Source organism: Tsukamurella soli, from assembly GCF_039541155.1.
GTDB lineage: Bacteria > Actinomycetota > Actinomycetes > Mycobacteriales > Mycobacteriaceae > Tsukamurella > Tsukamurella soli.
Genome location: NZ_BAABFR010000015.1, coordinates 1 through 57,671, shown reverse-complemented (window position 1 = coordinate 57,671; position 57,671 = coordinate 1). Strand labels below are relative to the sequence as shown.

Below are 57,671 nucleotides of genomic sequence, written 5' to 3'. Positions count from 1 at the left end.
CGAGAGCGGACCGACACCGTCGGCGTATCCGCCGACCGAGAAGCGAGGCATCAGCGCGAGCGCGCAGAGCACCGCGGTCGCGTCGGTGCATGCCTGGAACGCGAGCTGCTGCCGGGATGGGACGCAGAACAGCACGCCCCCGCGCAGATCGATGCCGGGCTGCCACAGCGGCAGCACCTCGGGGAGGAACGTCGCCGCGCTCGCGAGGTACACGCAGTCGCTGACCGCGACGGGAAAGCCCTCGCCCTCACGACCGAGCCGCTGGACGGTCACGTCCGCCGCGGCGATGGTGCGACGCAGGTTGGCCCGCGCGAGGTCGAGCCACGGGCCGAGCGGTGCGAGGCGCTCCACCGCCGGATCGGGCAGGATCGCCACCCGCTCCGGGTAGTCCACCGTCAGCACCTCGGCGATGCCGGTCTGCCACTCCAGGGCGTAGCCGAACGGCTGCGCCGAGTCCGTCACGTCGAGCAGCCGAGTCACCAGCTGCGCTCGCAACTCGTCGTCGGTCGGCCGTGCGGCGCCGAAACCGGACAGCACCGCATCGAGATGGCGAGCGACCATCGCGGGCCACGCCCGCCTGTCCTGCTCCGCGCGCGCCATCCGCATGAGGTTGTCCAGGCCGAACAGCCGGCCGTCGGCGGACTGCACGTGGTCCCCGAAGACCTCCACCTCGTAGCCCCGCTCGGCGAGCGTCGTGCGCACCAGCGAGCGCAGCCGGTCCGCATCGTTGCGCGTGAGTAGCTCGAGATGCTCGTCGGGCACCTCGTCACGCTCCCGGCCCCGCTGGCCGAACAGTCCCATCGCGCACCCCACAGAAAGATCGATCCGTACCCGGCAACGATACGAACCCCGGCTCGAGGGGTCCTTTCCGTTCGATTGGGACTGTGCGAGACGAGGCGCCGCGGCGCGCCGTGCCCGGCCCGGTGGTCCCGGCGGCTATCCGGCCGCGAGTTCCTGGCTGCGTGCCACCCACCTCGCGAGCAGGTCCGCCGCGGCGCCGCAGTCGATCGCCGCCGCGGCCCGTGGCAGCCGCGCGGCGATCGCGTCGCTCACCGACTCGTCGTCGGCGACACCGTCGAACACGGCGAGCGCCCCTGCCGAGTTCAGCAGCACCGCGTCGCGCACGGGCCCCGCCTTCCCCGCCAGGACGTCGCGGGCCACCTGGGCGTTGACCTGTGCGTCGCCGCCGCGCAGGTCCGCAAGGGTCACCCGTGGCAGGCCCAGCGTGGTGGGGTCGACGGTCTCGGTGCGCACCCCGCCGGCGTGCACGCGCCACACCGTGGAGGTGGCGGCGGTGGTGAGCTCGTCGAGTCCGTCGTCGCCGCGGACCACCAGCACGTCGTCGCCGCGGTCCGCGAACGCCTGCGCCACCGTCGGCGCCAGGTCCGCGAACGCGCAGCCGACCAGGCCGGCCGACGGCCGCGCCGGGTTGGTGAGCGGCCCCAGGACGTTGAAGACGGTCGGGATACCGATCTCCTTGCGCGTCGCGCCCGCGAATCGCAGGCCCGAGTGGAACACCGACGCGAGGCAGAAGCCGATGCCCAGCTCCTCGACGGTCGCGGCGACACCGTCGGCGCCCAGACCGATGGCCACGCCGAGCGCCTCGAGGCAGTCGGCCCCACCCGACTTCGACGAGGCCGCGCGGTTGCCGTGCTTGACCACCTTCGCACCGGCCGCGGCCACCACGATCGACGACATCGTGGAGATGTTCACGGAGTGCGATCGGTCGCCGCCCGTCCCGACGATGTCCACAGCGCGCCCGGTGAACGGGACCGGGGCGGTCAGACCGAGCATGACGTCCGCGAGGGCGCGCACCTCGACCGGCGACGGCCCCTTCATCTTGAGCGCGACGCCGAACGCCGCGATCTGCGACGGCGTCGCGGCGTCGTTCATGATCTCCGACATCGCCCATGTCGCCTGCGCGGCGCTCAGATCGCGCTGGGCGGTGAGCTCGGTGAGAACCGTCGGCCAATCCATACGGCCAGCGTAATCGGGCGCCGGGGGCACACCGGACCGCGCCCGACGGTCAGGTCCGCGACTGCAGCACCCGCCACAGCGCGACCGCTCCACCGTGCCGGGCCGTGACCCCGGCCATCCGGGAGCGTTCCTGCGAGACGTGCAGGGCGTCGACGGTCTGTACCCGCGCGACTGCGACCAACTCGCTGCCGGCGCTGCACTCACGCGCCCGATCGTCCGCGCTGAGCGGCCGCCGCTCGTACCCGTCCTGTGCCACCAACTCGAGCACGCGGTCGACGGTGTCGGGTGGCAGCGCGAGCAGATGCCACAGCACCGATTGCGCACGCGGGTCGAAGAGGTCCGCGGCGTCGAGCACCGCGGAACTCGCGGCGCTGTCGTCCCCCGACTCGGCGACGGGAACCAGATCGGGGTCGCCGGGCGTTAACTCCATAGATCGACGCCGTGCCAAGCGGCGCAGGAGAGGCTCCCGCACGGGCCGGCCATTGAGGTCGAACGGCATGTCGCGCCTGCTCTCTCGGTACTGCGTACGGGCACCCGAAAGCAGCCGCGCGGCGCCCGGCGAATTCGACGCGCCCAATCTGCGACCCGGGTAGGCAATCGATACTACGACCCGTCATACTTGCCGGGTGACTAGCGCCGCACCGACCTCAGCTACAGGAATCACCCAGCGCGTGCACTCGCTGAACCGACCCAACATGGTCAGCGTCGGGACGATCGTCTGGTTGTCGAGCGAGCTCATGTTCTTCGCCGGGCTCTTCGCCATGTACTTCGTTGCGCGGGCAGGTGCCGGCGCCAACGGCTGGCCCCCGGAGCCCACCGAGCTCAGTCTGACGTACGCGTTGCCGCCGACCATCGTGCTGATCGCGTCGTCGGTGACGTGCCAGCTCGGCGTGTTCGCCGCGGAGCGGGGCGACGTCTTCAAGTTCCGCATCTGGTACCTGATCTCGTTCTTCATGGGCGCGTTCTTCATCGCCGGTCAGGCACACGAGTACTGGACGCTGGTGCACGAGGGCACGACGCTCAGCTCGTCGGTGTACGGCTCGGTGTTCTACATGGCGACCGGCTTCCACGGGCTCCACGTGTGCGGTGGTCTCGTCGCCTTCATCTTCATTCTGTTCCGATCGCGGACCAGCAAGTTCACCCCCGCGCAGGCCACCGCCGCCATCGTCGTCAGCTACTACTGGCACTTCGTCGACGTCGTGTGGATCGGCCTGTTCGCGGTCATCTACCTGATCCGTTAGTCCGATTCGATCTTCGCGTGTTCCACCCGTAGCCGCGATTACAGAGGGATAGCAGATGAGTTCAGCAGATTTCGAGCACAGCAGTGAGGGGGGCGAGCCCGGCGGCCCCGGGACCCCAGCGGCGCATGCCTCCAGCACGGATGCGGTCAAGGCCCGCAAGCGCCGGAGGCTCCGCCGCAAGGTGACGAGCGCGGCGCTGCTGCTGTTCGCACTCGTCGCGGCGGGCGGCCTGGCGACGCTGGTCAGCCCCACGCCGCAGGTCGCAGTCGCGGACGGTAACGACGCCGCTCTGATCGCCCAGGGCAAGCAGCTCTACGACACGTCGTGCATCACGTGCCACGGCGCCAACCTCGAGGGCGTCAAGGACCGCGGGCCGTCGCTGACCGGCGTCGGCGACGCCGCCGTTTACTTCCAGGTGCACTCGGGCCGCATGCCCGCCACCGCCAACTCCTCGCAGATCCTGCGTAAGCCGGCCAAGTTCGACGACGCCGCGATCGGTGCCATGGGCGCCTACATCCAGTCGATCGGAGGCGGCCCGTCGGTCGTCTGGGAGTACAACCCCGACGGCTCGATCAAGCGCGACTCGCACGGCAACCGCATCGTGGCGATGGGCTCACTACGCGGCAGCGACGTCGCCGAGGGCGGCGAGATGTTCCGCCTCAACTGCGCCTCGTGCCACAACTTCACCGGCCAGGGCGGTGCCCTGTCCGGCGGTAAGTTCGCGCCCCCGCTCGCTCCGGCCAACGAGCAGGAGATCTACGACGCGATGCTCACCGGCCCGCAGAACATGCCCAAGTTCTCGGACCGCCAGCTGTCGCCCGAAGAGAAGCGCAACATCATCGGCTATATCAAGATGGCCACTAAGACGTCCTCGCCCGGCGGCTACAACCTGGGCGGTCTCGGCCCGGTCTCCGAGGGCATGGCGATGTGGGTAATCGGAATCGTCGCCGTCGTGGCGGCCGCGATGTGGGTTGGGAGCAGGTCATGACCGCTAAGCCGCTCGAGAACGTTCCGTCCGACGACGAGTTGGACACGCTCGGCAACGAGGAGCTGGTCAAGCTCGGTACCGCCCTCGACGGTGTCGAGCTGGTCTATCGCGAGCCGCGCTGGCCGGTACCCGGTACCCGGGCCGAGAAGCGGGCCGAACGCTCGATCGCCATCTGGTTCGCGCTCGGCGGCCTGTTCGCCCTCGCCTTCCTCGGCGTCTTCCTCTGGTGGCCGTGGCAGTACCAGGGCATGGGTCAGAAGAACTACGGGCTGTACATCGCCTACAACCCGCTGCTCGGCATCACGTTCGGCCTCTCGGTGCTGAGCATCGGCGTCGGCGCGGTGCTGTACACCAAGAAGTTCATCCCCGAGGAGATCGCGGTCCAGCAGCGGCACGACGCCGGTGGCTCGCCGAAGATCGACAAGAAGACCACCGCCGCGCTGTTCACCAACGCCCTGGAGTCGTCCACCCTCCCCCGCCGCAAGATGATCCTCGCGTCGGCTGGATTCGGTGTCGGTGTCCTCGGCCTGGGCGCTGCGATCGGCTTCCTCGGTGGCCTGATCAAGAACCCGTGGGCGGGCCGCGCAGCCGCTCCCCTGTGGCACACCGGCTGGTCGACCCGCTGGGACTCGCTGACCAACACCTACGGTGCCCCGAAGAACGAGACGGTCTTCCTGCGCAACGACATCGGCGACCCCTACAAGGTCCAGCTCGTCAAGCCCGAGGACATGGACGCAGGCGGCATGATGACGGTGTTCCCGTGGCGCGTGTCGGACGGCTTCGGCGAGACCGAGGACTCGCGCGAGCGGCTGCTGAACGGGCTCAAGGCGATCCGCAACCCCGTCATGCTGATCCGCCTGCGCCCCGAGGACTCGGCCCGCGCCATCAAGCGCAAGGGCCAGGAGGACTTCAACTACGGCGACTACTGGGCGTACACCAAGGTGTGCAGCCACTTCGGTTGTCCCACCTCGCTCTACGAACAGCAGACCAACCGCATCCTGTGCCCGTGCCACCAGTCGCAGTTCAATGCGCTGGAGTACGGCAAGCCGGTGTTCGGACCCGCAGCGCGCGCACTCGCGCAGCTGCCGATCTCGACCAACGAGCAGGGCTACATGATCGCCAACGGTGACTTCATCGAACAGGTCGGACCGGCCTTCTGGGAGGCGACGCACTGATGACCGCAATCGGAGACCGGATCGCGGTCCAGGCCGAAGAGGTCGACTCGCGATACCACCTGGCCGCCGGCATCCGGCGCCAGATCAACAAGGTGTTCCCCACCCACTGGTCGTTCATGCTGGGTGAGATCGCGCTGTACAGCTTCGTGATCCTGCTGCTGTCCGGCGTGTACCTCACGCTGTTCTTCGAGCCGTCCATGGCGGAGACCACGTATCACGGCGCCTACGCACCGCTGAACGGCGTCACCATGTCGAGGGCGTACGAGAGCACGCTGAACATCTCGTTCGAGGTGCGCGGCGGCCTGTTCGTCCGGCAGATCCACCACTGGGCCGCCCTGATGTTCGCCGCCTCGATCACGGTGCACATGGCCCGCATCTTCTTCACCGGTGCGTTCCGCCGGCCGCGTGAGGCCAACTGGCTGATCGGCTGTGCCCTGCTGGCGCTGGCAATGTTCGAGGGCTTCTTCGGCTACTCCATCCCCGACGACCTGCTGTCCGGCACCGGCGTCCGCGCCGCGATGTCCGGCATCGTCGTCGGTCTGCCGGTCATCGGCACCTGGCTGCACTGGCTGATCTTCGGCGGTGACTTCCCGGGCGACATCTTCATCACGCGGCTGTACGTCGCGCACGTGCTGCTGTTCCCGGGCATCATCCTCGCGCTGATCGGCGGCCACCTGGCCCTGGTCTGGTACCAGAAGCACACCCAGTTCGCCGGCCCCGGCCGCACCGAGGAGAACGTCGTCGGTGTGCGCATCCTCCCCGTGTTCGCGGTGAAGACCGGCGCATACTTCGCGTTCACCTTCGGCGTGCTCGCCCTGATGGCCGGTGTGCTGACGATCAACCCGATCTGGAACATGGGTCCGTACGACCCCGCCCACGTGTCCGCCGGCTCGCAGCCCGACATCTACCTGATGTGGACCGACGGCATGGCCCGCCTGTGGCCTGCGTGGGAGCTGTACTTCTGGGGCCACACGGTTCCCGGCGCCGCGTTCGTGGCGATCATCATCGGCGTGATCTTCATGCTGATGTTCGCCTACCCGTGGATCGAGAAGCGGCTCACCGGCGACGACGCGCATCACAACATCCTGCAGCGCCCCCGGGACACCCCGGTCCGCACCGCGATCGGTGCGATGGCGATCGGGTTCTACGTGGTGCTCACCCTCTCGTGTGGCAACGACATCATCGCGCTCAAGTTCCACATGTCCCTGAACGCGATGACCTGGATCGGCCGCATCGGCCTGCTGGTCGTCCCGCCGATCGCGTACTACCTGGCCTACCGCTTCTGCATCGGCCTGCAGCGTGCCGACCGGTCGGTCCTCGAGCACGGTATCGAGACCGGCATCATCGTCCGGCGTCCGAACGGCGAGTTCATCGAGCTGCACCAGCCGCTCGGCCCCGTCGACGACCACGGCCACCCGCTGCCGCTGGAGTACCAGGGTGCCCAGGTCCCGGCCCGCGCCAACCAGCTCGGTGCCGCCGGCCGCCCCGGTACGGGTTCGTTCCTCAAGGCCGATCCGGCCGACGAGCAGCGGCTCAACATGGAGATCGAGGAGGAGCAGGAGCAGAAGGCGCTCGACGCCATCCGCAGGGTCCAGGCGCACGGCGGCAAGATCGACATCGAGTGACCTGATCCGCTCGAGCTGACCTCGATGGCCCCTCCCCTACCCCGGGGAGGGGCCATCGTCGTATCCGCTCCGCTCGGCGCACCAGCCGATGCATCCCAGATCCCGAGAGCCACACACGATCCAGTGCGGAGATCAGGAACCGGTGTGGTTCTCCACGCCGGTGGACCAGCGCACCGCCGGCAACCGCGACCGCACGCACCCTGCGCGACCGGGACCGCGCCTGAGGGCCACCCGGACGCAGCACCTTCCGTGCATCAGTGCACGCGGCGGCCGACGATGTAGGTGTGGCCCCTCGGCGCGCCGGGCTCGCCCAGGCACACCTCGTACCACTCGGGCTCAGCCGTGAGCCCGCGCTCGCGAAGCTCGACGTCGCAGGCCTTCGCGACCGGCGTCAGGGCGCGTGACCACGACCCGGTCACCGCGGTCTGGAGCAGACGCCCGGCGGGGTGATCGACGCGCGAGACACGGGCCACCGCGGGCAGTCCCTTCGCCACCTCGACCTCCTCCAGGCTCTGCGCGACCTCGTCATCGTCGATCCACGCCGGCAGGCGCAGCAGCAGAGTCCAGCGGGCCTCGTCGATGGTGTGGGCCGTCAGCGCCTGCCGCACTCGCTGCAGGGGCGCGACGGCGAAGTCGGTGCGTACGGCACCGTCGGCCCCCGGGACGCCCCGGCGGGTGAGCGCCTTGTTGCGAACCTTGACGCCGAAGGCGGCCGCGTAGAGGGCCTCGGTGGCCCGGCGGAAGTCCTCGGACGTGCGGGGGCTACCCGTCGCCGCGATGGACAGGTAGCCGCGCGCAGGGGCGACGACGGTGACGAAGCCCGAGTCCGGTGCCGCGTACAACTCGGGTTCGGTGAGCGTGAAATCGAGCTTGGCGGGCCGCACGGCGACGGCGCCGCCCGACCTCCCCCGCAGCTCAGCGTCGCTCAGCTTGCGGACGGACAGGTCGGCGTTGCTGGTCATGAAGTGCAGCTCCCCTCGGGAAACACGATCGGTTCCACTCCATGACGAAACCAGCCGCAGACCACGGGACAGTGAACCGACACCATCCCCGACACGAACACCCGGCGCACGCGTCCTGCACATGCCTGCTGGAGCACCGCGTCTGATACGTCCGATACGCGCATCCGATCGCGCCAGCGGATACGGAGTCGTTCAGCCGCGACACACGACCGGCCGATCAGTTCGGTCGCCCGCAGCCGGCCTCGGGGTGATCGAGGCGAGGTCGATCAGCCGACGCACCACCGGTAAGCACCTGCAGGCACAGGACGAGGACCGCGCAGACGAAGGCGGCGCCCGCTCCCCGGAAGGGGTGCGAGCGCCGCCACTCTCAGTGTTCGTCTGTCAAGGAAAGGCATCAGTGCCTGTCGGTGACGCAGGGCGTCAGTGCCTGTCGGTGACGCACGGCGTCAGTGCCTGTCGGTGACGCACGGCGTCAGTGCTTCTCCGGGGGCTTGTGGTACTCGAACACCAGACCCCACGCGGCGGAGATGATCGCGACCGCGGCGAACGCCCACAGCCAGTAGAGGTGCAGCGCAACAGAGACGCCGAGCACGGCCACGGAGAGCGCCAGCAGGATCGGCCACCACGAGTGCGGGCTGTAGAAACCCAGCTCGCCAGCACCGTCGGACACCTCGGCGTCCTCGTAGTCCTCGGGACGGGTGTCGACACGGTTGGACACGAACCGGAAGTAGGTCCCGGTGATCAGCGTCAGACCCGCGGTGAGGAACAGGGCTGCGGTGCCGACCCACTCCACGCCGCCGCCGTCGTGGCCGGTGCCCCAGATCCCGGTGACCACGGTGTACACGACGCCGGTCAGGAAGAAGAACGCGGTCAGGAACTCGAAGAGCTTGGCTTCGACCTTCATGTCAGTTGTTCTCCCCTACGCTCGAGGCCGTGCGCGCGGTCCGGCGCGTGTTGAACGGCGCGGTGGTGACCGCCTGCGGCTGCTCGCCGATCGCGGCGAGCGCGGCCGCGTTGTCCTCACCGGCCAGGCGGTCCTTGATGTACTGCGCGAACTTGTCCGGAGTCACGGCGCGGATCTCGAAGTTCATCATCGAGTGGTAGTCGCCGCACATCTCGGCGCAGCGACCGACGAACGCACCGGGCCGGTCGATCTCGGAGATCTGGAACCGGTTGTTGGTGTGGTTCTGCTGCGGATTCGGGAACACGTCGCGCTTGAACGCGAACTGCGGCACGTAGAACGAGTGGACCACGTCCGCCGACGCCAGGTCGAACTCGATGCGGGTGTTGGTCGGCAGCACCAGGACGGGGATCTCAGCGCTCGAACCCTGCGTCTCGATCTTGCTGAAGTGCAGGTAGTCGCGGATCTCCTGGAAGCGACCGTTGTTGGGGCCGTGCTTCTCCTTGCCGTCCACCATGACCGCCTCGCCCGGCTTCGGCTGCGTGCCGTACGGGTTGGGCTTCTCCAGGTTCAACTGGGTACCGTCGTCGAGCTTCACCTCGCGATAGCCGAAGCGCCAGTTCCACTGGAACGCGGTGACGTCCACGAGCACCGGCGGGTTGGGCTCCATCTTCTCCACCTTGGTCTGCACCAGGACCGTGAAGTAGAACAGGATGGCGACGATCACGAACGGCACCGCTGTGTAGAACAGCTCCAGCGGAACGTTGTAGCCGGTCTGGCGCGGGAAGTCGGGCGTGCCCTCCTTCTTGCGGTGGAACGTGATGGTCCAAAACGTCAGGCCCCACACCAGCGCACCCATGATGAGTGCTGCGACCACGGACCAGCTCCACAGCGTGGTCATGTCACGAGCCTGGGGCGTCACGCCCTCGGGCCAACCGAAACGCATCGCCTCGTCGGCCGAACATCCGGACATCGCGAGCATGCCGCCGACGAGGCCCGCGGCCACCGTCAGACGCCGGGCCCACGACCCACGCCGGCCGGCACCGCTACCAGCGAGCACAGTCCTGGCCGTCCTACCTGAGGCCGTACTACCGGGTGCCAATTTCGCGCCTTCCTGCTGAACGGGACAGACCTCGGGACACGTCCGGCCCCTGGGAACTTCTGGGAGGGCCTGTACGTTTCCCGATGTACTACGCAGCGTAGACCAAGCGGGGCCCGGATTCCCTCCCGGGTCGGCAGAATGTCGCGACCGATTCCGCCCACCTCGGCGTACTCGCGCAGCCCGTCACTCCGCGGGCGCGCGCGGGCCTGCGCGGAGCGCGCCGTCCGCCGCCGCTCGGGCATACTGATCTCTCGTGTGTGGTCTCCTGGGATTCCTGTCCGCCGACGCGCAAGCGGGCACCGTCGTCGATGTGGTGACCGCTGCCGGGCGGTGCATGCGCCACCGCGGGCCGGACGAATCGGGCCGCTCGTGGCACGACGACGACCTCGCGCTCACCTTCAACCGGCTCTCGTTCATCGACATCGAGCACTCGCATCAGCCGCTGCGCTGGGGTCCGCCGGAGAACCCCGACCGCTACGCCCTCACCTTCAACGGCGAGATCTACAACTACCTGGAGCTGCGCGCGCAGCTGACCGAGGAGTTCGGCGCCGCGTTCCGCACCGAAGGCGACGGCGAGGCGATCGTCGCCGGATTGCACTACTGGGGCGTCGACGGTGTCCTCCCTCGCCTGCGCGGCATGTTCGCGTTCGCCGTGTGGGACACGGAACGCAGGGAGCTGACGGTGGCGCGCGACCCGTTCGGCATCAAGCCGCTGTACTACGCGACCGGCCCCAAGGGCACGGCCTTCTCGAGCGAGAAGAAGTCGTTGCTCGCGCTCGCCGCGACCGCAGGTATCGACCTCGACCTCGACGCCCGCGCGATCGAGCACTACACGGTGCTGCAGTACGTCCCCGAGACCGAGTCGCTGCACCGCAGCATCCGACGGCTCGAGTCGGGCAGCTACTCCGTCCTCCGGCCGGGTGGCCAGGTGCGCGAGCGCCGCTACTTCCACCCCCGCTTCCCGGTCCGACAGATCGCGGGCGGCCCGGACTCGCCCGAAGCCGAGGCGAAGTACCACGAGATCGCCGAGGTCCTGCGCGACTCGGTCAAGATGCACATGCGGGCGGACGTCACCGTCGGCTCGTTCCTGTCGGGCGGCATCGACTCGACCGCGATCGCGGCGCTCGCGATCCAGCACAACCCCGACCTCATCACCTTCACCACCGGCTTCGAGCGGGAGGGGTACAGCGAGATCGACGTGGCCGCCGAGTCCGCCGCGGCGATCGGCGCGCGTCACGTCGTCAAGGTGGTCAGCCCCGAGGAGTTCCGTAGCGCGATCCCCGCGATCGTCTGGTATCTCGACGACCCGGTCGCCGACCCGTCGCTCGTGCCGCTCTACTACGTGGCCAAGGAAGCTCGCAAGCACGTCAAGGTGGTGCTCTCGGGTGAGGGCGCCGACGAGCTGTTCGGCGGGTACACCATCTACCGTGAGCCGCTGTCGCTCGCCCCCTTCGACCGGCTGCCGGCGTGGGCGCGCAAGCTCGCCGGTAGGGCGGGCGACCGACTGCCGGACGGACAACGCGGCAAGAGCCTGCTGCAACGCGGCTCGGTGCCGCTCGAGAAGCGCTATTACGGCAACGCGCGGTCGTTCAACGATGCGCAGCTGCGGTCGGTGCTGACCGACTTCCGCCCCGAGTGGACACACCTGGACGTCACGGCACCGATCTACGCGCAGTCTCAGGGCATGGACCCGGTCGCACGGATGCAGCACCTGGACCTGTTCACGTGGCTGCGCGGCGACATCCTGGTCAAGGCCGACAAGATGACCATGGCCAACTCGCTCGAGCTGCGCGTGCCGTTCCTGGACAAGGAGGTCTTCGCGGTCGCCGAGACGCTGCCCGTCGACGCGAAGATCGCGCACGGCACATCGAAGTACGCCCTGCGCCGGGCGCTGGAGGAGATCGTCCCGCCGCACGTTCTGCACCGCAAGAAGTTGGGCTTCCCGGTACCGCTGCGGCACTGGCTGGCCGGTCCGGAGCTGTACGACTGGGCCCGCGAGGCCATCGAGGCATCGCAGACCGATCAGTGGATCGACAAGCGTGCGGTGCTGGCGATGCTCGACGAGCACCGCGCCAAGGCCCCGGAGGGTTGGCCCGGCGGCACCGACCACTCGCGCCGCATCTGGACGGTGCTGGTGTTCATGATCTGGCACGGGATCTTCGTCGAGGACCGGATCCATCCCGCGATCGAGGAGCCCGACTACCCCGTGCGGCTGTAGACCGTGCGCCCCTCCCCCGCCCTCGCGGTGGCCGGCGTGTGTCTGTTGGTCACCCTGGTCCTGCCGGCGACCTTCCCGCCGGATGGCGGCCCGACCGGTTTCGACCACTCCGTCACCGACTGGGTACAGGGCACGTTCCACCCGATCGACCGGGCCTTCCTGCAGCCCTCGCAGACGTTCGTGCTGCTGCCGGTGATGCTGGCCGGCGCCGCCTGGCTGGCGTGGGCCAGGCGCCCACGCTCGGCGGCGACGGTGATCGCGGCCCCTCTCGTCGCGCTGCTACTGACCGAGTTCGTGCTCAAGCCGGCGTTCGGCCGACACCTGACGAGCCCGTACGTGGCACACCGGTTCCTCGACTATCCGAGCGGAAACACGGTGGCCCTTGCATCCGTGGTCACGGCATTCGTGCTGGTGGCACGCACGGCATGGGCGCGAGCGGTGATCCTCGCGGTGGGATGCGTGTGCATGCTCGGCGTCGCCGCCGGGCTGGTCTGGTACAGCTATCACTGGCCCACCGATATCGTCGGCGGGATCTGCTGGTCGGTCGCGGTGGCGATCGTCGTCAACAACCTGTGCACCGTTCCGTCGATCCGCAGGTCAGAGTGCCGCCGTTCCTGAGAAATCCCACATCATGAGATCTGGTCAGTGCAGCAGCACCAGCCACATCGCCGCGTAGTGGCAAGCGGCCGCGATCACGGTGGCCGCGTGGAAGAACTCGTGATGGCCGAACACGCGGGGCCACGGGTTCGGCCAGCGGGTCGCGTACAGCACCGCGCCGCCGCTGTAGAGCACGCCGCCGATCAGCAGCAGCACCGCGGCGGGCCACCCTGCCCCGCGGACCAGGTCGCCGGCCACCGCGACCACCACCCACCCGAGGGCGATGTACAGCGGGACGCCTACCCAGCGCGGCGCATGCGGCCAGAACAGCTTCAGCGCCACGCCGGCCACCGCGCCGGCCCAGGTCACGACGAGCACCGTGCGACCCACTCCGTGCGGCAGGGCCAGCACCGCGATCGGCGTATAGCTGCCGGCGATGAAGATGAAGATCATGCAGTGGTCGGCGCGTTTCATCCAGATCCGCACGCCGTCCGACCACGGCCCCCGGTGATACGTCGCGCTCACCCCGAAGACCCCGAACACGGTGAGCGCATAGACCAGCAGCGCCACGCCCGCACCCGCCGCGTGGAGGAAGCCCGCGGTCACGAGCGGGATGCCGGCCAGCACCGCACCCATGGCGCCGTAGGTGTGGATCACCCCGCGCAGCCGCGGCTTCACCGCCGTCTTCGCCATCTCGGTCACCATGACCACTCACCGCCGTCCGCCTGGGCCCCACGTCTGCGGGACACCCCGAACTCTAACCTACGCAACCGTAGGTTACTACCGGGTAACCATTCGGTGTGACGAACCGCCGTCAGCTGCGCGCCGCGATCGCGGCCCGTAGGGCGTCGACGGTGCCGGGCGCGAACAGCGCCGACGGAAAGCCGAGCGGCGTGGGGTGCGGCGGGACGCGCAGATAGACCACGCGCCCGCGCTCGGTGACAGCCGTCAGCGAGCGCAGCGGCAGGACGGTGACACCGACCGGACTCTGGATCAGCAGGTTCTCGTCGTCGAGCCCGGACGCCCATCGCACGGTCGGATTCATGGTCGCGGCGAGCGCGTGACGCAGCTTCCAGTAGGAGATCGCGATCGGGACGCCGATCGCGAAGGCGGCGAAGACCAACCATCGCCAGTCCGCGAGCACCACTGTCAGGGCGATGAACAGCGCCAGCGCCCCCACGATGAAGGTCGCGCGCTTCGGCCGGGCCAGGCCCCGGACGGTGCCGATGAGAGCGTACCGGCGGGCGTCCCCCGCCGCGGGGGTCCACTCATGATCGATCGGCGGCAGCTGTCGCCCGGCCTGTTCCTCCGACATGAGCTACAGGGCTGCGAGTATCTCGCTCGCCGCGTTCGCCCCGTAGGCACCGGTCAGTCGGCCACGCGCCTCGTCGGCGTCGAACACCCAGTCCTGCGGCGCGACGGTCTCGAGCACCTTGACCGCAGTGAACGATCCCAGCTGCGCCGCGCGCTCATAGGACAGACCTGCCTCGACGCCGACCAGGAAGCCTGCGCGGAAGGCGTCGCCGACACCGGTGGGGTCGACCTTCTCCCGCTCGGGGACGACGGCGACGTGCACGCTCGGCCCGTCCGACACCACGATGTCCACACCGTTGCCGCCGAGCGTCGTGACCCGCACGGCCACCAGCTCGGCCACCTGCGCGTCGGACAGCGCGGTCTTCTGCTGCAGCAGGCCCCATTCGTACTCGTTGGTGAACAGGAACTTCGCGCCCTGTACCAGGCCCCGCACCTCGTCACCGCTGAGGCGGGCGAGCTGCTGCGACGGGTCGGCGGCGAACGGGATGCCGAGGTCGCGGCACTGCCGCGTGTGGAGGGTCATGGCGGCGGGATCGTTGGCACCGATCACCACGAGGTCGAGGGCGCCGACCCGCTCGGCGACGTCGGCGATGTCGATGTCGCGCGCCTCGGACATCGCGCCCGAGTAGAAGGAGGCGAACTGCGCCATCTCGGCGTCGGTGGTGCACATGAATCGCGCGGTGTGCGCGGTGTCGGAGACCCGGACGCCGGACGTGTCGACGCCGCCGGCGTCGAGCCAGCCGCGATAACCGTCCTCGAAGTCCGCGCCGACGCTGCCGACGAGGACGGGGCGGTGGCCGAGCTGGCCCATGCCGTAGCAGATGTTGGCGGCGACGCCGCCGCGCTGCACGACCAGGTCGTCGACCAGAAAGCTCAGCGAGATGTGCGAGAGGTGCTCGGCGAGCAACTGCTCGGAGAACTTGCCCTCGAACCTCATCAGATGATCGGTGGCGATCGAGCCCGAAACAGCTATCGGCACAGCAGAACCCTCCGGCGTCGTGGTGGTTGACCTCAGTCGAGCCTAAACGCCGGAGGGTCCCGGTCTGACGTCAGGGCGTCAGTTGAACGAATCGCCGCAGGCGCAGGAGCCGGTGGCGTTGGGGTTATCGATGGTGAAACCCTGCTTCTCGATGGTGTCGACGAAGTCGATCTTCGCCCCCAGCAGGAACGGCGCACTCATCCGATCGACAGCCAGGTTGACGCCGCCGAAATCGGTGTTGACGTCGCCGTCCAGGCTGCGGTCGTCGAAGTACAGCTGGTAACGCAGGCCGGCACAGCCGCCGGGCTGCACCTCGATGCGCAGCGATAGATCCGCGCGCCCCTCCTGGTCCAGCAGCGCCTTCGCCTTGGCCGCGGCCGCGTCGGTGAGCACCACGCCGGTCGCCGCGGTCTCCGCGGTAGTGACGTTCAGGTCAGCCGTCGTCATACTTCATTCTCCTCACACACAGGTGTAGATAACCAACGGTACTCCAATCCTGGCTATTCCCTGCCGGACGGCGTCTCGACCATCGCCGACCAGCGCTGCGCGACCTCCGCCGCCAGGCCCTCCAGCTGCGGCGCGGCCTCCGTCATGGCGCGCTCTACGGACCCTGCTCTGTCGACCAGCGAGAACAGTTCGCCCACGCCGGCGGCATCCGCCTCGGCGCGGGTGACCGCCACCTGACCTGCGAGGACCCACGTCGGGCAGCCGTGCCGTGCAGCGCGGGCGGCGAGCGCCGTCACCACTTTGCCGCGCAACGACTGCGCGTCGAACCGTCCCTCGCCGGTGAGTACCAGGCCGGCCTCGTCGAGCTTGGCGTCCTGCCCGGTGGCGGCCGCGATCACATCGGCGCCGGACTCGCGGGTGGCACCCAGGGCGAGCAGGGCAGCTCCGATCCCGCCGGCTGCCCCGGCACCGGGAAGATGGGCCACCGACCGGCCCGTCGCCTCCCACCACGCCGAGGCGACTGCCTCGTTCCGCTCTTCGAGGGCGGTCACCAGGTCGAGGGACGCACCCTTCTGCGGTCCGAAGACCTCCGCGGCCCCGTGGGGACCCAGCAACGGGTGCTCGACGTCGGTCGCCGCGACGAGTTCGATTCCCGAGAGCGCCCGCGCCGCGCCGGCGAACCCGCCGAACGTCTCCGCGATGCCGAATCCGGCGTCCGTACAACTGGATCCGCCCAGCCCGACGACGACCCGGGTCGCGCCGCAGCGCACCGCATCGGCGATCAACTCGCCCACCCCGCGCGAGGACGCCGCCATCGCCGTGTCCTCGGTGGGGCCGTCCGGCAGCAGGTGCAGGCCGCAGGCCTGGGCACACTCGATGTAGGCGGTACCGCCGTCCACGAGGTACTCGGCAGGCGTGGGATCCCCGAGGGGCCCCGGCACCGTCAGCACCCGCCGGGTGCCGAACGCCGAGGCGAGCACGTCCACGAAGCCCGGCCCGCCGTCGGACTGCGGCGCGAGCTCGAGCACGTCGTCCGGCCGCACCGCCGACCACCCGGCAGCGATCCGGTCGGCGGCGGCCACGGCGTCGAGGGTGTTCCCGAACGAGTCCGGAGCGATCAGGACCCGCAAGCGCGCCGGGACTTCCGCCGCTTGTTCCGCCGGTTCGCCGACCCGCGCCGCCCCCGGTCCGTCCGTCCCCCGTGCCCCACGCGCGTCCTGGCCTGACATGCGACGAAGTATAGATTCGCCGTCCACCCCCGGCAGCGCGGCGCCGGGCCGGGGCGTCGCGAGGCGCCGCGCGTCATCTTCTACGCTGGTCAGCGTGAAGCTCCCGTGGAACAAGGACGCCCCGGACGCGGGCGGCGACCAGACCGATGCGACCGCCGGCGCAGAAGTACTGGACGACGCCGCGCCGCGCCGCACGCCCGGCAAGGGCCGCCCGACCCCCAGCCGCCGCCAGGCGGAGAACCGGCGCCGCGGACCCGTCGCGCCCGCGCCGATGACCCGCAAGGAGGCGCGCTCACGGCGCAAGGAGACGGCGCCCGTGCTGAGCAAGGAGGAGAAGCGCGAGGCCTCGACCAAGCGTCGCTCCGCGGCTGCCGACCGGCGCGAGCGGATGATGGCCGGCGAGGAGAAGTATCTCCCGGTCCGGGAGAAGGGCGAGGTCAAGCGGTACACCCGCAGCCTCGTCGACTCCCGGCGCTACGTTTCGACGCTGTTCATCCCGGTCGCGCTGGTCGTGATGGTCTACATGTTCATCGTGATCAAGGACCCGCTCCTGTCCTCGCTGGCGATGCCGATCCTGTTGGTGTTCGTGGCCATCATGGTGATCGAGGGACTCCTGGTGGGCCGCAGCATCAACCGCAAGGTGCAGGCCCGGTTCCCGGGCACCACGGAGGCCGGGTTCCGGCTCGGCTGGTATGCCTTCATGCGATCGACGCAGTTGCGCCGCATGCGGATTCCGCGGCCCCAGGTCAAGCCCGGCGACGCGGTCTGATCCGTGGCGGTCACCCTCGTTCTGGGCGGCGTCCGGTCGGGTAAGTCGGCCTTCGCCGAGTCCCTACTCCCCGCCGCGGCACGCTACGTCGCCACGGCCGCCGCCGCGGTGGGCGTCGATCACGACTTCCGCGCCCGCATCGATGTGCATCGCGCGCGACGCCCGGCGGGCTGGTCCACCGTCGAGACCGCCGACATCACAACGCTGCTGACGACCGGCCCCTATCCCGCCACCCTCGTCGACGACCTCGGTGGCTGGCTCACGGCCACACTCGACGGTGCCGGGGCGTGGGACGCACCGGCCGCCGTGCTCGAGCCCGCGGTCGCCGCGCTGGTCGCGGCGATCGCCGCCTACCCCGGCGACCTCGTACTCGTGAGCCCGGAGGTCGGTTTCTCGCTCGTCCCGACCACGCAGGCGGGCAGGGTGTTCCAGGACTCCCTCGGCGGCCTCAACACCGCCGTCGCCGCGGTCGCCGACCGCGTCGAGCTGGTGGTCGCGGGTCTTCCGCTGCCGCTCAAGGGTTCCGCCGCATCGAGGGCCGACGGTGCCGCGCTCACCCCCGCCGGTGCCGTGTTGCTCACCAGAGACATCGACCCCGACGGTCCCGACGCGACGGTCGCCGGTGTGGCCGCGGTTCCCGTCCCCGAGCCGATCGCCCCGCCCGCGCCGATCACGCCGCCCGAGCCCGTCGCGCTACCCGAGCCCGAGGCCGGCACGGAACCACTGCGTTTCGCACCGGTGGACGCGCCCGATCCGGAGGTCGCGGCGCAGGCCCGGGCGCGGCAGCTCGAGCTCACGAAGCCCGCCGGCTCTCTGGGGCGGCTCGAGGAGCTGGGTATCTGGGCGTCGGCGTGCCAAGGCGTCTGCCCGCCGAAGTTGTTCGAGCGCATGCGGATCGTGGTGTTCGCGGGCGACCACGGCGTCACCGCGGGCGGCGTGTCCGCGTACCCGCCCGAGGTGACGGCGCAGATGGTCGCCAACTTCTCCGCGGATGGCGCAGCGGTGAATGTCCTTGCGAGGCAGGCCGGCGCGACCGTTCGCGTGGAGGACATCGCGGTCCTGTCCGATACCTCCCCCGAGATCAGCCGCCACAAGGTGCGCCGCTCGTCCGGGAACCTCGCCGTAGAGGATGCACTCAGCGACGCTGAGACGATCGCGGCGATCGCAGTCGGCCGCGCCATCGCGGACGACGAGATCGACTCCGGCGCCGACCTGCTGGTCGCCGGCGACATGGGCATCGGCAACACCACCCCAGCGGCCGTGCTGATCGGCACGATCACCGACAACGAACCGGCCGTCGTGATCGGCCGCGGTACGGGGATCGACGACAACGGGTGGATGCGCAAGGTGGCCGCGGTCCGCGACGGCATGTGGCGGGCGCGACCATCCGCGCGTGACCCGAAGTCTTTGCTGCGCAAGGCGGGCGGCGCAGACCTCGCCGCAATGGCCGGTTTTCTGGCACAGGCCGCACTGCGGCGCACCCCCGTCGTGCTCGACGGTGTCGTCGTCACCGCGGCCGCGCTCGTGGCCGCGGAGCTCGCGCCCGGCGCGCAGGCCTGGTGGGTCGCCGGGCACCGCAGCGCCGAGCCCGCGCACACCCTCGCCCTCGCGCATCTCGGCCTGGAACCGTTGCTGGAGTTCGGGATGCGGCTCGGCGAGGGGAGCGGCGCGGCCACCGCGCTGCCGCTCGTGCAGTCGTCGGTAGCGATCCTCGGGCAGATGGCGACGTTCGGCGAGGCCGGCGTCAGCGAGGGCTGACATGCTGCGCGCCGTCGCGACCGCCGTCTCGTGGATGACGGTCCTGCCGGTGCCGCGCCGCCTCACGCCCGCGCCGACCCGCGAGAGCGCCGGAGCCGTGATCGCTGCGGTGCCGGTGGCCGGTGTGCTGGTCGGCGCCGCGGTGACCGCCGTCGCGTGGGTGTCGACGGTGGCGGGCCTGTCGCCGCTGCTCGCCGGGGTGCTCGCTGTCGGGGCGGCCGCACTGGTCACGCGCGGCATGCACCTGGATGCGCTCGCCGACTGCGCCGACGGCCTCGGCACCTACGGTCCGCCCGAGCGGGCCCGGGAGGTGATGCGGCAGGGCACGATCGGCGCGTTCGGCGCCGTGGCACTGGTGCTCGTCCTGCTGGCCGAGGTCGCCGCCGTGGCGACGCTCGCCGGCCACTGTCGCTGGTACGCGATCGGCGTCGCGGTCGCCGCCTCGCGGGTCGCCGCGGTGATCGGCTGCCGCCGCGGCTGGGGCCCGGCGAATCCCGACGGTTTCGGTGCCCTCACGGCGGGAACACAACACCCCGCTGTGGTGTCGACCTGGTCCGCGATCGCGTGCGCCGCTGCGATACCGGCGTCGTCGGTCGCGTGGCACGGCCCGGTCGCCGTCGCCGCTGCCCTTGCGGTTGCCGCGCTGGTAATGCGGCACTGCGTCCGCCGCTTCGGCGGCAGCAGCGGCGACGTCTACGGCCTGGGAATCGAGACCGCCACCGTCATCGCTTTGGTCGTCATCTCAGCCTGACCAACATGTGCACCGTTCCGTCGGCCTCGCAACCAAAATGTGCACCGTTCCGTCGACACTCTGATGATGTTCCGTCACAACCGTCACGCTCGTGTCGCTGCGCCCGAGCCTTTCCCATCTCGCTCGTCGAACAGCACCATCATCAGCTCCGGCGGTGAGATACCGAATCCGTCGGCGAGCGCCATCAACGTGTTGAGCTTGGGGTTGAACGGCCTACCGGCCTTGTAGTCCCCGACGCCGTTCTCATAGCCCTGGTATGTCTTCGGGTCGATCCCCGTCCTCGCCGCCATCGACTCCTGGGTGAAGCCCCGTTCCTCCCGCAGTCGCCGCAAGCGCGTACCCAGCAGCTTCGCCAGGTGCATCTCGATCGGCGAGGCAGGCACCGGCCAAGCCTTCCGACGCTCGCCGCAGCAGGCCACCGGGTAAACCCCAGGTACCACTGAAACCTGTCGGCTCCCCTTGTTAGATTCGCCTCGCGGGGTTTACCCGGTTGACAAGGGGGATGGCGGGCGATGGTTGACGTTCTCGAACACGACGGCGCCCCGTCTGCCGTGCGGCGCTCGCAGAACGCCTTCGCGGGGGCTCCCGGATCGGTGGTCGTTGTCCGGGACCAGGAGTGGCTCGTCACGGCGGTGGAGCCCACCGCCGACGGATCGTTCGTCCACGTCACGGGACTCTCCGAGCTGGTCCGCGACACGTCGGCGGTGTTCTCCACCGCCCTCGATCGGATCCAGGTGGTCGATCCGACTGCCGTCACCGTCGTCCCCGACACCTCCGAACGATTCCGGCTCAGCCGGCTGTGGCTCGAGTCGATGTTCCGCAAGACCCCGATCGCCGTCACCGACCCCGGCTTCGCCACGGCGCAGGGCGGCCTCGCGAGGCCGCTCGACTACCAGGTCAAGGCAGTCGCCAAGGCGCTCGACCCGGACAAGCTGCGGCCCAGGATCCTGCTCGCCGACTCGGTGGGCCTCGGGAAGACCATCGAGATCGGCATGATCCTGTCCGAGTTGGTCCGGCGCGGCCGGGGCGAACGCATCCTCATCGTCACGCCCAAGCACGTCCTCGAGCAGATGCAGATGGAGCTGTGGACCAGGTTCGCGCTCCCCTTCGTCCGGTTGGATTCGGCTGGCATCCAACGCATCCGGCAGGTGTTGCCCGCCAGCCGCAACCCGTTCACGTACTACAGGCGGGTCATCATCTCGATCGACACGCTCAAGAGCGATCGCTACATCGCGAACCTGCAGAAGCAACGCTGGGACGCGGTCGTCATCGACGAGTCGCACAACGTCACCAACACCGCGTCCCAGAACAACCGCCTCGCGCGGCTGCTGTCCGCGCGCACCGACGCGCTGATCCTCGCCTCCGCGACCCCGCACAACGGCCGCGCGGAATCCTTCGCCGAGCTGGTGCGCATGCTCGATCCCACCGCCGTCTCCCCCGACGGCGAGCCCGATCTCGACGAGGTCCGCAAGCTCGTCATTCGCCGCCACCGTCATCACCCCGACGTGGCGAGCGAGGTCGGGGCCGACTGGGCCGAGCGGCAACCGCCCCGCAACCTGACGGTGCCGGCAACCCCGGCCGAGGACGCCATCGCGCGTGAGCTCGAGGACGTCTGGCTCTGGCCGGCCGACGGCGGCACGCCGTACTCCGGCAAGACCTCGTCGCTGTTCCCGTGGACGCTCGCGAAGGCCTTCCTCTCCTCCCCCGCAGCGCTGATGCAGACGGTCCGCGAGCGGCGTCGCCGCCTCGACATGTCCCCCGTGGCGGCGAAGGAACGCCACGCCCTCGACGTCCTCGCCGACCTCACCGAGGCGGTGCCGATCGTGAAGTCGGCCAAGTACATTGCGCTGAAGGACCTACTCGCTGAGATCGGCGTCGGCCCGGGCAGCGACACCCGGGTGGTGATCTTCGCCGAGCGCGTGGCGACCCTGACAGCCCTCGCCGAGGCACTGGCGACGGACCTGAAACTGAAGCCCACCCAGGGTGATTCGCTCGATCCGGTCGCCGTGCTGCACGGCGGGCTCAGCGACATCGAGCAGACGGACATCGTCGAATCGTTCAAGCTCGAGTCCTCGCCGATCCGGATCCTCGTCACGGGTGACGTGGCCTCCGAGGGCGTCAACCTGCACTCCCAGTGCCACAACCTGATCCACTACGACATCCCGTGGAGCCTGATCCGGATCGAACAGCGCAACGGCCGCATCGACCGCTACGGGCAGCGCCGCCGGCCGCACATCACGACGCTGCTACTCACCCCGTCCACCGCGCACTTCGCGGGCGACATCCGCGTCCTCACGCGCCTGGTCGAGCGCGAACACGAGGCGCACAAAGCACTCGGAGACACCTCGTCGCTGATGGGCACGTACGACGTGAAGGCCGAGGAGGAGTCGATCCGCCAGGTCCTCGCCGGCCAGCAGGAGCTCGACGCGGTGGTCAAGACCGTCGATCAAGTTGCCGACGGTGGCGGCCTCGACGCCTTCTTCGCGAGCCTCGCGCTAGGTCAGATCGACCAGGACGACGGTGACGCGCAGTACGAGACGGCCCTCGACACCGCCTCCCCGGGGGTCTACGAGTCCGACTTCACATTCCTCTCCGACGCGCTGCTCGAGTTCCTGAAGACCCCGCAGCTGCAGCCCCCCAACGGCGTGGGCTGGACTGTCCACAAAAAGTATTCGATCGCGAGCCTCACCCCGCCGAAGGACCTGACCCAGCGCCTCAAGGTGCTCCCCCAGGACTACCTCACCGCGCGGCGAGTGACCGATACCTACAAGCTCGCCTACACCGCCGCGCGCGGCGAGGAGGAGCTGAAGCAAGCCCGCACCGGCGCCTCCACGTCGACCTGGCCGGAGGCCCACTACCTCGCGCCGCTGCACCCCATCCTCGACTGGGCGGCCGACCGCGCGCTCGCCGAGCTGGGCCGCGCGCAGATCTACGCCGTGCGCGGCGCGGTCCTGTTCCCGACGGTGCTCGTCCAGGTCACGCAGACCAACGGCCGCGGCCAGGTGGTCGCCGCCGGCTACTACACGGTGGCCTTCCCCGACCCGGACGAGCCGAGCGCCTCGCTCGCGATGCCGCACACGACCGCCCACGAGGCCGTCGCCGAGCTGAAGCTCGCCGAGGTCAACACCTGCGACATCACCGATGTCCAGGCGCTGCAGCCCCTCGTCGCGGCCGCGGTGCGCGCCGCCGATGCGAACGCCGAGCAGCAGGCCGAGGCCATCCGCCGCGAGACCGCCGCGCGGATCGGCGCATGGATGCGGCGCTCCCACCGATGGCAGGAGGAGGCCGGGACGCTGATCAAGCGCTCCGAGCTGGTCGAGCAGAGCAAGCGGATCACGGAGGAGCAGGAGCTCGCCGTCGCGATGAATCCCGCACGGCGCCTCACCCGCCCGCTGATCGTCGTCCTCCCCCTCGGATCGGAGAGCTGACCGTGCCCGCATCTGACGCGCTGATCGTCGGCGACGAGTTCCTCAGCGAGCATTACTTCACCACCGATGCCACGTCGCAGTCGTTCCAGGCGAAGACCATCGAGCGACGCAAGCAGTGGGATGCCGCGCGGGCGGACGGCGTCATGCGACCCGCTCGCTCCGCTCCCGGCGTCGGTACCGCCACTACGCGCGGCCGCTACACCGAGTCCCGGAACCAGCTGGGCCGCAGCCTCAGTGCGCTCGCGGAGAACGCCGACGCGGACACGCTCGACCCGCTCTACGCAGAGCTGCGGTCGATCCTCGGCTTCGACAACGCCGTCCGCTGGGACATCGAACGCGTCGGCAGCTCGGAGACCGAGCCCGGCCCGGTCCTGGAGTTCCGCACGCGCGGACTCACCGGCCCCGCACCATTCGTGATCGTCGAGGCCGCCGGCGACCTGAGACTCGAAGACCTGCTGGCCAAGCACGAGAAGACGCTGCTGCGCGCGTACCACCGGGATGATGCGGACCTGGTCTTCTCCGTCGCCTCCCTGCTGTCCACGCTCTTCGTCGACGACGACGGCCCGCGGTTCGCGCTCGTGCTCGCCGGCGGCGTCGCGCTCGTCACCGAACGCGAGCGGTGGCTCGAGGGCCGCTACCTTGCCGTCGACCTGCAGCTCGTCGGCGACCGGAACGATGACAAGCGCGGCGGCGAGATCGACCGCGCCCTCACGTGCCTCGACGCCGACTCCCTCGCCCCGGACGCCGACGGTGACATCTGGTGGGCGACGGTGCTGGACGAGTCGGTCAAGCACACCGTCGGCGTCTCCAAGGATCTGCGCGAGGGCGTGCGGCTGTCGATCGAGATCATCGCCAACGAGGTGGTGGGCCGCCGTGCGGCCCAGGGACTCCTGCCGCTTCCGGCCGATCAGGCGCAGGTGCTCGCCGGGCAGTCGCTGCGCTTCCTCTACCGCGTGCTGTTCCTGCTATACGCCGAGGCGACCCCCGAGCTGGGCGTGCTGCCCACGGGCGTACCGGCATACGAGCAGGGGTACAGCCTCGACCGGCTCCGCGAGCTGCTGCCCGTCGAGATCACCAACCTGAGCGCGCAGTCGAAGACACACTTCTACGACTCGCTGGCGGTTCTGTTCGAGCTGGTCGACCAGGGCCATGACGGTGGCGCCGCTGCGAACGATGCCGCCTACGAGGAGGGCCTCAAGTTCGGCGCGCTGCGCGCGGATCTGTTCCGCCCCGAGGCGATCTCGCTCATCGCAGAGGTGAAGCTGGGCGACGCGGAGTTGCAGCGCGTACTGCAACTACTCCTGCAGACGAAGCCGATGCGAGGCCGCGACCGCGGGTATGTGTCCTACGCGGAGCTGGGCATCAACCAGCTGGGCGCCGTGTACGAGGGCCTGATGAGCTACACCGGCTTCTTCGCCGGGGAGGATCTGTACGAGGTCGCGAAACACGGTGACCCGGAGGATGGTTCGTGGGTGGTCCCCGAGGACCGGATCGCGTCGATCTCCCCCGCCGACTTCGTGAAGGCGCCGGACGAGAACGGCGAGCTCAAGCCGGTCGTGCACCGGCGCGGCACGTTCGTGTTCCGGCTCGCCGGCCGCGAGCGGCAGCAGTCGGCCTCGTACTACACGCCGGAGGTGTTGACCCGCTTCACCGTCGGCCAGGCCCTGGAGGAGCTGCTCGACCAGGACGACACGACGACCACCGCCGAGCAGATCCTCGAGCTCACGGTCTGCGAGCCCGCGATGGGCTCCGGCGCGTTCGCGATCGAGGCCGTGCGCCAGCTCGCCGAGCAGTACCTCAAGCGGCGGCAGGACGAGCTGGGCGAGCGTATCGATCCCGAGCGGTACGCGATCGAGCTGCAGCACGTGAAGTCCTACCTCGCGCTGCACAACGTCTACGGCGTCGACCTCAACGCCACCGCCGTCGAATTCGCCGAGATCACGCTGTGGCTCGACACGATGGGGCCCGGGCTCGCGGCACCCTGGTTCGGCCTGCACCTGCGCCGCGGCAACTCGCTGATCGGCGCGCGCCACTCCGTGGTCGTCGCGGACCAGGTCACCGACCGCGGCTACCTCGAGGCGACGCCCGTGGATGTGGTTCTGGGCGAGTCGATCCCGCACAACTCGGTGCACACCTTCCTGCTGCCGACCACCGGCTGGGGCTCGACGGTGGACGCCAAGGAGGCGAGGAACCTCGCTTCCGAGACCACCGCGAAGCTCAAGGACTGGCGGAAGACCTTCCGCAAGAAGCCGACCGCCGCCCAAGTCCGACGACTCCGCGACCTCGCTATCCGCACCGAGACGCTGTGGGCCTTCGCTCTGCGGCGGTTGGAGATCGCGGAATCCGAGATCCGCCGCGACATCCCGCTGTGGGGCCGCGAATTCGTCCCCACCGGCGGCGCCGTGAGCCGCGAGCAGATCGAGGAGTCCCTCGCCGACCAGAACGGCGCCTACCGACGCCTGCGGCGGGTCATGGACACCTGGTGCGCCCTCTGGTTCTGGCCGCTCACCGACGGTGACCGCACCGTCGACGATGTCATCATCGAGCCGCCCGGCGTCGACGAGTGGATCGGTACGCTCACCGACCTGCTCGGTACGCCGGTGAAGGAGACACGAGGCGAAAAAGCCGGTCAGGGCAACCTCTACGAGGTGTCCACATGGGCGGAGCTCACCGACGCCGAGGAGTCGGACTTGCTTTTCGCGCAGGCGAAGCCGGTCGACACCGTGCTCGCCGCCCACCCATGGCTCACAGTGGCCCAGCGCGTCGCCGACCGCCAAGGCTTCTTCCATTGGGAACTCGACTTCGCCCCCATCTTCGCCCGCGGCGGGTTCGATCTGCAGGTCGGGAATCCCCCGTGGGTGCGACCACGGTCCGATGTGGATGCGCTACTTGCCGAGGGTGATCCGTGGTTCCAACTTGTCATTCTGTCGAAGCAGAAGCCTGAGGTCGTAGCCGCTAAGAAGACGCATTCACTCGCGCTGCCCGGGATGGCCGACCTGGTCCTCGACGGCACCACAGACATTGCGGCCACCTCGGCGTTTGTCGGTGACCCCCGGATGTACCCGCACCTCGCAGCTCTGCAACCGGACTTGTACCGGTGCTTCATGGAGCTGACCTGGCGCCACCGCTCACGCACTGGGATCGCAACGCTTATTCATCCTGAATCTCACTTCACAGACGAGAAGGCCACCGCTCTGCGGCACGCGACGTATCGACGGCTCCGCCGGCACTGGCAGTTTGAAAACGCACTGCTACTCTACGAAATCGACAATCATGTGACCTACGGTGTTCACACCTACGCCGGGGAGCGGCCTCCACGCTTTCTCAACGCGTCGTCGCTCTACCACCCCGATACTGTGACGCGGTCACTGGTATACAACGCGCAAGGGCCAGAACCGGGACTCAAAGATAGAGAGGGCAACTGGGACCAGAGCCCTCATTCCTCGCGGGTCGTCATTGTCGACGAGACCGTGCTACAGAGCTGGACAGACATCCTTGAAGAGCCCGGGACCAAACCAGATCGCACCCGCATGGTCTACGCGGTCAACAGCTCGGTGTCGAACGTCCTCGTTGCACTGTCGGCGGCACCACGGCTAGGCAGTCTGCAGCTGGAGTTCTCAGCGGGTTGGCACGAGAAGAGCGACCGCACCAAAGGACGCTTCGATAGCGATTGGGGCGAACCGGCATCCTGGGACGATGTGATCCTGCAGGGGCCTCACCTCTTCGTCTCGTCACCCATCATCAAGGCGCCGAATCACACTCTGCGGTCCAACAAAGACTGGACCGCAACCGATTTCGAAACACTTCAGTCGGCGTCGCTCCCGATTACGACGTACAAGCCGACCGGGGATCGTGAGGTGTACGACGCGCGCTACACCTCGTGGGACATCGTGGGCGAGGACAATGAAGCGCGCCTCGTCCACGCCCGAGACTGCTTCCGCGTCGCCTGGCGCAACATGGCCAACAACACTGCAGAACGCACTCTCGTCCCCGCGCTCATCCCGCCCGGAGCAGCCCACGTACATCCGGTCTACTCTCTGGTCAACCCTGCCGGAGATGCCCTCGAGCTGACCGTCATCTGTGGCGTCATGTCATCGATCGCACACGATTTCGGGATACGTGCGGCGCCGAAGTCAACCATCCCACTCTCATCCCTGCAACGGCTCCCCTGGGTCACCGATCCGCGCATCCAGCGCATGATCGCGACCCGGGCCGCGCGTCTCAACTGCGTCACCGACGCCTACGCCACACTCTGGCAGGACAGCTACGACGACGGAGTTCAAACCGATTCCTGGGCAGGTGGATTCGACCACCGCCGTCGTAGGCCCCTCGGCGACGTCGGCCCCGAGTGGACCCCCGACACCCCGCTCCGCATCGCCGCGGACCGCCGGCAGGCGCTCGTGGAGATCGACGCGCTCGTGGCGCTCGGGCTCGGCATTACCGCGGATGAGCTGTGCACCGTCTATCGCACGCAGTTCCCCGTGCTCTACGGGTACGACCGCAACAAGTACCTGTACGACATGAACGGCCGCCTCGTGCCGCAGGAGGTGCAGGTCAGGTGGCGCAAGAAACAAGACGACCTCACCGAGGAGGAGCGCACCGCCACCAACCAGGCCGGCAACACCTACACCTACGAGCTGCCGTTCCAGTTCCTCGACCGCGAGAAGGACATGCGCGAGGCGTACGCCGTGTTCGAGGCCCGGCTCGCGGACAACGGGGAGGTGTGACCTGTGGCGGAACTCCTGCCCCTCTCGCAGGCCGAAACCATCAAGACCAGCCTGCTCGACTACCTCGGCACCACCTTCGCGCTCGCCGACCCCGACGCGAAGCTGGTGCTCGACGACTTCCTGCAGCACACCGACTCCGGCATGTTCCGCGGGCCCTACGTCCGCCTGCGCCTGCCCTTCCGACCAGCGGACACAGGCTGGCGCGAAACCCTGGACTGGGCCCTGCCTACCAAAGAGGGGGGTTTCACTCCCTACGGTCACCAGGCCGCAGCGTTCGCGCGCCTGTCCAGCTACAACCTCGGCCCGGACAAGTCGCGCCCACTCCCGACGCTCGTCACCACCGGCACCGGCTCGGGCAAGACCGAGACCTTCCTCTACCCGATCCTTGACCACGTGCAGCGCGCGAAACGCCACGGGCAGACGGGAACCAAGGCGCTCATCCTCTACCCGATGAACGCGCTCGCCAACGATCAGGCCGCGCGCCTCACCGAGTTGCTCACCAAGCATCCGGCCCTCGGCGGCATCACCGCGGCTCTCTACACCGGCGAGTCCGGGCCGCAGCGCAGCATGGTCACCAAGGACGGGCTGATCACCGACCGCGAGATCATCCGCGACACCGCGCCGGACATCCTGCTCACCAACTACAAGATGCTCGACCAGCTGCTACTTCGCGCAGCGGACGCGCCGCTGTGGCAGCAGAGCGCCACCAGCCTGCAGTACCTCGTACTCGACGAGTTCCACACCTACGACGGCGCCCAGGGCACCGACGTCTCCATGCTGCTCCGCCGCCTCGGCCAGACCCTCAAGAGCTATTGGCGCGCAGACGAACCCGGCATCACCGACGACGACCGACAGCGACCCCTCGGCCGCATCACCCCCGTCGCCACCTCGGCCACCCTCGGCGACGGCACCAACCCCACCGCGATGCTCGACTTCGCGCACACCGTCTTCGGCGACGTCTTCACCCCCGACTCGGTGGTCACCGAGTCCCGGCTCACCGTCCACGAATGGGCCGAGGGCGCGCGGACGGGCTGGCTGACGGTCGACGAGTCCGACACGGCACGGGACCGGCTCCGCGAGATCCCGCTCGAGGATCGCGCCCCCGCCGACGTCACCCTCGACGTCCTTGCGGCGCTGTACGACAGCGCCCCAGGGCACGTCCGGCACGCCGTCGGCCCGGACGGCGCGGGTCTGCTCGACCTCGTGCGCGCCCACCCCACGGTCCACGAGCTCATCGCCGCGGCCGAATCCGCGACCAGCCTTGCCGACCTCAGCGACGAGCTGGGGCCGGGCACCGTCGAACCCCTGCTGACGATGCTGAGCCACGTCCGCGCCACCGTCGGCCGCGATGCCCCCTCCGTCGAGGTGCACCTGTGGATCCGCGAGCTCACCCGCGTCGACCGTGCCGCCACCGGATCGCCCGAATTCCGCTGGGCCGACGACGGCGTGGTCCTCGAGGACACCGCCCCCGACGACCTGCCCACCACGTTCCTGCCCGCCATCTACTGTCGCCACTGCAACCGCTCCGGCTGGGGCATCACGCTCGCACCCACGGGTCTGGACCTCGACGCGGACGACGCGACGATCCGCCGCCGCGCGATGAACAAAGACGACCGGTTCCGCGCCCTGATCCATGCCCCACTGGAGGCCCTCGACGCCGAGCCGGCCGAGAACGCCCCAACCGCAGCACCGGACGACCCGACCGGCCTCGTCTGGCTGATGGTGGAGGAGCGCCGCATCGCCGCGACGCGCCCCGATGACGGCACGATCGCCGAGGGCCTCGCCCTCCCCGTCCTGATGAACCTGGGCGCCGACGCCGGGGCCGACTCGATCAAGGACACCTGCCCGTCGTGCCGCCAACCAGAGGGCATCCGGTTCCTCGGCTCCGCGATCGCGACGATGCTCTCGGTGTCGCTGTCCACGCTGTTCGGCACGCCGCAGCTCGACGGCCGCGAGAAGCGCGCGCTCGTCTTCACCGACAGCGTCCAGGACGCCGCGCACCGCGCCGGCTTCGTGCAGGCCCGCTCGCACGCCCTCACCCTGCGCACGCTCATCCGGCAGGCCCTGGCCGACGGTGCTGCCGACCTCGACTCCCTCACACACCGGGTACTGGCCCTGGCGGGCGACAGCCAGAACGCCCGATACCGCCTGCTGCCACCTGAACTGGCAGAGCGCAGCGACTTCGCGAAGTTCTGGGCGACGAAGACGGCGGCCGGGATCCCGCCGAAGCTCCGCGCCGCGATGATCAAACGCCTGCTGCTGGACATCGAGCTCGAATTCGGCCTGCGGTCCGGCGTCGGTCGCACGCTCGAGCGCACAGGCACGGCGCTCACGTATATCGATGTGCCGGAGGCGAGACTGCTCTCGATCGCCCGGGGGGCGCTGCAGTCCGACGGGGTTCAGCTGACCCTCGACGACGCACCAGACACGAGCCTGTCCCGCTGGGTGCACGGCGTGCTTCTGCACATGCACCAGCGCGGCGCGATCGGCCACCCCTGGTTCGAGCGCTTCCGCCAAGAGGACGGCAACCGCTGGTGGATCACCGGCGGCCGCAAGCGGACCGAGGGCATGCCGGGGTTCGGCCGCGGCACCTCGGCGCCCGGCTACCCCATCACGGGCAAGACCGGCGACACCGACCTCGAGCCGATCGCCTCGCCCCGCGGCTGGTACGCCAACTGGACCGCGCAGGTGCTCGGCCTCACCCCGATCGAGGGTGGAACCCTCGCGCGTGCCCTGTTCGACCGGCTACACCACCGGGATGTGCTGGCGCGCAGCACTACCCAGTCCGGCGCGCACACCTACGATCTCCCACCGTCGTCCATCATCGCCCGCGCCGTCATGCCCGAGGAGCTTGCGGAGGGCGAACTCTCGCTGATCTGCTCCACCTGCGGGGCGTCCGTGTACACCGACCCGGCGGTGGTCGAGAAGCTCCGCGGCGCGCCCTGCCTGGTGTTGCGCTGCGAGGGCACGCTGGGCAGCCACACCATCGACGACAACTTCTACCGACAGATGTACGCCGCCACCGACATCCGGCGCGTAGTGGCTCGCGAGCACACCAGCCTGCTGCCGGACGAGACGCGGCTCGAGTACGAGAACCGGTTCAAGATGGCCGATCCCCCGCCAGACGCGCCGAATGTCCTCGTCGCGACGCCCACGCTGGAGATGGGCATCGACATCGGCGACCTGTCCGCGGTCATGCTGTCGTCACTGCCGCGCACTGTCGCCTCGTACCTGCAGCGGGTCGGCCGGGCCGGACGCCTCACGGGCAACGCACTCGCCCTTGCGTACGTGACAGCGCGAGGCGACCAGCTGCCGCGGTTCCTACACCCGGACGAGACCATCAACGGCACGGTCCGACCCCCGGCAACCTACCTCGACGCGGAGGAGATCCTGCGGCGCCAGTTCATCGCGTCCATCGCCGACCTGCTCGCCCGGCGCTCGGATACGCCGCACCCGCGCACGACGCCCGACGTGCTGAAATCGACTGCGCCGGACACCTATCTGGGCACACTCATCGCCGAGGCGGAGGCCCACGCCACCGAGCTGGTCGACGCCTTCATCAGCGCCTTCCCGCCTCTCGGTGACGATGTGGTGGAGCGGCTGCGCCACTTCCCCCAGGCCACCGCCGGCCCCGCCACCAGCCCGCTCGCGCAGCGCTGCCAGGCCGCCTCACGCGAGTGGACCCGCCGGATCGAGCTGCTGCAGCGCCGCCTCGCGGCGGTCCAACAGCTGATCCCGGATCTGCAGGCCAAGGCCACATCTCCGGCGCACACCTCCGACGACGAGGCCGAGCTGCGCACTGCGGAGGCGACGGTGCGCCTCATCGCCAAGCAACTCGCGAACCTGCGGTCCGAGTACTGGATCAGCGCACTCGAGGTGTTCGGGCTGCTGCCCAACTACACCCTGCTGGACGACACCGTCACCCTCGCAGTATCGGTGAACTGGCGCGATCCGGAGACCGACGGCTTCGAGTCGAACGACTTCGAGATCCACCGCGGCTCGGCGCAGGCACTGCGCGACTTCGCCCCCGGATCGAAGTTCTACGCCAACGGTTTCGAGATAGCGATCGACGCCGTCGACCTCGGCGTCGACAGTGAGGAAGTGCACGACTGGGCGTGCTGCGCACGGTGCGGGTACATCCAGGACCTCGCCGACACCGCGGGCGGCCCGGCACCGTCGGCCTGCCCGCGCTGCAAGTCGCAGACGATCTCCGATGCCGGGCAACGCCTTCCGGTCGTGGAGCTGAAGAACGTCTCGTCGGTGATCCGCCGCGAGGAGGCCACCATCGACGACGCCAGCGACGAACGATCGCGCCAGCTGTACCGCGTGGTCGCGGCCGCCGATACCGATCCGGAACATTGCGATGCTCGATGGTTCGTCGAGGGGCTGGGCCTCGGGGTCGTCCACGCCCGCCGGCTGCATCTGCGCTGGCTGAACATGGGAACCGCACTGAGCGCGGGCAGTTCACGGCTGGTCGCCGGTCAGGAGATCGAGGCGTCGCTGTTCCGGGTATGCCGGGAGTGCGGCAAGCTCGACCACTCCTCACGGTCGAACCGCCCGGCCGAGCACCGGCCGTGGTGCCCGCTCCGCACCGCACTGGATGAGGACACCGTCTCGGTGGCGCTGGCCCGGGAGATGACGACGGAGGGCCTCGTCCTGCGGCTGCCGGCGACGATCACCCTCGGCGACTCGTTCGCGGTGCCGTCCCTGGCCGCGGCCCTGCTGCTCGGGCTGCGCCAGCGCCTCGGCGGCTCCCCCGACCATCTGCAGGTGACGGCCATCTGGGAGCCGGCGGGCGACGATACGCAGCGCCCCGCGCTGCTGCTGCACGACACCGTGCCCGGCGGCACCGGCTACCTCGCCGACCTCGCCCGGGCCGAGGCCGTGTGGGACCTGCTGCACCGCGCCAGGGAGATCGTCCACACCTGCGACTGCCGGGCGACGGGCAAGCTCGCGTGCGAGAAATGCCTGCTGCCGTTCGCATCCCTCGCTGACATCCGGTTCACCTCGCGGGCATCGGCCGATCAGCACCTGACGACGCTGCTCACCGGGCGTGAGCACGCCCCCGACGAGGAGTCCGTGGTCCCCGCCGCAATGCCCTGGCAGGTGACCGAGATCGAGCCCGAGATCGTGGACGACGAGTCCGACCTCGAGAAGCGCTTCCGGGTCGCGTTCCGCAGGCGGCTCGAGGCGCTCGGCGCGACCATCGCGGAGAAGCCGACGGATCGCGGTGTGGTGTGGGACATCTCGCTCGGGTCGATGAACCGCTGGACGCTGCGGCCGCAGGAGAACGTGCTCGGCAGCAAGCCGGATTTCGTGCTCACCTCGGCGCGCGCGGGTGTGCCGCCCACCGCCATCTTCACGGACGGCTGGCAGTTTCACGCGAGCGCCACGCACAACCGCGTAGCGGACGACGCCGAGAAGCGCCGGAACCTCCGCGACGGCGGGTACCAGGTGATCGCCGTCACCCGGGACGACGTCGACGGTGTCGTGCTCACGTCGCCGGTCCTGCGCACGGCCGCAACGAAACCAGTGCTACAGGCCGCCGGCGACCAGCTGTCGAAGAGCGCCCTGGAGCTCACGTTCGGCAACGCGATCGACCTGCTGATCGCGTGGATCCAGGACCCGTCCCGCGATGCGCGCAAGCAACTCGCCCACTGGGCACCGCTGATGGCGGTCCACAGTCTGGGCACCCGAGGCATGCGCACGTCGTCGCCGTCCGTCCTCGAGGCGGCGCTGGCGCAACTCGACGACGGGGTCACCGCGGCCAACGGCGACGTGTTCGTAGGCGGCGGAGGCGATCTCGCGCTCTCGATGCGGATCCGACCTCTGCCGACGGGAGGGGTCGACGTCTCCGACGTCGCGGTGGTGTTCGACGATGACGACCACAGCATCTCGCTCGACGCCAAGGACGCGTGGCGCGAGTGGCTGCACTGGTCGAACCTGCTCAACTTCCGCGTCCTCGGCGCCGACGTGACCACGCGGCGACACGCCGCACATGCGGCACCGTCGCCGGCGGGACAGGCGGCGAGCGCCGCACCGGCGCCAACGGTCACCGTCGGCCTCACCGGGGCCTGGCTCGAGGCGTACGAGTCCACGCTCGAGCAGTCCCTGATCCTGCTGCTGGCCGAGGCGGGCGTCCCGGCGCCGACGGTGGGCGAGGAGGCCGCGGGGGGCGTCCCGATCGAGATCTCCTGGCCCGAGCACAGACTCGCGGTGGACGTGGACCTCGCCGACGACGATCGCGCCGACCTCATCGCCGACGGCTGGACCCTGTGCCCCGCCGACGTCGACGCCGTCCGTGAAGCCCTGCACGAGAGAGGTGCCTGATGCCGCAGATCATCCTCGGCCCCGGACTGGACAAGATCGACGGGAGCCTGCAGAAGGCGACCTACCAGTTCCTGACGAAGCTCGCGAAGAACGACGCCACCCCCGGCCTGCACGTCGAGCCGATGAAGAACGCCGTCGACCCTCGGGCCCGCACCGGGCGCGTGAATGACAACTATCGCGCGGTGCTGTTCAAGATCCAAGGCAGCGGCGGCGAAGCGCACTATGTGTTCGCGGGGACCTACCCACACGACGAGGCGATCGAGATCGCGAAGTCGTCTCGCATGGATATCAACCCGCGCAACGGGGTCGGTGAGCTGATCCCCGTCGCCACCACCCCGGAGCCGATCAGGCAGGTGCCCACACAGCCGCGCCATGCCGAACCGACCCCCGCGCCGGCACCCTCCGGCCCGCGGTCCCGCTCGCTGCGCCAGCGTGAGTTCACCGTCGACTATCTGGCCGACCTCGGCTTCGCCGCCGAGTTCGCGGCCGGAGCACTGGATCTCACCGATTCGACCGGCCTGCTGGAATATGCGGAGTCGGCGCCCGCGACCTGGCAGGGCCACGCACTGCTCGACCTTTTCACCGGCGAGAGCATCTCCGAGGTGCGGAAGCGGTACGGGCTCGACGACGCCGCACCGGTCGGCGAGACCGAGGACGACCGCTTACTCAACGCGCTGCAGCACCCGGCCGCCCAGATGGAGTTCGCGTTCATCGACGATGACGACGAGCTCCGGGCGGCGATCGAGAACCCGAACTTCACCGCGTGGCGCGTCTTCCTCCACCCCGAGCAACGCGCCCTGACCACCAAGAACTTCAGCGGCTCCGCGCGGATCACGGGCGGCGCCGGCACCGGCAAGACGGTGGTGCTGATCCACCGCACCCGGGATCTGTGGCGGCGAAACCCGCAGGCCCGCATCGTGTTGACCACGTTCAACCGGACGCTCGCCGAGAGTCTGAAGGAGCAGATCCAGCTACTCGAACCAAAGATCGGCCTCGCGAAGGACCTCGGCGACGCCGGTGTGTACATCGCGAGCGTCGACCAGATCGCGCACCGCGTGGTGAGCCATGCGGGCGACCTCGGGGGCCGGGACGGGAACCCCGGCCCGGTCGCCGCGGTGCTCGGGCCGCGTACCGCGCAGATCCGCAGCACCCGCGCCGGACGGTGGCAGGCGGCCGCCGAACAGGCGGGTGCCGGGCTGCCCCGCGAGCTCACCACCCCGGGCTTCCTCGAGGCCGAGTACGCGATGATCGTCCTCCCGAACGCCATCACCACGTCCGCCGAGTACCTCAAGGTGCGTCGTCCCGGCCGCGGCGTCGCCCTGAACCGCGCACGGCGGCAGGGGGTCTGGAACGTCATCGCCGCGTATCGCGCGGCGGCCGCCGCGGAGGCGACCGTCGACTACGAGGAGAAGGCGGCGATCGCCGTCCGGGTGCTGCAGGAGCAGGGTCCGGCCGCGGATCACGTCCTGGTCGACGAGGGCCAGGACCTGAGCCCGTCGCGTTTCCAGCTGCTGCGCGCACTGGCAGTGGAGGGACCGAATGATCTGTTCATCGCCGAGGACGGCCACCAGCGGATCTACGGGCAGAAGCTCACGCTCAGCCACTACGGCATCAACGTGCGCGGGCGTGCGTCGGCGCGACTCACGCTGAACTACCGCACCACCGAACAGAACCTCCGCTTCGCGCTGCGCATCCTCGAGGGCCAGGACTTCACCGATCTCGACGGTGAGAGCGACACCGTCGACCAGTACCATTCGGCTCGGAAGGGTCCGGATCCCGAACTGATACAGGTTGATTCGCTGGCCGAGGAGTATCAGCGCGTGGCCCAGCTGATCGATGAGTGGAAGGCCAAGAAGGTCGCGCCGGAGAGCATCGGCCTGCTGGTCGCGACCCGCGACAAGGCCGAGCGTCTCGTGCGCGCGCTGGGCGAGCACGGCGTGCACGTGACCTTCGTCGACCGCGACGCGGCCGGCCGCGCGGGCCTCCCGCAGGTGATGACGATGCATCGCAGCAAGGGCATGGAATTCGCCTGCGCGATCCTGGTGGGCGTCGGCGCCGCCAACGTCCCCCGCAAGTACGTGATCGACTCCCTCCCCGACGGCGACCGCGAGGACGCGCTGCAGCGCGAACGCTCCCTGCTCTACGTCGCCGCCACCCGCGCCCGTGACACACTCGTCGTCATGTGGACCGGGACCCGAAGCGAACTACTCGGCTGACTCCCCTACCCAACATGTGCACCGTTCCGTCGACCGCGGGCAGTCCTACAGGGGACGGCGATCATCGGAGCTCGATCAACCGGTTGCCGGCGACGATCATCTCAACGATCTGTTCGACGAGTGGAACAAACCACTCGATGAGAGCGGCACGTCTTGTGTTGCCGATCCGTATCCACACGATGACAGGTGCGTCGCCGTCGAGAGCGAGCATGTCGGCGAAGTCTCCATCCTTGGTGATCGCGGCTGCGTCATGCTGCAGCGCATACGCCCACACGACACCGTCGGGGCTATCAACTGGACCGATGTCGACAACATGCCCAGCTCAACGTTCAGGATGCGTCGAGGATGGCGTGATCCGCCTGCAGTGCGGCGTACTGGAGGCATGCCCTGACGTCGTCGCTGGTGACATACGGGTAGTCGGCGACGATCTCCTCGATCGTCGCCCCGGACGCCAGCAGCGAAAGCACATCGGAGACGCGCATGCGGGTCCCCCGGATCGCGGGCCGACCGTGAACCACCTGCGGGTCGATCACTATCCGATCAAGCAACGACATGGGTCAACCGTACCGGCAACCGGGGTTACATCGCTCGCCGTTCTACCACTGCCCGGCACAACATGTGCACCGTTCCGTCGGCCCCTGGGCCGACGGAACGGTGCACATGTTGCGTCAGCTGGTCTTCGAGCTGTCGAAGCCCGCCGGCAGCAGGTTGTCGGTGATCGACGCGACGTCCACCTTCTTGGTGATCTGCCCGGCCGCGAGGAACTCGTCGCTGAGCTTCTGCTCCGCGGCCACATCGGCCGCCGTGACCGGCAGGAACTTGTGCTCCTGCGTGGGCAACACCGACTTCGCGTCCGCGAGGCTGATGCCCTCCTCCTCCACCAACGCCTGCGCGAACTGGTCGGGATGCTTATTCGCCCAGTCGAACTCGCGGGCGAGGCGCTTGAACACATCGAGCAGCGCGGCGCGACGTACCGGGTCGTTCAGCGACTTGTCGCTCGCCAGGTAGTAGTCGGCTGTCTGGTCGATCGGCGGCAGGCCGGCGGCCACCACTCGGGCGCCGTTCGAAATCGCCAACGCGGACTGTGGGTTCCAGATCGACCAGGCGTCCACCTTGCCGCTGTTGAACGCGGACGCGGCAGCGGCGGGCGAGAGGAACTCGATCTGCACATCCGACGGCTTCAGACCCACGCTCTCCAGGGCACCCAGGACGAGGCCGTGCGCGGAACTACCCTGTGGCACCGCGATCCGCTTGCCCCGCAGATCCGCGATCGAGTGGATCGAGGAGCCCTTCGGCACGATGATGTTCTCGTCCGCCACCTCCGGATGCAGCGGCTGCGTCACGCCGACGATCTTGAAGCCGTACTCCTGGGCGGCGCCCGTGATCGGCGGCACGTCGCCAACGAAGCCCAGGTCGACCGCGCCCGAAGCGGCCGCCTGCACCAGCGGAGGGCCGTAATCGAAGCGGGCGAAACTCACCTTGTACGGCGCGCCCTGGAACGCGCCGGTGATCTTCGCGAGAGCCTGCGAGCCGTCGCCGCCGTTATCGGCGATCACGAACGAATAGCCGGCCCACTGAGGGTGACTCGTATCCTTCGACGCGAGCGGCGCGCTCTGCGCACTGGATCCGGACGAGCATGCGGCGGCACCCGTCGCGAGCGCGACGGCGAGCACTGCACCCGCGAGGCGGGATGGTCGGAAAGACATGGTAGTGGAGACCTCCTGTTGACAGGACACCGCCGCGGCCCGGGCTTCGGGCCACGGCGGGTCGAGAGAGATGGGTCAGGCCGCGGTGTGGGCGAGGCCGAGTTCGGCGAGGAGTTGGGCCCGCAGACGCTCGCGGGCGGCACTCACTGACCGCTCACCGGCGGTGAGATCGACTGGGTACTCTGCGGATACGCGCCCATGCCCGAGGATGACCACCCGGTCGGCCAGCGCGATCGCCTCGTCGACGTCGTGGGTCACCACGAGCATCGCGGCATTGTGACGCCGCCGGAGTTCCCGGACGGTCTCGTGCATCTTCAGGCGCGTGATCGCGTCGAGCGCGGCGAACGGCTCGTCGAACAGCACCAGCTCCGGGTCTGCGACGAGAGCCCGCGCCAACGACACGCGCTGCGCCTCACCGCCTGAGAGTTCCTTGGGCCAGGCGCGTTCCCGGCCGGCGAGCCCCACCTCGGCAAGCGCGGCGCGCCCCCGCTCGTCGGCGTCCTTCCCCCGCAGCCCGACGGTGACGTTCGGCAACACCCGCTGCCACGGCAGCAGGCGATCGGCCTGGAACACCACCGCACGCCGTGTCGGTACCTCGATACGGCCACCGTCGGGCAGGTCGATGCCGGCGAGCAGACGCAGTAGCGTGCTCTTGCCGCAGCCCGACGGCCCCAGCAGCACAACGAGTTCCGCCGCACCGATGGTCAAGTCGAGGTGGTCCAACACCACCCGCTCCCCGAATCGGCGCACCACGCCGGTCGCCACCACGGCGGGGTCGCCGCCGCGCGCGGCGGCAGCGGATTCGGTGGCGGTCGTGGGCGCACTCATGATGCCTCATATCCGGTGCGCCAACGCAGCAGCACCTTCTCGAGGACCCGCACGAACTGATCGGCGGCGAGCCCGAGGATGGAGTAGATCACCAGGCCGACGAAGACCTGGTCCGTCTGCAGATAGGTCTGCCCCTGGGTGATCAGGAAGCCCAGCCCCTTGTCCGCGTTGACGGTCTCGGCGGCCACCAATCCGAGGATGCTGTACGCGAGCGAGAACCGCAGTCCCACCAGGAATCCCGGCAATGCGCCTGGAGCGATGACCCGGGTGAGTAGGCGGCGCCGATCGACGCCCGCGGTGTGCGCCATCTCGATCAGCCGCTGGTCGATCCCACGGATCGCAGCGAACAGGTTGAGGTACATCGGTACGAACGCACCGAACGCGATCACCAGCACCTTGGGCAGCTCGTCGATACCGAACCATACGACCATCACCGGCAGCACTGCGAGGATCGGGATGGTGTTGAGCACCGAGACGACGCCGTTAAGCAGGTACTCGCCAGTGCGCAGCAGCCCGGACACGACGCCGGTCACAATCCCGACAGCCAACCCGAGCGCCAAACCGAGCGCGGCCCGCCGCAGCGAGACCGCCAGGTCCGGCCCGAGCACCCCCTGCTGCCACAGCCGCACCGCGGCCCGCACGATCGCCGTCGGCGCCGGTGCGTACGTGGGACCGAGCACCCCCGCCAACGCCAGGAACTCCCAGAGCAGCACCACCGCCACGGGCGTCGTGTAGATGCCCAGCGGCCACCGCAAGCGCCGTAGCACCGCGAGCCGGCCGCGCGGCGGCGCGGCGGGTGTGAACACCTCCCGCTCGCCCTCCGACGTAGCGACCACCGCCTTCGACGCCACCACCGAGCGCGGCGCCGCCGCGAGCGTCACGCCGCCACCTCAGCGACCACAGAGTAGTCGCTCGGGTCGCCGACCAGCTGGCGGCTGGGGCGCCCGTCGACGCCCACCGGCACGTCGCCGGCGACGGTGACGCGGTGCAACAGGCGAGGCAGGTCGTCGTAGTTGTCGATCGCGTAGTGCTGGGTGATGCGGTTGTCGAAGATCAGCAGCTGGTCGGGCGACCAACTCCAGCGGATCACGTTCTCGGGACGGGTGACGTGGCGCTGGAAGATCCGCAGCAGGTCGTCCGAGTCGGACTTGCTCAGCCCCACCAGGTTCCGCACGAAGCCACCGATGAACAGGCCGCGCTCGCCGGTCAGCGGGTGCACGCGCACCACCGGATGCTCCACCTCGTAGACGGTGGAGACGAATTGGCGGTGGTGCTCGAGGTACGCATCGGAACTGCCGCGCGGCGGCCGCGCGTAGTCGTACGCGTTGGTGTGCACCGCCCGCAGCGAATCAGCCAGGGCGCGCAGCGATTCCGGCAGGTCGCGATAGGCGCCGGCCGAGTCGGCGATCAGGGTCTCCCCACCGTAGGGCGTGGTGACGATGCTGCGCAGTGTGGTCACCTGGGGCGGGTTGGCGACGAAGGTCACGTCTGTATGCCACTGGTTGGATTTCGAGGTCCCGCTGTCGACGGCGAGGACGTTCTCGGTAGCACCCGGGACGGTGGGGTGGGCACGCGTGATGTCCCCGAACAGCGAGGCGACCCGCTCATGCGCCGCGTCATCGAGACGCACCCCCTCGAAGACGAGGGCCTTGTGCGCGTTGAGTGCGCTGCGTAGCTCGGCAGCGACCTCGGGTCGCTGATCCACGCTCAGATCGACACCATCGACTACGGCGCCGAGGCGACTGGACAGCTTGCGGACGGTGATGGGCATTGTGGAGCCTCCGAGCAGGAATGAGGGGCCGGGCAGGGGCGAAGGGGCCGGGCCGACGTATCCGCCGGCCCGCGTGGCGGTTTCGAAGACGTGCGGCGCTCAATGACAGAGCGCGCTGGCCACTCTCGCCATGTCGACGTGCCGCCGCACCGTGAGACGCGGGTCGCTGGGCATGGCGATGATGCTATGGGGCCCAGCCGGCCCTGACACCCTTCCGAATCGTGGCGATCCCAATCGCAGTGATCGCAAATCCCCCACAGCGCTCCCGTTCCCCGCCCCTCACGGTGCGCGCATCGATCCCGCCCGGACCTACTCCGAGGGCGCGGTCACGAGCCGAACCACACGGTCCACCCCGATCGGGTCACGAGCGCCCGCTGAAGTCGACACACCAGCGGCGCATGCCCACCCCCACGGGCACCGTGCGCCGCTCAGCCGTACATTTCGTCGCCCGGCCGCCACATCCCGTCGCTCAGCCGACCCGGAACGAGCTTCCGATCGTCGACGTCGCGTGCGCACCCGTCACCGTCGCGGTGGTGAACCGGTCTCCGGTGAGTCCGCCCAGCCGGATGGTCGCCGGCTCCTGGGTGTAATTCCCGGACGCACAGTTCGGCCGGCAGACGTTCGTCCACAGCACACCGGTGCCGAGGGCACCCGCAGAGCCCCAGCTCAGCCAGTCGATGTCCTGGACCCAGGCTCCGCCGTCGCCACACAGCAGCGTGACCCGGCTCGGCCGCACCTGGGACGCACCGTATGAACAGTTCTGCAGCACCGGTACCGGCGCCGCCGCCGCTGGTGTGACACCGACGACGACACACGCGCCCACCAACACCACGATCGAGGCGATCCTCCGGAACATCAGCCCAGCGCCGTCATCCAGCCGTGGGTGTCGGCGAGGGTACCGCGCTGGATGCGGGTCAGCGTGTCCCGCAGGGCCATCGTCACCTTGCCGGGCTCGCCGTCGCCGACGACGAAATCCTCAGAAGCCCCCTTCACGCGCCCCACCGGCGTGATCACAGCCGCTGTGCCGCAGGCGAACACCTCGGTGACCGAACCGTCGCGGACGCCCTTCTCGAGCTCGTCGACGCTGATCTTGCGCTCCTCCACACTGAACCCGGCGTCGGCGGCGAGTTGGATCAGCGAGTCGCGGGTGACGCCGGGCAGCAGCGAGCCCGACAGCTCGGGGGTCACGAGCCGCGCGTCGGCGCCGGAGCCGAGCACGAAGAAGAGGTTCATGCCGCCCATCTCCTCGATGTACCTGCGCTCGATGCCGTCCAGCCACACGACCTGGTCACAGCCCTCGTCGGCGGCCTGCGCCTGCGCGAGCAGGGACGCGGCATAGTTGCCGCCGAACTTCGCGGCACCGGTGCCACCGGGCGACGCGCGGACGTACTCCCGCGACAGCCACACCGACACCGGCTTGATCCCCCCGGTGAAGTAGGCGCCCGCGGGCGACGCGATCAGCAGGTAGCGGTACGACTTCGCCGGCCGCACCCCGAGTGCCGCCTCGTCCGCGAAGATGAAGGGCCGCAGATACAGCGCCGCCTCACCGCCGGCCTCGGGCACCCACGCCTTGTCGATGTCCACCAGCTCCCGCAGCGACTGCAGGAACAGGTCGGTCGGCAGCTCGGGGATGGCCAGGCGCCGCGCCGAGCGCTGGAAGCGCGCCGCATTCGCGTCCGGGCGGAAGCTCGCGATCGTGCCGTCCGCGTGTCGGTACGCCTTGAGCCCCTCGAAGATCTCCTGCGCGTAGTGCAGCACCATCGCCGACGGGTCGAGCGCCACCGGTCCGTAGGGCACCACCTCGCCGTCGTGCCAGCCCTGCTCGGGAGTCCAGCGCAGCGACACCATGTGATCCGTGAAGTACCGGCCGAAGCCCGGGCTCGCCAGAATCGCCGCACGCTCGGAGTCGGAGAGCGGAGTCGGGTTCAGATTGCGAGCAAAGGTCAGGCCAGTCGTCATAGGCCAAGATCTTACTGCGGCCCCTCTCCCCCGCTACTTCGTTTTCGCGCCGACGAACGGCGGCACCACGACCTCGCACACCAGCGCCCGGCCGCGCACGTCCACGGAGACCTCGTCGCCGGCCGCGACCCCCGCCGACGAATCGATCAGCGCCAGCGCGATGCCCACCTTCAACGTGGGGCTGAACGTCCCCGACGTCGTCACCCCGATCCGGCCACCGTCGGGCCCCAGCACGTCGAGGTCGGCGCGCAGCACGCCCCGTCCGGTCGCGCGTAGGCCCCACAGCCGCCGCACGGGCCCGGCCGCCTTCTCGGCGAGCAGCGCGTCGCGGCCGACGAAGGCCGGCTTCTTCCAGCCCACGGCCCACCCGGCGCGCGCCTGCACCGGCGTGATGTCAAGGCTCAGCTCGTGGCCGTGCAGCGGATAGCCCATCTCGGTGCGCAGGGTGTCTCGCGCACCGAGCCCGGCCGGCTGTCCGTCACGCGCCGTGACCTCGGCGAGCAGCGCTCGGAACACCTCCTCCGCGTCGGCCCACCGCGGCAGCAGCTCATAGCCGTGCTCGCCTGTGTAGCCGGTACGGCACACGCGCACGGGCAGGCCGTTCAGCGAGGCGTCCGCATAGGCCATGTACTCCATCTCGGTCGGCAGCCCCACTGCGTCCAGCACCTCCGCCGAGCGCGGCCCCTGCACCGCCAGGACCGCGTACTCGCGGTGCTGGTCCGTCACCGTCACGCCCTCCGGCGCCCGGGCCGCGAGATGGGCGACGACGGTGGCGGTGTTGGCCGCGTTGGGCACGAGGAAGATCTCGTCGTCGCTCACGTAGTAGGCGATCAGATCGTCGATCACGCCGCCGGACTCGTCGGTGCACAGCGTGTACTGCGCCTTGCCCGGCCCGACCTTCGCGAGGTCGGCGGTGAGGACGCTGTTGACGAACTCCGCCGCACCGGGGCCCGCCACCGTCGCCTTGCCGAGGTGGCTGACGTCGAAGATCCCCACGGCCTCACGCACGGCCGTGTGCTCGCCGACGGTGCCGGCGTACTTGACCGGCATGCTCCAGCCGCCGAACGCCGCGAAAGCGGCGCCCAGCTCGGTGTGGACGGCGTGCAGGGGGCCCTCGAGCAATTCAGTCATGCCGGCCACCCTATCGCTGGCGGAGTCGGCCCAGAGCGGACATCACCTGGTACAGCGCGATCGCCACCACCGAGCCGATCGCGATGCCGGTGAACGTGACCTGCCCGATCGACCAGGTGAAGTCGGCGATGCCGATCACCAGCGGCACCGCGGCGGTGATCTGGTTGATCGGCAGCGAGAAGTCCACCCGCGCCTGCACCCAGATCCGCACGCCCAGAACGCCGACGAGGCCGTACAGCGCCGTCGTCACCCCACCCAGCACGCCGGGCGGGATCGAGGCGATCACCGCCCCGACCTTGGGCGAGAGGCCGAGCAGTAGCGCGGCGACGCCCGCCACCCAGTAGGCGGCCGTCGAGTACACCCGCGTCGCCGCCATGACGCCGATGTTCTCGGCATAGGTGGTGGTCGCCGAGCCGCCGCCGATCCCCGCGATGAGCGTCGACACACCGTCGGAGAACAACGCACGACCCATCAGCGGGTCGTAGTCGGTGCCGGTCATCTGCGCGACCGACCGCACGTGGCCCACGTTCTCGGTGACCAGGACCAGCACCACGGGCAGGAACATCGGCACGACCGACCAGGCGAACGTGGGAGTCATGAAGTGCGGCAGGCCCACCCACGCCGCCTTCGCGATCGCCGCCGTCTGCACCTCGTGCCGCAGCAGCGCTACCACGTAGCCCGCCACCACCGCCGTGACGATCGCGAGCCGGCCCAACATCCCGCGGAACACCGCCAGCGACAGCACCAGTAGCGCCAGCGTGATGGTCGCGGTGACTGCGCCCTTCTCGAAGTTCGCCTTGGCGGTCGGGGCCAGGTTGAGGCCGATCAGGGCGACGACGGCACCGGTGACCACCGGCGGCATCAACCGCTCGATCCACGCCGTGCCGAACAGCTGCACCACCACGCCGATCAGCGTCAGCAGCACGCCCACCACCACGATCCCGCCGAGCGCGCTGCCCGCGCCGTGCGCGGCCGTGGCCGCCGTGATCGGCGCGATCACCGCGAAGCTCGAGCCCAGGTAACTCGGCAGCCGGTTGCCGGTCACGAGCAGGAACAGCAGCGTCCCGATGCCCGAGAACAGCAGAGTGGTGGCCGGCGGGAAGCCGGTCAGCACCGGCACCAGGAACGTCGACCCGAACATCGCCACCACATGCTGGACGCCGATGCCGATCGTCTTCGGCCACGCCAGGCGCTGGCCCGGCGCCACGACCGACGTGCCGTCGATATCCGCCGCGCCGACGGGGTCCCATCCGATTCGCATGGGTCAGATCCTGCTAGACCCCGCGCCGGACCTTCTACTCGAGGACCTCCACCGACGCCGAGAACCGCCCCGGCGCCGGGCTGAGGTCGAGTACTCGGTCGTGAAACCCGGTGAGCGACTCCCGATGTCCCACCGAGACGATGGCGCTGCCCGGCAACCGATCTCGCAGCAGCCCGTACAGCCGCGCCTCGGTCGCGAGGTCGACGGCGGACGTGGCCTCGTCGAGCAGGATCACCGCGGGCCGGGCCAACAGCATCCGGGCGAACACCAGCCGCTGCTGCTCGCCGGGCGACAGGAAGCCCCAGTCGGTGATGTCCGCGTAGAGATCCAGCGTGTCGAGGCCGACGATCGACAGAACCTGCCGCGCAGCGCCGTCCGACACCGTCTCGGCGGCGTTCGGATACGCCAGGACCTCCTGCAGCGAGGCGAAGGGCAGGTAGGGCGTCTGGGTGACCACATAGGGATCGACGGCGTCGAAAGTCCCGTGGGTATACGGCCACAGGCCCGACAGCGCCCGCAGCAGAGTCGATTTCCCGACACCCGAGGGTCCCCGGATCAGCAGTGCCTCCCCGCTCCGGACGTCGACGGTGACGTCCCGCAGCAGTGGCGTGCCATCCGGTTTGTCGATACCCGCGCCTGCGAGACGCACGCCCACCCCCGTCGGCGGCTCACCCGCGACCGGGATGTCGAGCTCCCGCGCCTCGCGGTCGCCGACGATGAGGCCACGCAGACGGATCAGCTGAGCGCGGTACTCCGCATATGTGGGGTAGTTGTCCTGGAAGAACGAAAGGGCGGTCTGGAACGAGGTGAAGCTGTTCGCCGACTGCGTCAGCGTGCCGAAGCTGATCTGGCCGTGGAAGAACCTGGACGCCTGGATCAGATAGGGCAGGAGCACGGCCGCCTGGTCGATCGCGAGCCCCCACGACTGCACCGCGACCCGCAGGATCGACACCCGCCAGAAGGCGCGGATGACGCTCGTGAAGACACCTGTGAGGGTCTGCTTCTCGGTGAACGCGCCACGGAACAGCGCGATCTCCTCTGCCGCGGTGCGGGCGTGCACCAGGCGGGCGCGGAACCGGCCGGTCGAGCGCTGGTAGCGGAAGTTCCAGCGGATCATCCGGCGGCCGATCAGGAACGTCACAATGGTCGACACGATGTAGTAGGCGATCGCGACTGCGATCAGTGCGCGCGGGACCGCGACGCCGAAGATGGGGACGCTCGCACAGAGGTCCCAGAGCAGCTGGCCGAACACGATCGCCGACACCACGGCGTTGACGGCGCCGCCGATCAGCGTCTGCGAGTTCTCCACCATGTCGGTGACATCGATGTCGACGCGCTGGTCTGGGTTGTCGACAGGATCACGCAGGAAGCGCATGCGGTAGGCGGCCGCGCCGCCGAGCCAGTCGCCCACCAGATAGTCGGTCAACCAACTGCGCCACCGGCATTCGAAGCGGTACCAGACGTAGCTCGCGGCCGACAACCGGAGTACGTGGAAGGTCACGATGATCGCGAAGATCTTGATCGACTCCCAGAACATCGACTCCCCGGCGTGCAGCCCGGCGACGTCGTGCCCCTTGATCGCCTCGGCGACATCGGTGCACGCCGTGATGAGATCGTTGCCCTGGTAGGTGAGCAGGTAGTCGACACGCACCGAACCGAGGAGGAACAAGGTCAGCCCGACCATCGACGCCCACACCGCGATGGCGTCCCGGCCGCGCTGCCTGAGGAAGAAGCGGTGGTTGACCACCCAGAAGTGCCGTCCCAGATCGGAGGTCGCCACCAGCGTCGCGGCGATCACTGCGCCCACCACCACGACCGCCAGGAATCCGATACCGAGGTACTCCAGTGTGGAGATCCACTCGTGGCCCCAGTTCCTGCTCATAGCCGTGTCCACGCGCACCTCGATCCCGGGGACCGGGCGATCCCACCTGCGACTGATTACCCGATCCGCGAGCCCGATGCGCGCCGAGAATCCTGAACGCCACCTGTGAAACCCGTCCCAAGTCGGCACATTTCGGAAACACTGGTCGGAAACACCCTAGGAGGCGACCTCCGCGTGGCTGGGCGCATAGAGCTCGCTCATGATCCCCTGGAACCGGGCGAGGGCCGACACCACCGGCTCGGGGTGGCGTCCCTGCGGCACCTGCCAGGAGCGCAACGCGTGCAGGAGGTCACCGTCGACCTCGACGTCCTGCTTGCCGAGCCGGGGAGGCGCCGCGGCGAGGCGATCGACCAGATCGGCGAGGGCGCGTAAGGCCGCATCGACGGCGGTGCCGCGGATCACGACCCGCATCGCGAACGCCAGCGAGTGCAGAGAATGGGTGGCGTTGCCGTACAAGGTCATCTGGTAGCGCACGACGTCCGGGCTACTGCCCACGACGAGCGGCCGGCCGAGCGGCACGGCCACGACGCGCAGCGCATGCAGCTTGGTGTCCATGGCGCGCAGCAGTTGGTCGGCGCCGGCCGCGCCGCCCTCGCCGGCCAGAACGCGCAGCACCGTCGCGTACGAGCCGAGCAGATCGCGCTGCGCCAGCCCCGCGGCATCGCGGGTCGAGACCGGGGACAGGACGAGGGCGACCGCGGCCCCACAGAGGGCGCCGATGATCGTCTCCTCGACGCGCAGCACCAGCAGCTTGTCGGTCAACTCGTCGAGCAGGCTGTACATCTGCGTGATCATCAGCGATATGAACAGCACCATGTAGGCGTAGTTCACCCGGATCAGGTAGATACCGCAGAACATGCTCGCCACGATCACGAACAGGCTCCACATGGTGTGGCCCGCGGTCAGGTGCGCCAGGCCGAGCCCCAGGAACAGGCCGATGATCGTGCCGATCACGCGGTTGGCGGATTTGATGAACGTCTCCGCCCGGGTGCCGGTGCCGGCGAACACGATGAACGCGGCGATCACCGCCCAGTAGTAGCGGGTCTCGCTCAACTCGCGGCCGATCAGGATCGCGAGAGTCCCGGCGAGCGCCACCTGCGCCGCCTGCCGGGTGGTGAAATCCAGCCGGGACAACGGGTTCCAGGAACTGCCCCGCGCCTCGACGCCGCGCACCGTCGGGACCGAGCTGGGCAGGTTGCCCATCGCCAGCATCACGGCCGGAGTGAAGTCGGCAGGGTCGTCGACGGGCGGCTTGTCTCCCAGACCGCGGCCGAGCTCCAGGTACGAGCGGACCGAGGAGGACAGCCGCACAGCCGGCCCGATGTAGCCTGCCTGCGCAGGGTCTGCTGCAACGCGAGCCACCTCGGCGTCGAACCGGTCGACCAGACCGCCCAGCAGCTCCTGGTCGAGGTCCGTATACCTCTCGTGCGACAGCGCGGCTATCAGAGTCACCGCCGCGGAGCGCAGCGGCGCGGGTGCGCCGACGAGTTCGATCCCGTGCAGTGCGATTCCGTTCAGCGCCAGCTGCAGGTCGAGGACCCGGCGACGCAGCCCGTGCGGAGTCCAGTCGGGTGGCAGAGCACCGGGCGTCGCCGACCACGCCTCGATCATCATCGCCGCCTCGGCGAGCTGTGCGCGCTGGCTGCGCCCCTTGCGCACCAGGCGGTTCCGCGCCTCGTCGGAGTCTGCCTGGAGTACATCGCCAGCCGTGGCGATGTAGCGCCGGCCGCGGATGCCGAACCCCTTGCGCACGTGGTTGAGCGTGCGCTGCGGGCGCGGGCCCGTGAACGCCACGGACAGCGCCAACACCAGCGCGGTGGCGAGGACCGTGTCGAAGACCTCCCACGGGATCGCCGGCCATTGGGCCTTCATGAAGGACGACAGGTAGTAGCCCATCCAGCCCATGAACCCATAGAAGAAGAACTTGGGGCCGAAGCGGCGCACGTACACCGCCGTGAACATCACGGCGACGAAGCCGACCAGCATCGTCACGGTCTGGTACGCCAGGAGCTTGCCGAGCACCATGCCGGTTCCCATCGCCACCGGGAACCAGACAGCCGTCTTCACCTTCGGCATCGGGGCGAGCCCGCCGAGGGCCTGCGAGCCCATCATGGAGAGGATGGCACCCACCATCATCGCGACCATCCGCGACGCCGGGTCGGCCCCACGCGCGATCGCGACCCAGTACTCGACCGCCAGCGCGATGGTGACGGCGATCGCGACCCCACCTGCGGTCTGCAGGCGAACCAGCCCGGGATCCGAACCGAGGATCATGTCACGCAGGCGTCTCCACGAGAACCCCTCAGACTGCATGCGGGAACACTAGCAGCGGGCGCGCTCCCCGCCACCTGCTCAGCGCAGCGCGCCCGTGACCGTCGGCGACGGTCGCTCCCCGGCCGTCCCGGCGGGCCCGAACAGCTCGCACAGGATGGCGTGCAGACGGTCGAGGTTGCGCACCACGCGCGCCGGGTGGCGCCCCGCCGGTACCGTCCACGCCCGCAGCTGCGCGAGCGCCGCGGGCGCCTCCGCCGGGGCGGATCCGAACCGGGGCGGATCCTCCGCCAACCGGTCGACGATGCCCGCGAGATCCAGGCAGGCGGCGTCGACGGCGGTGCCGCGCACCACGACTCGCATCCCGTCCGCCAGCCCGTGCACCGCCTGCGTCGCCCCGGCGTAGAGGGTCAGCTGGTGTCGCGTCACCCTGGGGCTGCTCCCCACGACGAGCGGCCGCACCAGCGGGGCGGCGGCCAGTGTCAGCCGCCGCAGCCCGTTGTCGACGTCGCGGATCAACCCGTCGATCCCACGGGCGCCGCCGCCCGCACCGGCCAGGGCGCGCAGCGTCACCGCGTACGCGGCGAGCAGGTCGCGCTGGGCCACGCGCGTGGTCGCCCGGGTGCTGACCGGCGCCACCAAGAGGGCGACGACGGTGCCGCAGCACGCCCCGATCGCGGTCTCCTCCAGCCGCAGGAACAGCAGGTGGTCGGAGAACTCGTCGAGCAGGCTGTAGAGCTGCGACACCATGATCGTGATGAAGAAGATCATGTAGGCGTAGCTGAGCCGCTGCAGATAGAACCCGCAGAAGAGTGCGAGGACGATCACCGTCAGCGACCACCACGTGTGGCCGGTGGTGGCGTGCGCCAGGCCGATCCCGGCGACCAGACCCACCAGCGTCCCGACGACGCGGTTGAGTAACTTCAGGGTGGTGTCGGCCCGCGAGCCCGTCCCCGTGAAGGCGATGAACGCCGCGATCATCGCCCAGTAGTAGCGGGTCTCGCTCAATTCGCGCCCGATCACGATGGCCAGCGTGCCCGCGACAGCCACCTGGAGCGCCTGCCGCGTCGTGAAGTCCAGCCGGGACAGCACGCCCCACGGCCCGGGATGGACGGGGGTGATGGCGGCGACGGGGACGGAGCCGGGCAGGTTGCCCATCGCCAGTGCGACGGCTGGGGTGAACTCCTCGTCCTCGTCGATCGTGGCGACGCCCGTGGCGCGCAACGCGATATCTATGTACTGCCGGGCGGACGCCGCGAGACGCATCGATGGCGTCGCGAACACGGCGCCGTCGCCGCCCGCGCTGCTCACCCGGACCGCAGCCACGTCCAGCGCGTCGACCAGCGGTCCCGCCGATTCGTAACGCCCCAGCGACAACTCCCGGTTCAACGCCGCGGCCGCGACCCGCAACTCGGCAGGCGCCCCGATCAGCTCGCGACCCGCCGACGCGATGCCGTTCACGGCGAGCTGGGCGTCGAGGATCCGCCGACGCAGCACCTGCGGCGTCCAGCCGGTCGGCAGCGCCCTCGGCTGGGCGGACCACGCCTCGATCATGAGCGCCGCCTCGGCGAGCCCTGCCTGGCGGCTGCCGAGCCGACGCAGGAGTCGCTCGGTGGGGGCGGCGTCGCTCGGATCGAGCAGGGCGGCGACGGTGCCCGTGATGCGCCGCCCGCGGGCACCGAACCCGCGCCGCACATGCGACAGCGTGCGTCGCGGGTTGGTCCGCATCACGGTCGTCGACAGCGCCAGCACCCACAGGGCGGCGATGATCACATCCACGATCTGCCAGGGCAGCGTGGACCACTTCGTGTGCAGGAACGATGCGAAGAAGTAGCCCATCCACAGCATGAAGCCGTAGAAGAAGTAGTCGACCCCGAACCGGCGCACGTACACCGCAAGGAACATCACCACCACGAACCCGGTCAGCATCACGGGGGTGCGTCCGGACAGGAGCACGCCGAGCACCATGCCGGCCCCGAGGGCGACAGGGAATCCGGCGACCGTGGCCACTTTGGGCAACGGCTTCGTCGTCCCGGACAACGCCATCGACCCCATCATCGCGACGATCGCCCCGAGCATCATCGCGACCATCCGCGACGACGCATCGGCGCCGCGCGCATGGGCGATCAGGAACTCGACCGCGATGCCGGTCGCCGTCGCGAAGGCGGCCCCACCCGCGCTCTCGAGACGCGTGAGCCCAGGGTCGGAACCAGCCACCACATCGCGGAGGTAGGACGGAGATAGCTGCATGATGCAGATAATACGGGGTACACGTATGGTCGTCCGCATGGAAGACCAGGGCGAACGCGGCGAATCGGTGTTCGAGGACATCGAGCTCCAGATCGCCGTGCTCGGTCGCAACTTCGAGCTGCTACACCGGCGCGCACCCGCGACGCCCGACGTGGAGCGGGCTGAGTACCTCCTGCTGCGCGTGCTCGCGAAGCTGGGACCGTCCACCGTCGGGACGCTTGCGACAACGCTCGGACTCGACTCCTCCACGATCGGCCGGCAGGTCTCGAGCCTCGAGGCGAGCGCTCTCGCGGAGCGCGTCGCCGATCCGCACGATCGTCGGCGCACCATCGTCGAGATGACCGAGCTCGGACGCCGCCGCATGAACGAGACCAGCCGAGCCCGCACCCTGCGCACCCAGGCGTTGCTCGCGGACTGGAACCCCGAGGACCTCCTCACCCTCGCGACCATGTTCCGCCGCTACAACGCCGCCGTCACCCGCACCTACCTGGGCGAACCGGGCGCCCTCGACCACCAGGCCGAGGGTGATCCCGAGGCGGGGTGACCACAGCGTTCGTTCCGACGGCAGGCATCCGCCGTCGGTCCCGCCGTGGAATCCTTGCGTCGTGGGACTGATCCGCGGAGAGAGATTCGAGTACGAGTCGAACGTCGACGGTGCCGCGGCCGACTGGGCGGTCCGGGTCGTGACCGTCGACCCGACGGGGGTGCGCTCCGAGAGCGTCCTCCACCGAGCATCCGGACAGCTCGAGGTCGAGCAGATCATCGACGGCCACGTCGCACGCGCGTCGTCGCCGCTCGTCCGCGTGGCGGGCTCGCTGTGGAGCCGCGACCTCACGTTCGCGGACGGGAGCCGCATCGAGTGCTGGATCATCCTCGAGGTCTCCGACTGGCGGTGCCTCGACTGCGGCATCGACCTGCGGCACGTGGACGAGTACTACATGGTCCGCGACGACCTCTGGAACAGCGCCGTCGTCGAGTTCGACCGGCACCGACACCTGTGTATCGGCTGTCTCGAATCGCGCCTGGGCCGCGAGCTCACCAACGCCGATTTCAGGCCGGGCACCGAGCATCTCACCCGACGCGCCACACCGCGCCTGCGTGACCGCCTCGGCCGGGCCGCGCCGCCGGACAGGAGATCCGCACCGCCGGCGGGGGTCGACGACGGCGGCTACGTCGTGCGCTACTTCCCCAGCACCGAGTCCAGGTAGTCGTTGGCGAACACGCGATGCGGGTCGAACTGCTCACGCAGCGCGAGGAATTCACCGAACCGGGGATACGCCGCGCGGAAGAAGTCCGCGTCCCGCGTGTGCATCTTGCCCCAGTGCGGCCGCCCGCCGAACGACAGCATCAGCGCCTCCACCTCGCGGAAGTACTCGGTGTCGGCGTCGCGGTAGTAGCGGTGCACGGCGATGTAGCCGGACTCGCGCCCGGCGGCGGTGGACAGCATCAACTCGTCCGCGGCCGCGGCACGCACCTCGATCGGGAAGGTGATGTTCCAATCATGCTGCGCCACCAGGGAACGCAGCGCCGCGAACGCGTCCATCGTCTGCGCCAGCGGCACTGCCCACTCGGACTCCCGGAACCGTACGGTGCGCCGCGTGGTGAACACGCCGGTGGACACGTCGGAGAACCGCCGGTTGCCGGTGGCGCCCGCGGCGAACCGCACCAACCCCGGCGTGAAAGCCGGGACCGCGCGGCCCAACTCGGACATCGCGCGCAGCGCCTCGTTACCCACCACCCGGTCGTCGATCAGCCGCTTCGCGGGCGACAGCGGCTCGGTCCGGTGCGAGCCCGGGTGGCGGGTGTTGGTCTTCGTCAGCGCCACGTCGGTGCCGGGGAACCAGTAGAACTCGTAGTGGTCCGTCGCGCGGACCGTGTCGAGGAACCCGTCGATCACCTCGTCCAGCGGCTGCGGAGCCTCGAGCGCATCGAGCACGAACGCCTCGACACACTGCAGCGTCACTTCGACCAGCACGCCCAGCGCGCCGAGCCCCAGCGCCACGCCGGCGAGCCGCGGGTCACCGTCGCCCACGGTGATCACGTCGCCGGCACCGTCGACCAGCGTCGCGCCCACCACCTGCGTGGCGAGGCCCCCGAACGCGAGCCCGGTCCCGTGCGTGCCGGTGGAGATCGCTCCGGCCACGGTCTGTCGGTCGATGTCGCCCAGGTTGGGCATGGCCAGACCGTGCGGCGCGAGGATCGCGGGGACCTCGAACAGCCGCGTGCCGGCGCGCAGCGTGACCCGCTTCGCTCCTGCGTCGACGGCGACCAGCCCGCGCAGGTGCTCCGGGGACAGGGCCACGTCGCGCGGCGCCGACACCGCGGTGAACGAGTGCCCCGCGCCCAGCGCCTTGAGGGTGCCGCCCCGCTCGGCCGCTCGTCGCACCGCGGCGGCGACCTCCGCGATCGTGCCCGGCCGGGCGGTGTACGACGGGAACGCGGACTGCGTCCGCCCCCAGTTGCGCCACTCCCCGCCGCGCGCCGTCAGCTGCTCCAGCGAAGGTAACCAGCGACGGCTCACAGGAACGCCTTCCCTTCTCCTCTATACGTCACCGCGGTGGCCTCGACGCCACCGTCTTTCGCGATGACGAACTCGTTGACGTGCTCGCACGGCTCGCCGGCCTTCGCGTGCCGGAACCACACGCGGTCGCCGAGCGGAATCCGTCGGGCGCGGTCGCCGTGCAGGGGCGTCTGAACCTCACCGGCCCCCTCGCGGCCCAGCAGATGCAGCCCGGCGGGCCACACCGGCGTGGGCACCCGGCCGGAGCCGGCCGGGCCGGACGCGATCCAGCCGCCGCCGTGGCACGTGATCGTGTCCGGCGCGGGCCGCCGCGTCACGGCGAGCCCGAAGCCCATCGCCGGGGCGGGCGTGAAGTGCGAGTAGTCGTCGAACAGCGTCGGCCCGTACAGGCCGCTGCCGGCGGCGATGTCGGTGACGTTGGGGTCGGCCGCGTTACGCTCGAGGGAGCCGGTGCCGCCGCCGTTGACGAACTCGAGGTCGGCGATGCGCCGCAGGTCGGTGAGGATCTCGCCGCGCCGGGCCACCAACTCGTCCCAGGAGGCACCCTGCATGGCCCGCACGATCGCGGCCGCGCCGGGCCGGTGGAGGCTGCGGTCGCCCACGCCGGCGATCTGGGCGTCGTACGTCATCACCCCGACCAGCGTGAAGCCCCTGCGGCCGCCGATCGTCACCGCCAGCACCGACGCCTCGGCGCGCGTCCGCACCGGCGACCGGCGCACGCCCATGAACCCCAGGGCGGGCGCCCGGTACGACGCGTCGATGTCCAGACACACGCGCAGGTCCGGGCGGCGGCTGGGCGGCACGGCGGCGTCGATGAGGTCGAGCTGCGCGGCATCGTCGATCATCAGCGTCACGCGCGCCGCGGCCTCCGGATCGGCGGCCAGCGCGGCGATCGCGCCGAGGTCGGCGCTCGGGTAGGCGACCAAGACGTCAGGACAACCCGGCCGCTCGGGAGTCGATACAGCCAGCCAGTGCGCCTCTGCCACGTCGTAGGCGAGCACGCCCGCGTAACCGTCCACGGCGAGCAGCGCGTCGAGGACGGGCCGGCTGCGTAGCGATTTCGACGCGACGCGGATCGGCTTGCCGCCCGCACGCCGCAGCAGCTGCTCGGTGTTGAACCGCAGGGCGTCCAGATCGGCGGCGAGCACCGGGGCGTCGAGGCCGGTGGTCGCGGCATCGATGGTGGCCCAGTAGGCCTCGGGATCCGTCTCCCACCTACGCTCGCCGCCGGCACGCTCGCCTAGCGACGGAACCGGTGACAGGTCGATTGCTCCCACATCGGCCGATGGTACGGCAGCCGTACCAGACGGCCGCGACCTCGCCGTCCGCCGCGCGGGCGTAGCATCCTGCCCGGCAACACCATTCGCACCGACACGCCAGGAGGATCCCTGTGACCAGCACCTCTCGCCCCGAGTTCGTGATCGCGGCCACGCCCGCGTCCGGCGCCGACGTGCTGGTCCTGGGCCTCTACTCCGGCGACGACGGCCCCCGGCTCGCGCCCGGCGCCGAATTCCTCACCGACGGTGCCGACGCCTCGATCCTCCGCGGTCTCACGTCCGTGGGCGCCACGGGCAAGGCCGGCGAGGTCACGCGGATCCCCGCCGACGGTGCCGGGGTCCGCTCGGTACTCGCAGTGGGGCTCGGGAGCCCGGTCGAGGACGGCCCGAGCGCCGAGACCGTGCGCCGTGCGGCGGGCGTCGCGGCCCGCGCGCTGGAGGGAACCGAGTCGGCCATCACCACGCTGTCGGCGCTCGACCTCGCTGCCGCCGTCGAGGGCTTCGCGCTGGGCGCGTACCGCTTCACCAGCTACCGCTCCGCGGCCTCCGCACCGAAGAAGACGCCGGTCGGCACCGTCGTCCTGCTCACCGCCGCACCTGCCGAACGGGCCCAGCCGGTCGTCGACGCAGCCGTCGCCACCGCCGAGTCCGTCGCACTCGCGCGCGACCTGGTGAACACGCCCCCCAACGCGCTGTACCCCGCCGAGTTCGCCGACCGGGCGCGGGCCGCGGGCGAGGCGGCGGGCCTCGCGGTGGAGGTGTTCGACGAGCAGTACCTGGCCGCCAACGGCTACGGCGGCATCGTCGGCGTGGGACAGGGCAGCTCGCGACCCCCGCGGCTGGTGCGCCTGACCTACACGTCGGGTGTGCCGGGCGCCAAGAAGGTCGCCCTGGTGGGCAAGGGCGTCACCTTCGACACCGGCGGCATCTCCATCAAGCCGGCCGCCGGCATGGACCACATGACCTCGGACATGGGCGGCGCGGCCGCAGTGGTCGCCACCGTGGTCCTCGCGGCGCGCCTGGGCCTACAGGTCGACGTGACGGCGACGGTGCCGATGGCCGAGAACATGCCGTCGGCGACGGCGCAGCGCCCCGGAGACGTGCTGACGCAGTACGGCGGTAAGACCGTCGAGGTGCTCAACACCGACGCCGAGGGCCGGCTGATCCTGGCCGACGCCATCGTCCGCGCCTGCGAGGACGGCCCCGACTACCTGATCGACACGGCGACGCTCACCGGCGCGCAGATGGTGGCGCTGGGCAACCGCACGCCCGGCGTGATGGGCACCGAGGCCTTCCGTGACCGGGTCGCCGCGTTGTCGCGGGCCGTCGGCGAGAACGGCTGGGCGATGCCCTTCCCGGAGGAACTGCGCGCGGACCTCGAGTCGCGCGTCGCCGACCTCGCCAACGTGGGGCCGACGCGGTGGGGCGGCATGCTGCTCGCGGGCGTGTTCCTGCAGCAGTTCGTCGCCGACGGTGTCGAGTGGGCGCACGTCGACGTGGCGGGCCCGGCGTTCAACACCGGAGCGCCGTGGGGCTACACCCCCAAGGGCGGCACCGGTGTCCCGGTCCGCACGATCATCGCCGTGCTGTCCGATATCGCAGCGAACGGGTAGACCCGCTCGACGCCGAAGTCGGGCCGGGTAGGGTCTACTGCGGTGGTGGTCACAGCCGTCCGCCCAAGGGTTTATCCGCGATATCCCGCTGCTCGAGACCCGATATCGATCAAGCTGGACCCGATATCAACCAAAGCTGCTAGTACCAACAGCACAACAACCGAGGAGTCGAAGACCATGGCCTTCTCCGTCAAGATGCCGGCGCTCGGCGAGAGCGTGACCGAAGGCACCGTGACCCGGTGGCTCAAGCAGGAGGGCGACACCGTCGCTGAGGACGAGCCCTTGCTGGAGGTGTCCACCGACAAGGTCGACACGGAGATCCCCGCGCCCGCCTCGGGAGTGCTGCTGAAGATCCTCGCTCAGGAGGACGACGTGGTCGAGGTCGGCGGCGACCTCGCGAGCATCGGTGAGGCCGGCGAGGCCGCGCCCGCCGAGTCCGCGCCCGCGCCCGCAGCGGAGCCTGCCGC

Annotated in this window: 45 protein-coding genes (1 of these 45 running past the window's edge); 17 read left to right on the top strand and 28 right to left on the bottom strand. The window is 69.7% G+C overall.

The features are described from left to right. The 3 genes from ABD908_RS07000 to ABD908_RS06990 form a co-directional block, all read right to left on the bottom strand. Positions 1-801: the 5' portion of a hypothetical protein gene (locus tag ABD908_RS07000; protein ID WP_344992880.1), read on the bottom strand. 138 nt of this gene lie to the left of the window's left edge; the window shows 801 of its 939 coding nt (coding positions 1-801); it begins with the start codon at positions 799-801; its stop codon lies off the left edge, out of view. Between the two features lie 135 nt (positions 802-936). Continuing rightward, positions 937-1,977: an anthranilate phosphoribosyltransferase gene (gene trpD, locus ABD908_RS06995; RefSeq protein WP_344992877.1), complete on the bottom strand. Its 1,041-nt coding sequence runs from the start codon at positions 1,975-1,977 to the stop codon at positions 937-939. 49 nt (positions 1,978-2,026) lie between these two features. Further along, entirely contained in the window at positions 2,027-2,407 is a 381-nt protein-coding gene (locus tag ABD908_RS06990) for a hypothetical protein (protein ID WP_344992875.1), read from the bottom strand. A gap of 196 nt (positions 2,408-2,603) precedes the next feature. Here ABD908_RS06990 and ctaE point away from each other — a divergent pair, with 196 nt between their 5' ends. From ctaE to qcrB, 4 genes are read left to right on the top strand one after another with little or no spacing between them, the layout of a single operon-like run. After that, positions 2,604-3,218: an aa3-type cytochrome oxidase subunit III gene (ctaE, locus tag ABD908_RS06985; protein ID WP_344992872.1), complete on the top strand. Its 615-nt coding sequence runs from the start codon at positions 2,604-2,606 to the stop codon at positions 3,216-3,218. Between the two features lie 55 nt (positions 3,219-3,273). Then, entirely contained in the window at positions 3,274-4,206 is a 933-nt protein-coding gene (gene qcrC, locus ABD908_RS06980; protein WP_344992870.1) for a cytochrome bc1 complex diheme cytochrome c subunit, read from the top strand. Then, a complete protein-coding gene (gene qcrA / locus ABD908_RS06975; protein WP_344992867.1) occupies positions 4,203-5,381 on the top strand; it encodes a cytochrome bc1 complex Rieske iron-sulfur subunit in 1,179 nt (392 codons plus the stop codon). Before qcrC ends, qcrA begins: the two co-directional genes overlap by 4 nt. Then, positions 5,381-7,006 carry a cytochrome bc1 complex cytochrome b subunit gene (gene qcrB, locus ABD908_RS06970; RefSeq protein ID WP_344992864.1) on the top strand — a complete coding sequence of 542 codons (1,626 nt, stop codon included), beginning with the start codon at positions 5,381-5,383 and terminating at the stop codon, positions 7,004-7,006. Before qcrA ends, qcrB begins: the two co-directional genes overlap by 1 nt. Positions 7,007-7,260: 254 nt before the next feature. Here the strand turns inward: qcrB and ABD908_RS06965 are convergent, their stop codons facing one another. From ABD908_RS06965 to ctaC, 3 genes are all read right to left on the bottom strand, one after another. After that, entirely contained in the window at positions 7,261-7,968 is a 708-nt protein-coding gene (locus ABD908_RS06965; protein WP_344992861.1) for a hypothetical protein, read from the bottom strand. Between the two features lie 472 nt (positions 7,969-8,440). Beyond that, positions 8,441-8,872, bottom strand: coding sequence for a cytochrome c oxidase subunit 4 (locus ABD908_RS06960; protein WP_344992858.1), 432 nt, complete (start codon positions 8,870-8,872; stop codon positions 8,441-8,443). A gap of 1 nt (position 8,873) precedes the next feature. Beyond that, on the bottom strand, positions 8,874-9,929 hold the full coding sequence (ctaC, locus tag ABD908_RS06955; protein WP_453910072.1) for an aa3-type cytochrome oxidase subunit II: 1,056 nt from the start codon (positions 9,927-9,929) through the stop codon (positions 8,874-8,876). Positions 9,930-10,224: 295 nt separating this feature from the next. Here ctaC and asnB point away from each other — a divergent pair, with 295 nt between their 5' ends. Both asnB and ABD908_RS06945 read left to right on the top strand, forming a co-directional pair. Continuing rightward, positions 10,225-12,189 (top strand): asparagine synthase (glutamine-hydrolyzing), encoded by a 1,965-nt coding sequence (asnB, locus tag ABD908_RS06950; RefSeq protein WP_344992855.1) that lies wholly within the window; start codon positions 10,225-10,227, stop codon positions 12,187-12,189. Between the two features lie 3 nt (positions 12,190-12,192). Beyond that, positions 12,193-12,807 (top strand): phosphatase PAP2 family protein, encoded by a 615-nt coding sequence (locus ABD908_RS06945; protein ID WP_344992852.1) that lies wholly within the window; start codon positions 12,193-12,195, stop codon positions 12,805-12,807. A 24-nt stretch (positions 12,808-12,831) separates the two neighbouring features. On the opposite strand, the gene trhA is transcribed toward ABD908_RS06945, so the two are convergent. From trhA to ABD908_RS06920, 5 genes are all read right to left on the bottom strand, one after another. After that, positions 12,832-13,491, bottom strand: a complete 660-nt coding sequence (trhA, locus tag ABD908_RS06940; RefSeq protein WP_344992850.1) for a PAQR family membrane homeostasis protein TrhA — start codon at positions 13,489-13,491, stop codon at positions 12,832-12,834. Positions 13,492-13,600: 109 nt separating this feature from the next. Continuing rightward, entirely contained in the window at positions 13,601-14,101 is a 501-nt protein-coding gene (locus tag ABD908_RS06935) for a hypothetical protein (RefSeq protein WP_344992847.1), read from the bottom strand. A gap of 3 nt (positions 14,102-14,104) precedes the next feature. Beyond that, a complete protein-coding gene (locus ABD908_RS06930; RefSeq protein WP_344992844.1) occupies positions 14,105-15,079 on the bottom strand; it encodes a carbohydrate kinase family protein in 975 nt (324 codons plus the stop codon). Between the two features lie 78 nt (positions 15,080-15,157). Next, the gene (locus ABD908_RS06925; protein WP_344992841.1) at positions 15,158-15,526 is read right to left on the bottom strand and encodes a HesB/IscA family protein; all 369 of its coding nucleotides are present in this window, start codon (positions 15,524-15,526) and stop codon (positions 15,158-15,160) included. 53 nt (positions 15,527-15,579) lie between these two features. After that, positions 15,580-16,656, bottom strand: coding sequence for a glycerate kinase family protein (locus ABD908_RS06920; protein WP_344992928.1), 1,077 nt, complete (start codon positions 16,654-16,656; stop codon positions 15,580-15,582). 193 nt (positions 16,657-16,849) lie between these two features. Between ABD908_RS06920 and ABD908_RS06915 the strand changes: the two genes are divergently transcribed. The 3 genes from ABD908_RS06915 to ABD908_RS06905 are packed head-to-tail and all read left to right on the top strand — an operon-like array spanning position 16,850 to position 20,033. Beyond that, on the top strand, positions 16,850-17,524 hold the full coding sequence (locus ABD908_RS06915) for a DUF3043 domain-containing protein (RefSeq protein ID WP_344992839.1): 675 nt from the start codon (positions 16,850-16,852) through the stop codon (positions 17,522-17,524). Positions 17,525-17,527: 3 nt separating this feature from the next. Beyond that, entirely contained in the window at positions 17,528-19,282 is a 1,755-nt protein-coding gene (gene cobT / locus ABD908_RS06910) for a nicotinate-nucleotide--dimethylbenzimidazole phosphoribosyltransferase (protein WP_344992837.1), read from the top strand. A gap of 1 nt (position 19,283) precedes the next feature. Next, complete coding sequence (locus ABD908_RS06905) at positions 19,284-20,033, top strand: adenosylcobinamide-GDP ribazoletransferase (RefSeq protein WP_344992835.1); 750 nt, start codon at positions 19,284-19,286, stop codon at positions 20,031-20,033. An 83-nt stretch (positions 20,034-20,116) separates the two neighbouring features. Here the strand turns inward: ABD908_RS06905 and ABD908_RS06900 are convergent, their stop codons facing one another. Then, positions 20,117-20,416, bottom strand: coding sequence for a helix-turn-helix domain-containing protein (locus ABD908_RS06900; protein WP_344992832.1), 300 nt, complete (start codon positions 20,414-20,416; stop codon positions 20,117-20,119). Positions 20,417-20,545: 129 nt separating this feature from the next. Here ABD908_RS06900 and ABD908_RS06895 point away from each other — a divergent pair, with 129 nt between their 5' ends. Genes ABD908_RS06895 through ABD908_RS06880 form a run of 4 tightly spaced genes read left to right on the top strand, consistent with a single transcriptional unit; the run spans position 20,546 to position 36,734 of the window. Further along, on the top strand, positions 20,546-23,461 hold the full coding sequence (locus ABD908_RS06895; protein WP_344992831.1) for a helicase-related protein: 2,916 nt from the start codon (positions 20,546-20,548) through the stop codon (positions 23,459-23,461). A gap of 2 nt (positions 23,462-23,463) precedes the next feature. Beyond that, positions 23,464-28,188, top strand: a complete 4,725-nt coding sequence (locus tag ABD908_RS06890; RefSeq protein WP_344992828.1) for an Eco57I restriction-modification methylase domain-containing protein — start codon at positions 23,464-23,466, stop codon at positions 28,186-28,188. A gap of 3 nt (positions 28,189-28,191) precedes the next feature. Continuing rightward, positions 28,192-34,518, top strand: coding sequence for a DEAD/DEAH box helicase (locus ABD908_RS06885; protein ID WP_344992824.1), 6,327 nt, complete (start codon positions 28,192-28,194; stop codon positions 34,516-34,518). Continuing rightward, positions 34,518-36,734 carry a 3'-5' exonuclease gene (locus tag ABD908_RS06880; RefSeq protein ID WP_344992821.1) on the top strand — a complete coding sequence of 739 codons (2,217 nt, stop codon included), beginning with the start codon at positions 34,518-34,520 and terminating at the stop codon, positions 36,732-36,734. Before ABD908_RS06885 ends, ABD908_RS06880 begins: the two co-directional genes overlap by 1 nt. Before the next feature lie 61 nt (positions 36,735-36,795). Here the strand turns inward: ABD908_RS06880 and ABD908_RS06875 are convergent, their stop codons facing one another. From ABD908_RS06875 to ABD908_RS06815, 14 genes are all read right to left on the bottom strand, one after another. Continuing rightward, on the bottom strand, positions 36,796-37,038 hold the full coding sequence (locus ABD908_RS06875) for a DUF5615 family PIN-like protein (RefSeq protein ID WP_344992925.1): 243 nt from the start codon (positions 37,036-37,038) through the stop codon (positions 36,796-36,798). A gap of 25 nt (positions 37,039-37,063) precedes the next feature. Continuing rightward, positions 37,064-37,288: a DUF433 domain-containing protein gene (locus ABD908_RS06870; protein ID WP_344992817.1), complete on the bottom strand. Its 225-nt coding sequence runs from the start codon at positions 37,286-37,288 to the stop codon at positions 37,064-37,066. Between the two features lie 114 nt (positions 37,289-37,402). Next, positions 37,403-38,440 (bottom strand): aliphatic sulfonate ABC transporter substrate-binding protein, encoded by a 1,038-nt coding sequence (locus ABD908_RS06865; protein ID WP_344992814.1) that lies wholly within the window; start codon positions 38,438-38,440, stop codon positions 37,403-37,405. A gap of 75 nt (positions 38,441-38,515) precedes the next feature. Then, positions 38,516-39,268 (bottom strand): ABC transporter ATP-binding protein, encoded by a 753-nt coding sequence (locus tag ABD908_RS06860; protein WP_344992811.1) that lies wholly within the window; start codon positions 39,266-39,268, stop codon positions 38,516-38,518. Continuing rightward, positions 39,265-40,149 (bottom strand): ABC transporter permease, encoded by an 885-nt coding sequence (locus ABD908_RS06855; RefSeq protein ID WP_344992808.1) that lies wholly within the window; start codon positions 40,147-40,149, stop codon positions 39,265-39,267. Before ABD908_RS06855 ends, ABD908_RS06860 begins: the two co-directional genes overlap by 4 nt. Beyond that, on the bottom strand, positions 40,146-41,039 hold the full coding sequence (locus tag ABD908_RS06850; protein WP_344992806.1) for a TauD/TfdA dioxygenase family protein: 894 nt from the start codon (positions 41,037-41,039) through the stop codon (positions 40,146-40,148). Before ABD908_RS06850 ends, ABD908_RS06855 begins: the two co-directional genes overlap by 4 nt. 99 nt (positions 41,040-41,138) lie before the next feature. Beyond that, positions 41,139-41,213 carry a putative leader peptide gene (locus tag ABD908_RS27605; RefSeq protein ID WP_385924257.1) on the bottom strand — a complete coding sequence of 25 codons (75 nt, stop codon included), beginning with the start codon at positions 41,211-41,213 and terminating at the stop codon, positions 41,139-41,141. Between the two features lie 295 nt (positions 41,214-41,508). Beyond that, entirely contained in the window at positions 41,509-41,895 is a 387-nt protein-coding gene (locus ABD908_RS06845; RefSeq protein WP_344992803.1) for a hypothetical protein, read from the bottom strand. Further along, a complete protein-coding gene (locus ABD908_RS06840; protein WP_344992800.1) occupies positions 41,895-42,998 on the bottom strand; it encodes a branched-chain amino acid aminotransferase in 1,104 nt (367 codons plus the stop codon). Before ABD908_RS06840 ends, ABD908_RS06845 begins: the two co-directional genes overlap by 1 nt. Positions 42,999-43,031: 33 nt before the next feature. Further along, positions 43,032-44,129, bottom strand: a complete 1,098-nt coding sequence (gene gcvT / locus ABD908_RS06835) for a glycine cleavage system aminomethyltransferase GcvT (protein WP_344992797.1) — start codon at positions 44,127-44,129, stop codon at positions 43,032-43,034. Positions 44,130-44,139: 10 nt separating this feature from the next. Beyond that, positions 44,140-45,390 carry a uracil-xanthine permease family protein gene (locus ABD908_RS06830; RefSeq protein ID WP_344992794.1) on the bottom strand — a complete coding sequence of 417 codons (1,251 nt, stop codon included), beginning with the start codon at positions 45,388-45,390 and terminating at the stop codon, positions 44,140-44,142. 34 nt (positions 45,391-45,424) lie between these two features. After that, a complete protein-coding gene (locus ABD908_RS06825) occupies positions 45,425-47,272 on the bottom strand; it encodes an ABC transporter ATP-binding protein/permease (protein ID WP_344992791.1) in 1,848 nt (615 codons plus the stop codon). A 156-nt stretch (positions 47,273-47,428) separates the two neighbouring features. Beyond that, complete coding sequence (locus tag ABD908_RS06820) at positions 47,429-49,585, bottom strand: FUSC family protein (RefSeq protein ID WP_344992788.1); 2,157 nt, start codon at positions 49,583-49,585, stop codon at positions 47,429-47,431. A 39-nt stretch (positions 49,586-49,624) separates the two neighbouring features. Further along, complete coding sequence (locus ABD908_RS06815) at positions 49,625-51,793, bottom strand: FUSC family protein (RefSeq protein ID WP_344992785.1); 2,169 nt, start codon at positions 51,791-51,793, stop codon at positions 49,625-49,627. 37 nt (positions 51,794-51,830) lie between these two features. On the opposite strand from ABD908_RS06815, the gene ABD908_RS06810 reads away from it, so the two are divergent. Together ABD908_RS06810 and ABD908_RS06805 are read left to right on the top strand one after the other, a co-directional pair. Beyond that, positions 51,831-52,337 carry a MarR family winged helix-turn-helix transcriptional regulator gene (locus ABD908_RS06810; RefSeq protein ID WP_344992782.1) on the top strand — a complete coding sequence of 169 codons (507 nt, stop codon included), beginning with the start codon at positions 51,831-51,833 and terminating at the stop codon, positions 52,335-52,337. Between the two features lie 61 nt (positions 52,338-52,398). Next, a complete protein-coding gene (locus ABD908_RS06805) occupies positions 52,399-53,001 on the top strand; it encodes a hypothetical protein (protein WP_344992779.1) in 603 nt (200 codons plus the stop codon). Here ABD908_RS06805 and ABD908_RS06800 read toward each other — a convergent pair. Continuing rightward, complete coding sequence (locus ABD908_RS06800; protein WP_425584357.1) at positions 52,974-54,281, bottom strand: D-arabinono-1,4-lactone oxidase; 1,308 nt, start codon at positions 54,279-54,281, stop codon at positions 52,974-52,976. The two genes, ABD908_RS06805 and ABD908_RS06800, sit on opposite strands and share 28 nt — an antisense overlap. A 29-nt stretch (positions 54,282-54,310) precedes the next feature. Then, a complete protein-coding gene (locus tag ABD908_RS06795) occupies positions 54,311-55,582 on the bottom strand; it encodes a type III PLP-dependent enzyme domain-containing protein (protein WP_425584356.1) in 1,272 nt (423 codons plus the stop codon). A gap of 116 nt (positions 55,583-55,698) precedes the next feature. Between ABD908_RS06795 and ABD908_RS06790 the strand changes: the two genes are divergently transcribed. Continuing rightward, positions 55,699-57,204, top strand: coding sequence for a leucyl aminopeptidase (locus tag ABD908_RS06790; protein WP_385924254.1), 1,506 nt, complete (start codon positions 55,699-55,701; stop codon positions 57,202-57,204). A 177-nt stretch (positions 57,205-57,381) separates the two neighbouring features. Beyond that, positions 57,382-57,671: biotin/lipoyl-containing protein (locus ABD908_RS06785; protein WP_344992768.1), on the top strand; the 290-nt coding region annotated here is incomplete at its 3' end.

Bases quoted from the DNA above. Each gene is read 5' to 3' on its own strand.
- qcrA (WP_344992867.1), top strand. From the start codon at position 4,203: ATGACCGCTAAGCCGCTCGAGAACGTTCCGTCCGACGACGAGTTGGAC.
- ABD908_RS06830 (WP_344992794.1), bottom strand. From the start codon at position 45,390: ATGCGAATCGGATGGGACCCCGTCGGCGCGGCGGATATCGACGGCACG.
- ABD908_RS06860 (WP_344992811.1), bottom strand. From the start codon at position 39,268: ATGAGTGCGCCCACGACCGCCACCGAATCCGCTGCCGCCGCGCGCGGC.
- ABD908_RS06820 (WP_344992788.1), bottom strand. From the start codon at position 49,585: ATGCAGTCTGAGGGGTTCTCGTGGAGACGCCTGCGTGACATGATCCTC.
- ABD908_RS06895 (WP_344992831.1), top strand. From the start codon at position 20,546: ATGGTTGACGTTCTCGAACACGACGGCGCCCCGTCTGCCGTGCGGCGC.
- ABD908_RS06865 (WP_344992814.1), bottom strand. From the start codon at position 38,440: ATGTCTTTCCGACCATCCCGCCTCGCGGGTGCAGTGCTCGCCGTCGCG.
- ABD908_RS06815 (WP_344992785.1), bottom strand. From the start codon at position 51,793: ATGCAGCTATCTCCGTCCTACCTCCGCGATGTGGTGGCTGGTTCCGAC.
- ABD908_RS06840 (WP_344992800.1), bottom strand. From the start codon at position 42,998: ATGACGACTGGCCTGACCTTTGCTCGCAATCTGAACCCGACTCCGCTC.
- qcrC (WP_344992870.1), top strand. From the start codon at position 3,274: ATGAGTTCAGCAGATTTCGAGCACAGCAGTGAGGGGGGCGAGCCCGGC.
- ABD908_RS06965 (WP_344992861.1), bottom strand. From the start codon at position 7,968: ATGACCAGCAACGCCGACCTGTCCGTCCGCAAGCTGAGCGACGCTGAG.
- qcrB (WP_344992864.1), top strand. From the start codon at position 5,381: ATGACCGCAATCGGAGACCGGATCGCGGTCCAGGCCGAAGAGGTCGAC.
- ABD908_RS06850 (WP_344992806.1), bottom strand. From the start codon at position 41,039: ATGCCCATCACCGTCCGCAAGCTGTCCAGTCGCCTCGGCGCCGTAGTC.
- ABD908_RS06870 (WP_344992817.1), bottom strand. From the start codon at position 37,288: ATGTCGTTGCTTGATCGGATAGTGATCGACCCGCAGGTGGTTCACGGT.
- ABD908_RS06925 (WP_344992841.1), bottom strand. From the start codon at position 15,526: ATGACGACGGCTGACCTGAACGTCACTACCGCGGAGACCGCGGCGACC.
- ABD908_RS06880 (WP_344992821.1), top strand. From the start codon at position 34,518: ATGCCGCAGATCATCCTCGGCCCCGGACTGGACAAGATCGACGGGAGC.
- ABD908_RS06825 (WP_344992791.1), bottom strand. From the start codon at position 47,272: ATGAGCAGGAACTGGGGCCACGAGTGGATCTCCACACTGGAGTACCTC.
- ABD908_RS06960 (WP_344992858.1), bottom strand. From the start codon at position 8,872: ATGAAGGTCGAAGCCAAGCTCTTCGAGTTCCTGACCGCGTTCTTCTTC.
- gcvT (WP_344992797.1), bottom strand. From the start codon at position 44,129: ATGACTGAATTGCTCGAGGGCCCCCTGCACGCCGTCCACACCGAGCTG.
- ABD908_RS06810 (WP_344992782.1), top strand. From the start codon at position 51,831: ATGGAAGACCAGGGCGAACGCGGCGAATCGGTGTTCGAGGACATCGAG.
- trpD (WP_344992877.1), bottom strand. From the start codon at position 1,977: ATGGATTGGCCGACGGTTCTCACCGAGCTCACCGCCCAGCGCGATCTG.
- trhA (WP_344992850.1), bottom strand. From the start codon at position 13,491: ATGGTGACCGAGATGGCGAAGACGGCGGTGAAGCCGCGGCTGCGCGGG.
- ABD908_RS06905 (WP_344992835.1), top strand. From the start codon at position 19,284: ATGCTGCGCGCCGTCGCGACCGCCGTCTCGTGGATGACGGTCCTGCCG.
- ABD908_RS06935 (WP_344992847.1), bottom strand. From the start codon at position 14,101: ATGTCGGAGGAACAGGCCGGGCGACAGCTGCCGCCGATCGATCATGAG.
- ABD908_RS06990 (WP_344992875.1), bottom strand. From the start codon at position 2,407: ATGGAGTTAACGCCCGGCGACCCCGATCTGGTTCCCGTCGCCGAGTCG.
- ABD908_RS06845 (WP_344992803.1), bottom strand. From the start codon at position 41,895: ATGTTCCGGAGGATCGCCTCGATCGTGGTGTTGGTGGGCGCGTGTGTC.